At 72.1% G+C, this 56,747-nt stretch carries 49 protein-coding genes (1 of these 49 cut by a window edge); 27 read left to right on the top strand and 22 right to left on the bottom strand.

Annotated features, from left to right (window positions below):
- The 3 genes from ACIRQ7_RS03985 to ACIRQ7_RS03975 all read left to right on the top strand — a co-directional run.
- On the top strand, positions 1-1,636 hold the 3' portion of the coding sequence (locus tag ACIRQ7_RS03985) for a glycoside hydrolase family 20 protein (protein WP_404259623.1). It extends 41 nt beyond the left edge of the window; the window shows 1,636 of its 1,677 coding nt (coding positions 42-1,677); its start codon lies beyond the left edge, outside the window; the stop codon is at positions 1,634-1,636.
- Positions 1,637-2,178: 542 nt separating this feature from the next.
- Positions 2,179-3,015, top strand: a complete 837-nt coding sequence (locus tag ACIRQ7_RS03980) for an RNA polymerase sigma factor (RefSeq protein ID WP_401462147.1) — start codon at positions 2,179-2,181, stop codon at positions 3,013-3,015.
- Complete coding sequence (locus tag ACIRQ7_RS03975) at positions 3,015-4,073, top strand: hypothetical protein (protein WP_404259621.1); 1,059 nt, start codon at positions 3,015-3,017, stop codon at positions 4,071-4,073. Before ACIRQ7_RS03980 ends, ACIRQ7_RS03975 begins: the two co-directional genes overlap by 1 nt.
- A gap of 171 nt (positions 4,074-4,244) precedes the next feature.
- On the opposite strand, the gene ACIRQ7_RS03970 is transcribed toward ACIRQ7_RS03975, so the two are convergent.
- A complete protein-coding gene (locus ACIRQ7_RS03970; protein ID WP_404259619.1) occupies positions 4,245-5,108 on the bottom strand; it encodes a L,D-transpeptidase family protein in 864 nt (287 codons plus the stop codon).
- A 192-nt stretch (positions 5,109-5,300) separates the two neighbouring features.
- On the opposite strand from ACIRQ7_RS03970, the gene ACIRQ7_RS03965 reads away from it, so the two are divergent.
- Both ACIRQ7_RS03965 and ACIRQ7_RS03960 read left to right on the top strand, forming a co-directional pair.
- Positions 5,301-6,929, top strand: coding sequence for a methylmalonyl-CoA mutase (locus tag ACIRQ7_RS03965; protein ID WP_404259617.1), 1,629 nt, complete (start codon positions 5,301-5,303; stop codon positions 6,927-6,929).
- Positions 6,930-6,995: 66 nt separating this feature from the next.
- Complete coding sequence (locus ACIRQ7_RS03960; protein ID WP_159470832.1) at positions 6,996-7,208, top strand: hypothetical protein; 213 nt, start codon at positions 6,996-6,998, stop codon at positions 7,206-7,208.
- 33 nt (positions 7,209-7,241) lie between these two features.
- Here the strand turns inward: ACIRQ7_RS03960 and helR are convergent, their stop codons facing one another.
- Together helR and ACIRQ7_RS03950 are read right to left on the bottom strand one after the other, a co-directional pair.
- The gene (gene helR, locus ACIRQ7_RS03955) at positions 7,242-9,428 is read right to left on the bottom strand and encodes an RNA polymerase recycling motor ATPase HelR (RefSeq protein ID WP_404259615.1); all 2,187 of its coding nucleotides are present in this window, start codon (positions 9,426-9,428) and stop codon (positions 7,242-7,244) included.
- 548 nt (positions 9,429-9,976) lie between these two features.
- Entirely contained in the window at positions 9,977-10,678 is a 702-nt protein-coding gene (locus ACIRQ7_RS03950) for a FadR/GntR family transcriptional regulator (protein WP_401462162.1), read from the bottom strand.
- A 132-nt stretch (positions 10,679-10,810) separates the two neighbouring features.
- Between ACIRQ7_RS03950 and ACIRQ7_RS03945 the strand changes: the two genes are divergently transcribed.
- Both ACIRQ7_RS03945 and ACIRQ7_RS03940 read left to right on the top strand, forming a co-directional pair.
- On the top strand, positions 10,811-11,326 hold the full coding sequence (locus ACIRQ7_RS03945; RefSeq protein WP_404259613.1) for a gluconokinase: 516 nt from the start codon (positions 10,811-10,813) through the stop codon (positions 11,324-11,326).
- Positions 11,327-11,422: 96 nt separating this feature from the next.
- A complete protein-coding gene (locus ACIRQ7_RS03940; RefSeq protein WP_404259611.1) occupies positions 11,423-12,820 on the top strand; it encodes a gluconate:H+ symporter in 1,398 nt (465 codons plus the stop codon).
- A 153-nt stretch (positions 12,821-12,973) separates the two neighbouring features.
- Here ACIRQ7_RS03940 and ACIRQ7_RS03935 read toward each other — a convergent pair whose 3' ends face one another.
- Entirely contained in the window at positions 12,974-14,554 is a 1,581-nt protein-coding gene (locus ACIRQ7_RS03935; RefSeq protein ID WP_404259609.1) for an FAD-dependent monooxygenase, read from the bottom strand.
- A gap of 38 nt (positions 14,555-14,592) precedes the next feature.
- Here ACIRQ7_RS03935 and ACIRQ7_RS03930 point away from each other — a divergent pair, with 38 nt between their 5' ends.
- Positions 14,593-15,333, top strand: coding sequence for a TetR/AcrR family transcriptional regulator C-terminal domain-containing protein (locus ACIRQ7_RS03930; RefSeq protein ID WP_404259607.1), 741 nt, complete (start codon positions 14,593-14,595; stop codon positions 15,331-15,333).
- Between the two features lie 52 nt (positions 15,334-15,385).
- Here ACIRQ7_RS03930 and ACIRQ7_RS03925 read toward each other — a convergent pair whose 3' ends face one another.
- Genes ACIRQ7_RS03925 through ACIRQ7_RS03915 form a run of 3 tightly spaced genes read right to left on the bottom strand, consistent with a single transcriptional unit; the run spans position 15,386 to position 18,932 of the window.
- On the bottom strand, positions 15,386-16,564 hold the full coding sequence (locus ACIRQ7_RS03925; RefSeq protein WP_404259605.1) for an acyltransferase family protein: 1,179 nt from the start codon (positions 16,562-16,564) through the stop codon (positions 15,386-15,388).
- Positions 16,561-17,916, bottom strand: a complete 1,356-nt coding sequence (locus ACIRQ7_RS03920) for a polysialyltransferase family glycosyltransferase (protein WP_404259604.1) — start codon at positions 17,914-17,916, stop codon at positions 16,561-16,563. The genes ACIRQ7_RS03925 and ACIRQ7_RS03920 overlap by 4 nt, the downstream gene beginning before the upstream one ends.
- Positions 17,916-18,932: a glycosyltransferase family 2 protein gene (locus tag ACIRQ7_RS03915; protein ID WP_404259602.1), complete on the bottom strand. Its 1,017-nt coding sequence runs from the start codon at positions 18,930-18,932 to the stop codon at positions 17,916-17,918. The genes ACIRQ7_RS03920 and ACIRQ7_RS03915 overlap by 1 nt, the downstream gene beginning before the upstream one ends.
- Positions 18,933-19,119: 187 nt before the next feature.
- Here ACIRQ7_RS03915 and ACIRQ7_RS03910 point away from each other — a divergent pair, with 187 nt between their 5' ends.
- The 11 genes from ACIRQ7_RS03910 to ACIRQ7_RS03860 all read left to right on the top strand — a co-directional run bounded on the left by ACIRQ7_RS03910 (position 19,120) and on the right by ACIRQ7_RS03860 (position 32,868).
- Positions 19,120-20,457, top strand: coding sequence for a DUF6716 putative glycosyltransferase (locus ACIRQ7_RS03910; RefSeq protein ID WP_404259601.1), 1,338 nt, complete (start codon positions 19,120-19,122; stop codon positions 20,455-20,457).
- 50 nt (positions 20,458-20,507) lie between these two features.
- Positions 20,508-21,806, top strand: a complete 1,299-nt coding sequence (locus ACIRQ7_RS03905; protein ID WP_403667332.1) for a cytidylyltransferase domain-containing protein — start codon at positions 20,508-20,510, stop codon at positions 21,804-21,806.
- A 79-nt stretch (positions 21,807-21,885) separates the two neighbouring features.
- Entirely contained in the window at positions 21,886-22,830 is a 945-nt protein-coding gene (locus ACIRQ7_RS03900) for an N-acetylneuraminate synthase family protein (RefSeq protein ID WP_404259599.1), read from the top strand.
- 119 nt (positions 22,831-22,949) lie between these two features.
- A complete protein-coding gene (locus ACIRQ7_RS03895) occupies positions 22,950-24,062 on the top strand; it encodes a hypothetical protein (protein WP_404260103.1) in 1,113 nt (370 codons plus the stop codon).
- A gap of 139 nt (positions 24,063-24,201) precedes the next feature.
- Positions 24,202-25,503: an amidohydrolase gene (locus tag ACIRQ7_RS03890; RefSeq protein ID WP_401462194.1), complete on the top strand. Its 1,302-nt coding sequence runs from the start codon at positions 24,202-24,204 to the stop codon at positions 25,501-25,503.
- Between the two features lie 398 nt (positions 25,504-25,901).
- Entirely contained in the window at positions 25,902-26,933 is a 1,032-nt protein-coding gene (locus ACIRQ7_RS03885; RefSeq protein ID WP_401462197.1) for a BMP family protein, read from the top strand.
- A gap of 65 nt (positions 26,934-26,998) precedes the next feature.
- Positions 26,999-28,633 (top strand): ABC transporter ATP-binding protein, encoded by a 1,635-nt coding sequence (locus ACIRQ7_RS03880; RefSeq protein ID WP_404260101.1) that lies wholly within the window; start codon positions 26,999-27,001, stop codon positions 28,631-28,633.
- On the top strand, positions 28,630-29,802 hold the full coding sequence (locus ACIRQ7_RS03875) for an ABC transporter permease (RefSeq protein WP_401462200.1): 1,173 nt from the start codon (positions 28,630-28,632) through the stop codon (positions 29,800-29,802). The genes ACIRQ7_RS03880 and ACIRQ7_RS03875 overlap by 4 nt, the downstream gene beginning before the upstream one ends.
- Positions 29,799-31,079, top strand: a complete 1,281-nt coding sequence (locus ACIRQ7_RS03870) for an ABC transporter permease (RefSeq protein WP_404259597.1) — start codon at positions 29,799-29,801, stop codon at positions 31,077-31,079. Before ACIRQ7_RS03875 ends, ACIRQ7_RS03870 begins: the two co-directional genes overlap by 4 nt.
- Positions 31,076-31,501, top strand: a complete 426-nt coding sequence (locus tag ACIRQ7_RS03865; RefSeq protein ID WP_401462206.1) for a cytidine deaminase — start codon at positions 31,076-31,078, stop codon at positions 31,499-31,501. The genes ACIRQ7_RS03870 and ACIRQ7_RS03865 overlap by 4 nt, the downstream gene beginning before the upstream one ends.
- Positions 31,502-31,590: 89 nt before the next feature.
- Positions 31,591-32,868 carry a thymidine phosphorylase gene (locus ACIRQ7_RS03860; RefSeq protein WP_404259595.1) on the top strand — a complete coding sequence of 426 codons (1,278 nt, stop codon included), beginning with the start codon at positions 31,591-31,593 and terminating at the stop codon, positions 32,866-32,868.
- 164 nt (positions 32,869-33,032) lie between these two features.
- Here ACIRQ7_RS03860 and ACIRQ7_RS03855 read toward each other — a convergent pair whose 3' ends face one another.
- Positions 33,033-34,349, bottom strand: coding sequence for an MFS transporter (locus tag ACIRQ7_RS03855; RefSeq protein ID WP_404259593.1), 1,317 nt, complete (start codon positions 34,347-34,349; stop codon positions 33,033-33,035).
- Between the two features lie 236 nt (positions 34,350-34,585).
- Here ACIRQ7_RS03855 and ACIRQ7_RS03850 point away from each other — a divergent pair, with 236 nt between their 5' ends.
- Positions 34,586-35,473 (top strand): LysR substrate-binding domain-containing protein, encoded by an 888-nt coding sequence (locus ACIRQ7_RS03850; RefSeq protein ID WP_404260100.1) that lies wholly within the window; start codon positions 34,586-34,588, stop codon positions 35,471-35,473.
- Positions 35,474-35,513: 40 nt separating this feature from the next.
- Here ACIRQ7_RS03850 and ACIRQ7_RS03845 read toward each other — a convergent pair whose 3' ends face one another.
- Positions 35,514-36,290 carry an alpha/beta hydrolase gene (locus ACIRQ7_RS03845; protein ID WP_404259591.1) on the bottom strand — a complete coding sequence of 259 codons (777 nt, stop codon included), beginning with the start codon at positions 36,288-36,290 and terminating at the stop codon, positions 35,514-35,516.
- A 103-nt stretch (positions 36,291-36,393) separates the two neighbouring features.
- Between ACIRQ7_RS03845 and ACIRQ7_RS03840 the strand changes: the two genes are divergently transcribed.
- The gene (locus tag ACIRQ7_RS03840) at positions 36,394-37,554 is read left to right on the top strand and encodes an adenosine deaminase (protein ID WP_404259589.1); all 1,161 of its coding nucleotides are present in this window, start codon (positions 36,394-36,396) and stop codon (positions 37,552-37,554) included.
- A 139-nt stretch (positions 37,555-37,693) separates the two neighbouring features.
- Positions 37,694-37,972: a hypothetical protein gene (locus tag ACIRQ7_RS03835; RefSeq protein WP_404259587.1), complete on the top strand. Its 279-nt coding sequence runs from the start codon at positions 37,694-37,696 to the stop codon at positions 37,970-37,972.
- A 177-nt stretch (positions 37,973-38,149) separates the two neighbouring features.
- Here ACIRQ7_RS03835 and ACIRQ7_RS03830 read toward each other — a convergent pair whose 3' ends face one another.
- The 5 genes from ACIRQ7_RS03830 to afsQ1 form a co-directional block, all read right to left on the bottom strand.
- Complete coding sequence (locus ACIRQ7_RS03830; RefSeq protein WP_401462227.1) at positions 38,150-38,362, bottom strand: PspC domain-containing protein; 213 nt, start codon at positions 38,360-38,362, stop codon at positions 38,150-38,152.
- A 45-nt stretch (positions 38,363-38,407) separates the two neighbouring features.
- On the bottom strand, positions 38,408-38,959 hold the full coding sequence (locus ACIRQ7_RS03825) for a VanZ family protein (RefSeq protein ID WP_403667310.1): 552 nt from the start codon (positions 38,957-38,959) through the stop codon (positions 38,408-38,410).
- 128 nt (positions 38,960-39,087) lie between these two features.
- Positions 39,088-39,726, bottom strand: a complete 639-nt coding sequence (locus ACIRQ7_RS03820; RefSeq protein WP_401462232.1) for a hypothetical protein — start codon at positions 39,724-39,726, stop codon at positions 39,088-39,090.
- Entirely contained in the window at positions 39,723-41,585 is a 1,863-nt protein-coding gene (locus ACIRQ7_RS03815) for an ATP-binding protein (protein ID WP_404259585.1), read from the bottom strand. The genes ACIRQ7_RS03820 and ACIRQ7_RS03815 overlap by 4 nt, the downstream gene beginning before the upstream one ends.
- Entirely contained in the window at positions 41,582-42,259 is a 678-nt protein-coding gene (gene afsQ1 / locus ACIRQ7_RS03810) for a two-component system response regulator AfsQ1 (RefSeq protein WP_181924064.1), read from the bottom strand. Before afsQ1 ends, ACIRQ7_RS03815 begins: the two co-directional genes overlap by 4 nt.
- Positions 42,260-42,486: 227 nt before the next feature.
- Between afsQ1 and ACIRQ7_RS03805 the strand changes: the two genes are divergently transcribed.
- Positions 42,487-43,284 carry a SigE family RNA polymerase sigma factor gene (locus tag ACIRQ7_RS03805; protein WP_404259583.1) on the top strand — a complete coding sequence of 266 codons (798 nt, stop codon included), beginning with the start codon at positions 42,487-42,489 and terminating at the stop codon, positions 43,282-43,284.
- Between the two features lie 159 nt (positions 43,285-43,443).
- Here the strand turns inward: ACIRQ7_RS03805 and ACIRQ7_RS03800 are convergent, their stop codons facing one another.
- Positions 43,444-44,097, bottom strand: coding sequence for a uridine kinase (locus tag ACIRQ7_RS03800; protein ID WP_404259581.1), 654 nt, complete (start codon positions 44,095-44,097; stop codon positions 43,444-43,446).
- A 118-nt stretch (positions 44,098-44,215) separates the two neighbouring features.
- Here ACIRQ7_RS03800 and ACIRQ7_RS03795 point away from each other — a divergent pair, with 118 nt between their 5' ends.
- Positions 44,216-44,611, top strand: coding sequence for a hypothetical protein (locus ACIRQ7_RS03795; protein ID WP_404259579.1), 396 nt, complete (start codon positions 44,216-44,218; stop codon positions 44,609-44,611).
- A gap of 181 nt (positions 44,612-44,792) precedes the next feature.
- Here ACIRQ7_RS03795 and ACIRQ7_RS03790 read toward each other — a convergent pair whose 3' ends face one another.
- From ACIRQ7_RS03790 to deoC, 3 genes are read right to left on the bottom strand one after another with little or no spacing between them, the layout of a single operon-like run.
- Positions 44,793-45,653, bottom strand: coding sequence for an aldehyde dehydrogenase family protein (locus tag ACIRQ7_RS03790; protein WP_404259577.1), 861 nt, complete (start codon positions 45,651-45,653; stop codon positions 44,793-44,795).
- Complete coding sequence (locus tag ACIRQ7_RS03785) at positions 45,646-47,076, bottom strand: aldehyde dehydrogenase family protein (RefSeq protein ID WP_404259575.1); 1,431 nt, start codon at positions 47,074-47,076, stop codon at positions 45,646-45,648. Before ACIRQ7_RS03785 ends, ACIRQ7_RS03790 begins: the two co-directional genes overlap by 8 nt.
- Positions 47,077-47,083: 7 nt before the next feature.
- Complete coding sequence (deoC, locus tag ACIRQ7_RS03780; protein WP_401463713.1) at positions 47,084-48,079, bottom strand: deoxyribose-phosphate aldolase; 996 nt, start codon at positions 48,077-48,079, stop codon at positions 47,084-47,086.
- A gap of 235 nt (positions 48,080-48,314) precedes the next feature.
- On the opposite strand from deoC, the gene ACIRQ7_RS03775 reads away from it, so the two are divergent.
- Positions 48,315-48,944 carry a PH domain-containing protein gene (locus ACIRQ7_RS03775; RefSeq protein WP_404259574.1) on the top strand — a complete coding sequence of 210 codons (630 nt, stop codon included), beginning with the start codon at positions 48,315-48,317 and terminating at the stop codon, positions 48,942-48,944.
- 212 nt (positions 48,945-49,156) lie between these two features.
- Here ACIRQ7_RS03775 and ACIRQ7_RS03770 read toward each other — a convergent pair whose 3' ends face one another.
- The 3 genes from ACIRQ7_RS03770 to ACIRQ7_RS03760 all read right to left on the bottom strand — a co-directional run bounded on the left by ACIRQ7_RS03770 (position 49,157) and on the right by ACIRQ7_RS03760 (position 52,603).
- Positions 49,157-50,869 (bottom strand): phospho-sugar mutase, encoded by a 1,713-nt coding sequence (locus tag ACIRQ7_RS03770; RefSeq protein ID WP_404259572.1) that lies wholly within the window; start codon positions 50,867-50,869, stop codon positions 49,157-49,159.
- A 347-nt stretch (positions 50,870-51,216) separates the two neighbouring features.
- Positions 51,217-52,038 carry a purine-nucleoside phosphorylase gene (locus tag ACIRQ7_RS03765; RefSeq protein WP_401462259.1) on the bottom strand — a complete coding sequence of 274 codons (822 nt, stop codon included), beginning with the start codon at positions 52,036-52,038 and terminating at the stop codon, positions 51,217-51,219.
- Positions 52,039-52,165: 127 nt separating this feature from the next.
- Positions 52,166-52,603 (bottom strand): gamma-glutamylcyclotransferase, encoded by a 438-nt coding sequence (locus ACIRQ7_RS03760; RefSeq protein WP_227048110.1) that lies wholly within the window; start codon positions 52,601-52,603, stop codon positions 52,166-52,168.
- A gap of 245 nt (positions 52,604-52,848) precedes the next feature.
- Between ACIRQ7_RS03760 and ACIRQ7_RS03755 the strand changes: the two genes are divergently transcribed.
- Complete coding sequence (locus ACIRQ7_RS03755; RefSeq protein WP_404259570.1) at positions 52,849-54,294, top strand: NAD(P)H-quinone dehydrogenase; 1,446 nt, start codon at positions 52,849-52,851, stop codon at positions 54,292-54,294.
- A gap of 312 nt (positions 54,295-54,606) precedes the next feature.
- Positions 54,607-55,593: a DeoR/GlpR family DNA-binding transcription regulator gene (locus tag ACIRQ7_RS03750; protein WP_404259568.1), complete on the top strand. Its 987-nt coding sequence runs from the start codon at positions 54,607-54,609 to the stop codon at positions 55,591-55,593.
- Positions 55,594-55,879: 286 nt separating this feature from the next.
- Here ACIRQ7_RS03750 and ACIRQ7_RS03745 read toward each other — a convergent pair whose 3' ends face one another.
- Complete coding sequence (locus ACIRQ7_RS03745) at positions 55,880-56,431, bottom strand: TetR/AcrR family transcriptional regulator (protein WP_404260099.1); 552 nt, start codon at positions 56,429-56,431, stop codon at positions 55,880-55,882.
- Positions 56,432-56,747 lie beyond the last annotated feature (316 nt).

Below are 56,747 nucleotides of genomic sequence, written 5' to 3'. Positions count from 1 at the left end.
GACCCGAGCCGCCCTCGCGGTTCCCGCGCTCGCCGCCGCGCTGGCACTCAGCGGCTGCTCGGGCGCCGCGGACTCCATGCCGCCCGGGGACACCTCCTCGGCCGGGTCCTCGTCCGCCGCACCCACCCCCACCTGGGCCGCCGTGAAGGGGCCGCCGCGCACCATCCCCGCCGTCAGCACGTTCCAGGCGGCCGATGGACGCGGCTGGCGCCCGTCCAAGGGCGCCCGGGTGGTGGTCCCGGCCGGCGAGAAGAGCAATGTCGCCGACGAGGCCCGGCGGCTGGCCAAGGACCTGGGCGGCCTGCCGGTGGTCTGGGGCGACCAGGACGTACGCCCGGGGGACGTCGAGGTGAAGCTCACCGGGAAGAGCGGCGCCGACCGGCCGGACAACGCGGCGGTCAGCAACACGGCCGACGAGGCGTACACGCTGACCGCCGACGACACCCGGCTCACTCTCACGGCCCCCACCGACGCCGGCATCTTCAACGGCACCCGCACTGTGAAACAGGCACTGAGCACCGGCGGCGGACTGCCCGAGGGCACCATCAAGGACCGGCCGGACCGGCCGCAGCGCGGAATGAGCCTGGACAACGCCCGCAAGCCGTTCAGCGCCGACTGGATCGAGAGCCGGATCCGGGAGATCGCCGACCTCAAGCTCAATCAGTTCCAGCTGCACTTCACCGACGACCAGGGCTGGCGCATCGAGAGCGACACACACCCCGAGATCGTGTCCAAGGACCACCTCACCAAGGCCCAGGTCCGCAGCATCGTGCAGCTCGCGCGGAGCCTGCACATCAGCGTCGTTCCGGAGATCGACTCGCCCGGCCACCTGGGCGCCGTGCTCGACCACTATCCCGGCCTGGAGCTGCGCAATGCCCAGGGCGAGACCGTCAATGGCGCGATCGACATCTCCAAGCCGCAGGCCGGCAAGCTCGTCGACGAGCTGCTGCGCGAATACGCCGGGCTGTTCACCAATCCCAAGGGCAGCGACGCCTACTGGCACCTGGGCGGTGACGAATACCAGGCGCTGATGTCCCGTTCCCCCGAGACGTCCTATCCGCAGCTCGCGCAGGCCGCGCGGGAGAAGTACGGATCGGGCGGCACCATCGAGGACCTGGCCACCGGCTGGCTCAACGACCGGCAGAAGGTCGTCCGGAAAGCGGGCAAGAACAAGATCGAGGCCTGGAACGACGGGTTCTTCTTCGACGGCGCCGTCCAGCCCGACAAGGACCGGACCGTCGACTACTGGACCGGCAAGGAGATGGGCAAGCGCGACCCGGCGGAATTCCTCCGCAAGGGCCGCACCGTCATGAACTTCAACGACGAGTACCTCTACTACGTGCTCGGCGAGCCGAACGACTTCACCTATCCGACCGGGGAGCGGATCTACCGCAGCTGGACCCCGGCCGTGATCCGCGGGACCTCGCCGGTGTCGGTGCCCGCGTCGCAGACCGGGCCCGACCGGGTGCCCGGGGCGCGGTTCGCGATCTGGTGCGACCTGGCGAATGCGCAGACGCAGGAGCAGGTGGCGCAGGGGATCCGGATGCCGCTGCGGGCCTTGGCCGAGAAGACCTGGAATCCGGGGAAGCCGGCGATGTCCTGGCCGGACTTCAAGGCGCTGGGCGCGAAGGTGTGAGCGTCACGGCGTGAGTGCCGGCGGAAGGACGCGGAAGGACAAGGACGGCCGGGGCCGCCACCCCCCACAGGAGAGGCCCCGGCCGTCGCTCATGAAGGGCCTGTTACAGCCCCCTATCCGATACAGCGCCGGACGGCCCGAAAGCGTCACACGGGGTGCGGGGCGGGGTACCGCCGGTTGCTCTGGACGCGGGCCGGGCGGGGCCCGTAACGTGCCCATCCGCGCCGGTTGGCGCATCGTTCGCCTGTTTCCCGCGGCTTGAAGCAGCCGTGATCCCCGGGAGTTCCAGATGGATCCGTGCGGCCCGTCCGTCGCTGTGTGCGGTGGCCCGGATTCGGGGCGTGCGACCTCACGCGTTACGGTCTGCAGGAACAGCCCGGTTACCGGGGGTTCCCGGCGTGCCGTGATCCACGGCGGCGGGCGGTAACCGGCAGACATCCGGCGCCGTGCGGCGCGTACGCGATCAGCGGTCAGCGGACCGGATCGGCAGCAAAGCAGCAAGGACCGGGCGGCGGACTTTCCGCGTGCGACAGGATGGACCCGTGCGAGGGGACGACATTCAGCCGGACGACAGTCGGCTGACGGTTGCCGTACAAGCGGCACAGGACGGCGACGAAGCGGCGTTCCGTACGGTCTACCGGGCGGTGCACCCCCGACTTCTCGGGTATGTGCGGACCTTGGTGGGCGACGCGGACGCCGAAGATGTCGCGTCCGAAGCCTGGCTGCAGATCACCCGCGACCTCGCCCGCTTCAGCGGCGACGCGGACCGTTTCCGCGGCTGGGCCGCCCGCATCGCCCGCAACCGCGCCCTGGACCACATACGGATGCGCGGACGGCGCCCCGCGATCGGCGGCGACGAGAGCGAACTGGCCGACACCCCGGGCGCCTCCGACACCGCGGGCGAGGCACTGGAGGCGCTGGGCACCGGCAGCACCCTCCGGCTGATATCCAGGCTGCCGCAGGACCAGGCGGAGGCCGTGGTGCTGCGGGTGGTCGTCGGACTCGACGCCAAGAGCACCGCACAGGTCCTGGGCAAGCGGCCGGGGGCGGTGCGGACCGCCGCCCACCGGGGCCTGCGGCGGCTCGCCGAGCTGATCGCCGAGGAGCCCGCCGGCGGAATCGGGCACGACCCGGACGCCACCGGGGACGAGGGCGACGGCGGTATCGGCTGCTGCACACCGGGCCCCGAGGACGACGGCAGGGGCGGCGCGGGCCACACCGCCGACCCCCCTCCTGACCGGCCCGCGCCGGGGCCGCGCAAGGGTGGTGGAACCGTGGGCGGCGTGCCGGCACAGGGCCGAAGACGCCGCGACGGCGTGGCGGAATCGTACGTACCGGGTGTGACGGAAACGGCCGCGCGAACGCAGAAGGACATGTGATGGCCGACGACCGGTACGACTGGCTCGACAAGGACGCCGCGGAGCGATTGCTGCGTGGCGACCCGGTCAGTGCCAGGGACGGCGACGGCGCACACGAGCTCCGCCAGCTGCTGGACGCCGCCGCGGCGGTCGGCGCTGCGGGCCGTCCCGCACCCACCGAACTCCCCGGAGAGGGGGCCGCGCTCGCCGCGTTCCGGAAGGCCGGGCCGGGCGCCGGTGACGGGGCGCGGACCCGTACGTCCGGGGCCGTGGTCCCGACGGTGCACACCACCCGCCCCGGCGGCATCGCCGAACGCACCCGTCTCGGGCGCCCCTTCCGGCACGGCTTCGCCGTCGCCCTCGCGGTCTGCGCGATCGGCGGTGTCGCCGTCGCGGCGGGCACCGGCGTGCTGCCGACCCCGTTCCAGGGCGTCGGGGCGGACCCCGAACCGGCCGCCACGATCTCCGCCGCCGAGACCCCGGGCACCCTCCAAACCCAGGAGCCGGACACCCAGACCGGGACCGAGAGCGGCATCCCCAGCTCCCCGGGCGCCACCCCGGGCCAGGACCCGACGGGCCGGCACGGCACCCCGGCACCGGGCGGCCACGGCACGCCCGGTCATGACGGCGCCCCCGGCGCCCCGAGCGGCGCCCCCGGCCATGAGGGCACCCCCGGCGGCGCGGGCGACCCGGACTCCGGAAGGAACCACGGCGACCGCAAGAAGTTCGTGCTGGCGCTGTGCCGCGACTACGAGTCCGGCAAGCGGGGCGAGATGGACCGCACGACCCGCCGACGGCTGGAGCGCGCGGCCGGCGGCCCGGCCAAGGTGCACGCCTTCTGCCGCAAGTTCCTGGCGGGTCAGCAGAACGGCGGCGACTCGGGAGGCACCGGCGGGAGCGGCGGCAGCGGCGGCGGCACCCGGCCCGGCGACGGCCAGGGCAGCAGCGCCCCGGGCGGCGACGAGGACGACGACTCCCACCCCTCCGCCACACCGAGCCCGTCCCCCGACCCCGGCGCGTCCACCCCGGCACCCACGCCCACCGGCACGCCCTCCACGGCCCCTTCCGGCCCGGTGTGACGTTTTCCGACCCGGTGGCGCAGTAGAAAGTGAAGCCGACTGGTCATCGGCTGCGCAGAAGCCGGGGTTCCCCCCGTATCCACGGCTTCGCGCACTCGGCGCGGGCGGGGCACGTTCCCCCGGCCCTGCCCGCGCCCTTCTCTTCCGCCGGCGGCGTTCCGCCCGCCCGCATCAGTGGTGCACCACCACCTTCGTCCCCTTCTGCACCGCGGCGAAGAGGGCGGCGATCTTCTTCTCGTCCCGGACGTTCACACAGCCGTGTGAGGCGCCGGAGTAGCCGCGGGCCGCGAAGTCCGACGAATAGTGCACCGCCTGGCCGCCGCTGAAGAACATCGCGTACGGCATCGGTGAGTGGTAGAGCGTCGAGACGTGGTGCCGGCTCTTGAAGGTGATGGCGAAGGTGCCCTCGCGGGTGGGGGTGTACTGCGAGCCGAAACGCACGTCCATCGCCGAGACGACCCTGCCGTTGACCATCCAGGCGAGGGTGTCGCTCTTCTTGCTGATGCAGATCACCCGGCCCGTCATGCAGCGCGGATCGGGTGTGCCGATCGGCTTGGTGGTCGGCGGGAAGAGCTGGTCGTGGGACGGCTGGCGGGTGCGGGCGCGCAGGGCGCTCCACGCCGCGGGCTGCACCGCGCCGGTGCGCGGCAGCCCCTGCCGCTTCTGGAAGGCGCGGACCGCGGCGGCGGTCACGGAGGCGTAGTAGCCCGTGGGGGAGCGGCCGAAGAGGCCGAGCTGGGCGAGGCGGGCCTGGAGTTCGCGGACCTGCGGGCCGCGCGCGCCGGTGGCCATGACCGGACGTGGGGCGGGCCGGGGGGCGGGCCGCTGGGTGACCCGGTGCCGGGCCGGGGCCGGCGGTGCGGCGGACGGCGGGCGGGCGTGGGACGGCGCGGTGGCGGCATGCCGGCCGGACTTCCCGTCGGCCGTGCCGGCCGATCCGGACACCGTCACCGGACGGCAGCCCGCAGCTGCGGCGATCACCACCGCCACCAGCAGTGCCGTACCCGCCGCAGGTCTTCTGCCGCTCCGCCGCATGCTCCACCCCCGGTTGCCGCCGGTGCCACCTCGACCGGCCACCGTTGATGCTTCCCAGCGCTGCGGGACGGCGAACCTGCGGGCATGCTGTGAGCCGGGGCGTGTCGCGTGCCGCGCGCCCCCCGGCGAAGCGACCGGCAGGGGCACCTGCCGGTTCGGGCATCGGCACGGTCGACCGGGAGGCGTACACCCATGACGGGCGAGGCGGACGGGCGAGACGGGACGGCTGAGCCGCACGACACGGTGCGGCGGAACGAGAGCGGGCTGCCCGTCGCGCCGGTGTACGGGCCGGCGGCGCTCGCCGGCTGGGACGCCGACGGCAAGCTCGGCGCGCCGGGCAGCTACCCCTTCACGCGCGGCGTGTACCCGTCGATGTACACCACGCGCCCGTGGACGATGCGGCAGTACGCGGGCTTCGGTACGGCAGCGGAGTCCAATGCCCGCTACCGGCAGCTGATCGAGCACGGCACGACCGGGCTGTCCGTCGCCTTCGACCTGCCGACGCAGATGGGCCACGACTCGGACACCCCGATCGCGGCCGGTGAGGTCGGCAAGGTCGGGGTGGCCATCGACTCCGTCGACGACATGCGGGTGCTGTTCGACGGGATCGAGCTGGACCGGGTCTCGACGTCCATGACCATCAACGCTCCGGCCGCGCTGCTGCTGCTCCTCTACCAACTGGTGGGCGAGGAAGCGGGGGTGCCGGCGGACCGGCTGACCGGGACCGTACAGAACGACGTGCTCAAGGAGTACATCGCCCGCGGCACCTACATCTTCCCGCCGAAGCCGTCGCTGCGGCTGGCCGCGGACACCTTCCGCTACTGCCGGGCCGAGATCCCCCGGTGGAACACCATCTCGATCTCCGGCTACCACATGGCCGAGGCCGGTGCCTCGCCCGTGCAGGAGATCGCCTTCACGCTCGCCAACGGCATCGCATACGTCCGTGCCGCCGTCGCCGCCGGGATGGACGTCGACGACTTCGCGCCACGGCTGTCCTTCTTTTTCGTCTCCCGTACGACGCTCCTCGAAGAGGTGGCCAAGTTCCGCGCGGCGCGCAGGATGTGGGCCCGGGTGATGCGCGAGGAGTTCGGCGCGCGAGACCCCAAGTCGCTGATGCTGCGCTTCCATACGCAGACCGCGGGCGTCCAGCTCACCGCCCAGCAGCCGGAGGTGAATCTGGTGCGGGTCGCCGTGCAGGGCCTGGCCGCCGTCCTGGGCGGCACCCAGTCGCTGCACACCAACTCCTTCGACGAGGCCCTCGCGCTCCCGACGGACAAGTCGGCCCGGCTGGCGCTGCGGACGCAGCAGGTACTCGCGTACGAGAGCGATGTGACCGCCACCGTCGACCCGTTCGCCGGGTCCTATGCCGTCGAGTCGATGACCGACGAGACGGAGGCGGCGGCCCGCGAACTGATGGGCCGGGTGGCGGACTTGGGCGGGGCGGTGGCCGCGATCGAGCAGGGCTTCCAGAAGGCCGAGATCGAGCGCAACGCCTACCGCATCGCCCGGGAGACGGACGCCGGCGAACGCGTCGTGGTCGGCGTCAACCGCTTCCGGCTGGACGAGGAGGAGCCCTACGAAACGCTCCGCGTCGACCCGGCCCTGGAGGCCCAGCAGAGCGCCCGCCTGGCGGCCCTGCGGGCCGGACGCGACCGGCCCGCCGTCGAGAGGGCCCTGACCGGATTGCGGCGCGCGGCCCAGGGAACCGACAACGTCCTGTACCCGATGCGCGAGGCGCTGCGGGCGAAGGCGACGGTGGGCGAGGTGTGCGACGCGCTGCGCGAGGTGTGGGGGACGTACGTCCCGACGGACGCTTTCTGAGGGGGCGGCGGGTGGGTGCGGCGGGCGCCGGTGCGTGCCGGTCGCGGCCTGGGTCAGACTGGTCCCATGTCGTCACCCCGCCGCGCCTGCCCCATCTGCACCCGAGAGATCGCCGTTGTCGGCGGTCGTTTCGCCCGCCATGACCCGCCGGGGCGGCGGACGGTGCTGGAGTTGATCTCCTGTCCGGGGTCGCGTCGGATCGCGCCGATGATGGCGCCGGCCGAGAAGCTCTTCGACCCGGAGGAGCCGCCGATCCCGGGACAGCAGCCGCTGTTCTGAGGTGGGGCCCGCCCGGACGACGGGCCCCGGCGGTCAGGGCTGCCGCTGCCGCGGTGCCGCAGCGGACGCGGAGCTCGTGAGGATGACGAGCTGCTGGGTCGCACGGGTCATCGCGACATAGCGGTCGACGGCTCCTTCGATGCCGGTGCCGAATGCCTCCGGGTCGATGAGGACGACCAGGTCGAACTCCAGGCCCTTGGCCAGCTCCGGGGTCAGCGACCGGACGCGGGAGGTCGAACGGAACGCGGGATCGCCGATGACGCAGGCGATGCCGTCGGGATGGGCGGCGCGCCAGGTGTCGAGGACCGGGTCCAGCTCCGCGACGGATCCGTGGACGACGGGGATGCCGCTGCTGCGGATGGAGGTCGGCACATTGGCGTCCGGGAGCGCGGCGCCGATGACCAGCTCCGCCTCCGCCATGACCTCTTCCGGCGTGCGGTAGTTGATGCTCAGGGAGGCCACGGTGACCCGGTCGAGCCCGACCCGCTCCAGCCGCTCCTGCCACGACTCGGTGAACCCGTGCCTGGCCTGCGCACGGTCCCCGACGATGCTGAAGCTCCGGGACGGGCAGCGGAGCAGCAGCATCTGCCACTCGGCGTCGGTCAGTTCCTGGGCCTCGTCCACGACGATGTGCGCGAACGGGCCGGCGAGCAGGTCCGGTTCGGCGCCGGGCAGCGCGCTCTCGTCGATCAGGGTGTCCTGCAGGTCCTGCCCGTGCAGCATCCCCATCGCGCCTTCGCTCTCGTCGATCTCGACGTTCTGCAGCAGGCTGTCGATGGAGTCGGCCCTGCGCGCACGTTCCGCGGCGACGGACGCCTCGTGCCGGCGCCCCCGCGCGGACGCCTCCGGGTCGCCGAGCCGCTGCCGCGCCGCGTCCAGGAGCGGCAGATCGGACACCGTCCAGGCCTGGGCGTCCGCCCGCTGGAGCTTGCGCACGTCGTCGGGGCCGAGCTGCGGGGCGCACTTGCGCAGGTAGGCCGGTACCGACCACAGATCTCCGACGAGGTCGGTCGCTTCGAGCATCGGCCACGCGCGGTGGAGGGTGCTGATCAGCTCCCTGTTCTGCAGCAGCGACCGCCGGAGCAGCTCGGGGGAGGCGTCGCTGTCGTCCTTGTCCATCAGGAGGGTGACCAGCTCCTCCTGGATCTGGTCGCGCGCCTCGTTGTGCGGAGTGCCTGGTTCGACCGCTTCGAACGCCGCGGCCCAGTCGTCGGCGCTCAGCCAGATGTCGGACCAGTGGGTCTCGACCGTCATTCCCTTGGCGGGCGGCTCCTCGTAGATGCCGACGGCCGGTTCGATCGCCTTCACCAGGTCCGCTGACGACTTCAGGAGCGCCACCTCCGGGTCGGCCTCGACCGCTGCTCCGGCTCCCTCGGCCACCAGGTCGCGCAGGGTGCAGGTCTGCACGCCCTCCTCGCCGAGGCTGGGCAGGACATCGGCGACGTAGTTCAGGTAGGGCCGGCTCGGGCCGATGAACAGCACCCCTCCCCGGCGGTGGCCGAGGCGCGGGTCGGAGTAGAGGAGGTGGGCGGCGCGGTGCAGGGCGACGACGGTCTTGCCGGTGCCCGGACCGCCGTCGACGACGAGAGCGCCGCGGGACCCCGCGCGGATGATGGCGTCCTGGTCGGACTGGATGGTGGAGAGCACGTCCCGCATGCGGCTCGATCGGTTGCTGCCCAGGCTCGCGATGAAGGCGGACTGGTCGTCGAGGGCGGCGTGCCCGTCGAGCCCGTCGGCGGTGAACACCTCGTCCCAGTAGTCGCTGATCCGGCCGCGGGTCCAGCGGTACCTGCGGCGGCTCGCCAGACCCATCGGGTGGGCGTGGGTCGCCGCGAAGAACGGCTCGGCCGCGGGGGAGCGCCAGTCGAGCAGCAGCCGGCGCCCGGTGGTGTCGGTGAGGCCGAGCCGTCCGATGTACACGGGCTCGGGGTGGTCCGCAGGGACGATGTGGCCGAGGCAGAGGTCCAGGCCGAAGCGGCGCAGGGCGCGCAGGCGCCCGGTCAGCCGGTGGACCTCCGTGTCCCGGTCCATCGCCTCCCGGCCGATGCCGCCGGGCGCCCTGCGCGTGGCATCGAGGCGGTCGGACAGTTCGGCGATGGTCTGCGCGAGGCTCTCCGCGAGGGCCGCGAAATGCCCCTCGTCGCCGTCGATCAGGGCCGGGTCGGCCTTGGGGGCGAGGCGGTCGGGAAGGTCGAACGCGCTGGTGGTCAGGGGGTTCATATGCCTCAGCTCCGGTTCTGAATCGCCGCCGCGGCGGTCGGCGCGCACAGCCGCGTCCCGGTGCCGGTCGCCCGCACCCGCGGTGCGCGTCCCCTCGTCGGCTCGACGCCACCGCACCACCTGGGAACCGACAAAAACGAACGCACTTCGCGAATCTCCCATTTCTGCAGGTTCTGGCTTCGAGCCGCGATTCTGCACCAGGGCGGGGGCCTTGCCGCAAGCCCCCCAGTGCGCTATAAGTTGAAAGTGGCAAGGAGCGGTGATCGCTCTTTGCCTTTCTCTTTTTCTCCCTCGTCCGCTCCGGACGGACCGGTTCTCCGCGCATCGGCGGCACCCCGTGTACGGCGGCCGTCGGGCCAGGCCGGCCGAGGAGGGTCTCCCGGGCGGCGTAAATTTCCCGAACGGCGCGGCCCCCGGGGGCCGTTGACGAAACGCCCCGACGAAACGCCCCGACGAAAACGCCCCGACGAAAACGTCCCGCCGGAGGCGCCCGACGGAAGCGGTACCGGGCCGTGTGTGGCGGGCGAATGTGCTGCCGGGATCCCCGACTACGGTGCGAGGACGTCGAGTTCGGCCATGGCGCCGATGGTGATCTCGCGGGTCAGGGCCTCGGCGCGGGCCGCGTCGCCGGTGCGTACCGCCTCGGCCACCTGGACGTGCAGGGTGACGGCCGCCGGGTCGGGGTCGGTGAACATCACATGGTGCTGGGTGCGGCCGGTCAGGACGGCGGCGACGACGTCGCCGAGCCGGGCGAACATCTCGTTGCCGGAGGCGCGCAGCACCACCCGGTGGAAGGCCGTGTCGTGCACGAGGTAGGCGTCGAGCTGCTGGCCGCGTGAGGTGGACACCATGCCCATGGCGTGTTCGGTGAGTTCGGCGCACTGCTCGGGGGTGGCGTGCGTGGCGGCGAGTCCGGCGGCGACCGGTTCGACGGCGGAGCGCAGCACGGTCAGGGAGCGCAGCTGCCGGGGGCGGTCCCGGCCGGCCAGCCGCCAGCTGATGACCCGCGGGTCGTAGACGTTCCACTCCTCGGTGGGGCGGACCGTCACCCCGACCCGGCGTCGTGAGGCGACCAGTCGCATCGACTCCAGTACCCGGATCGCCTCGCGGATGACCGTGCGGGAGACGTCGAAGCGCTGCTCCAGTTCGTCGGTGCGCAGGATCGTGCCCGGAGGGTAGTCGCCCGCGGTGATCGCCGGCCCCAGGGACTCCAGCACGCGTGCGTGCAGTCCCTTCCCCTCGTTCTCCATGGTGCCCAGCCTACGTTCCCGACCCGTGACGCAATAAGTATGACGTTTGCATCACAGACTCTTGAATACGTCGTACCTAATAGGTTTCAGTGGGGGGCGCAGCAGGTCAATGAAGACAGCGAGGTAATCGGGATGAGCACCCCCCACGTCATCGTCGTCATGGGTGTGGCAGGCACCGGCAAGACGACGATCGGCCCGCTCGTGGCCGCCGAACTGGGCGTCCCGTACGCCGAGGGCGACGACTTCCACCCGCCGGCCAACATCGACAAGATGTCGGCGGGCACCCCGCTGGACGACAGCGACCGCGGACCGTGGCTGGATGCCATCGGCGCCTGGGCCCACGACCGGGCCGGACACGGCGGCGTCGTCAGCAGCTCCGCGCTCAAGCGTGCCTACCGCGACCGGCTGCGCGCCGCCGCCCCCGGTGTGGTCTTTCTGCACCTCACGGGCGACCGCGCGCTGATCGAGGAGCGGATGGCCGAGCGCAAGGGCCACTTCATGCCGACCGCACTCCTGGACTCCCAGTTCGCCACCCTCGAACCGCTCGGTGCGGACGAGGCGGGCGTGGGCGTCGACGTGTCCGGCACCCCGCAGGAGATCGCGCTCCGGGCCGTCGCCGCGCTGCGCGAGCTCGCGCCGGTCGGCTAGCCGCCGCACCACCGCACCACCGCGCCCGGGTTCCGCGGGCGCCGCAGTACCCCCGCCGTCCCCTCTCCCCTCCCTCCGTCAAGCAAGGGAATCGCCGTGACTCATCTCAGCGTCGAGATGCTCGCAGCGGATGCGACCGCGCCGATCACCTCGGCCGGACATGCGCAGTTGGGCATCGCCGTCGTGGCCGGCATAGCCGCCATCGTCCTGCTCATCACCAAGTTCAAGGTGCACGCCTTCCTGTCGCTGATCATCGGTTCGCTGGTGCTCGGCGCGGTCGCGGGAGCGCCGCTCGACAAGGCCATCGCGAGCTTCTCCACCGGGCTCGGTGAGACCGTCGCCGGCACCGGCGTACTGATCGCGCTGGGCGCCATCCTCGGCAGGCTGCTCGCCGACTCCGGCGGCGCCGACGAGATCGTCGACACGATCCTGGCCAAGGCGAGCAAGCGGTCGATGCCGTGGGCGATGGTGCTGATCGCCGGGGTCGTCGGGCTGCCGATCTTCTTCGAGGTCGGCATCGTGCTGCTGATCCCGGTCGTGCTGCTGGTCGCCAAGCGCGGCAACTTCTCGCTGATGCGGATCGGCATCCCGGCGCTGGCCGGCCTGTCCGTCATGCACGGGCTGATCCCGCCGCACCCCGGCCCGCTCGTCGCCATCGACGCGGTCGGCGCGAACCTGGGCATCACCCTCGCCCTCGGTGTGGTCGTGGCGATCCCGACGGCGATCATCGCCGGCCCCGTCTTCTCCCGCTACGCGGCCCGTTGGGTGGACATCCGCCCGCCGGAGAACATGGTGCCCGAGCGCGCTTCCGACGATCTCGAAAAGCGCCCCGGCTTCGGCATCACCGTCGCCACCGTGCTGCTGCCGGTCGTGATGATGCTGGCCAAGGCCCTGGTCGATGTGGTCGTCGACGATCCGAAGGACACCGTCCAGCGGGTCTTCGACGTGGTCGGCTCGCCGCTGATCGCGCTGCTGACCGCCGTCATCGTCGCGATGTTCACCCTGGGCCGGGCGGCCGGCTTCAGCAAGGGCAGGATCGCCACCACCGTCGAGAAGTCGTTCGGTCCGATCGCCGGGGTCCTGCTGATCGTCGGCGCCGGCGGCGGCTTCAAGCAGACGTTGGTGGACGCGGGCGTCGGCCAGATGATCCTGGAGATCTCCAAGGACTGGAACATTTCCACCCTGCTGCTGGCCTGGCTGATCGCGGTCGTCATCCGGCTCGCGACCGGCTCCGCGACGGTGGCCACCATCTCCGCCGCCGGTCTGGTCGCCCCACTCGCCGCGGACATGAGCACCACGCATGTGGCGCTGCTGGTCCTGGCCATCGGCTGCGGCTCGCTGTTCTTCAGCCATGTCAACGACGCGGGCTTCTGGCTGGTGAAGGAGTACTTCGGGATGAGCGTCGGCCAGACCTTCAAGACCTGGTCGATCATGGAGACGCTGATCTCGGTCGTCGGCATCATCTGCGTGCTGCTGCTGTCGCTGGTCCTGTAGGCCCCCACCAGGGACCGGAACTCCCGGACCCGAGAACCCCTGGGCGGATCACCGCCCCGGGCGCCCACCCCCCTCCGGCGCCCGTTCCCGCACGAGGCCGTACCGGCGACATCCGCCGGTACGGCCTCGTGGCTCATGGGGGTGTCCGGCCGCTCACCGGCCCGCCGGCTGCGGGGCGCCCGCGCCGACGTACGGGGCGAGCGCGGCCGCCGCGTGCGCGGTGGCGTCCTCGGCGGGCGCCGCCAGCGCGATATAGCCGTCGGGACGGACGAGGAACAGGCCGGGGCCGTTGCCGTACGCGTCGCGGAGGTGGCCGTCGGGGTCGAGGAGGTCGGGGGCGGGGCCGCCCGCGTGGACGATGCGCAGCAGCGCCGGGCCGGCCGGCAGCGCTGCCGGGTCGAGGGTGACCTCGCCGAGGGCGAGCAGGGTGAAGTGCGGGCCCTGGAAGACGTCGAAGAGGCGGGTGGCGGTCCCGTCGGCGGTGGTGCAGGGCGCGTCGGGGGCGCGGTCGCCGGCCCGCAGGGCGCCCTCGGGGATGTCCGTGCGCAGCTCGTGGGTGAGGGGGCTGTCCCGGTAGCCGATGTCGAGCTGGTGCAGGTCCCTGCCGCGGCGCATCGAGCGGGTGACGTGCAGCCGGGTGCTGGTCTCCAGGATGCCGGCGGCGATCGGGCGGCGTTCGGTTTCGTAGCTGTCGAGGAGGGTGTCGGGTGCGTCGTGCCGCAGCACCTGGCCGAGCTTCCAGCCGAGGTTGTAGGCGTCCTGCACGCTGGTGTTGAGGCCCTGGCCGCCGGCCGGGGAGTGGATGTGGGCCGCGTCGCCGGCCAGGAAGATCCGGCCGAAGCGGAAGCGGTCCGCCATTCCGGCCTTCGGGCGGAAGAGGGAGGTCCAGTGGACCTCGCCGACCTGGTCCCGGCCGAGGTGGGTACGGGCCGCGATCCGGTCCCGCACGGCGTCGGCGGAGGCCTCCGGCTGGTCGTCGGCGGCCATGGTCATCAGTTGGAAGTGGTCGGTGCCGGCGAGCGGGAGGAGGGCGGTGAAGGCGCCGGACGGCTGCGTCCAGCGGTGCCAGTGGTCCCGGTCGAGGCCGTCGACGGACACATCGGCGAGCAGGGCGAGGCCGGTGGGCAGGGACGGGCCGCTCATGCCGACGCCCAGGGCCCGGCGGACGGTGCTGCGGCCGCCGTCGGAGGCGACGAGATAGCCGGCGCGGACGGTCCTGACGCTGCCGTCGGCGAGCGTGAGGCGGGCGGTCACCTCGTCCGCGTCCTGCTCGAACGAGGTGAGTTCGGTGCCCAGCAGTACGCCGCCGCCGAGTTCCTCCAGCCGCGCGCGGAGCAGTTCCTGGTTGCGCCACTGCGGGATCATCAGGCCGTTGGAGTAAGGGACGGCGGGCGTCGGGTCGACGTGTTCGAGCATCGCGAACACCGAAGTGATCCGGCCGTCTTCCCACAGGGCCGTGTCCGGGTAGCGGCCGCCGGACGCGAAGACGGCGTCGAGCACCCCGAGGTCGTGGAAGACCTCCTGGGTGCGCGGCTGCAGGCCGGTGCCGCGGGCGCCGGGGGAGAGGCGGTCCTGCCGCTCGATGACCAGGGCGCGGATGCCGCGCCGGGCGAGGTCGATGCCGAGGGCGAGGCCGGTCGGGCCGGCGCCGACGATCAGCACCTCAAGGGGAGCGCCGTCCAGGGCATCAGGGATGGCTGCGCCGAGGACGTCCTTAACGTTGTTAAGTTCCATGTTCAGGAGGATGGCCTTAACGGTGTTAAATTGTCAACATGGCATCGCGACTCGACCGGAACCTGGTGGTGGAAACCGCCCTGCGGCTGCTGAACGAGGTGGGCCTCGACGGGCTCACCCTGCGCCGCATCGCCAAGGAGCTGAACGTCCAGGCACCCGCCCTGTACTGGCACTTCAAGAACAAGCAGGCGCTGCTCGACGAGATGGCGACCGAGATGTTCCGGCGGATGACCGACCCGCTGACGGGGCCGCGCACGGTTCCGAGCGACCTCGGCGACACCTGGCAGGAAATGCTGGGCCTCACCTGCTCGGCGCTGCGCCGCGGACTGCTCGGCTACCGCGACGGCGGCAAGGTCTTCAGCGGTACGCGGATGACCGACGAAAGCTACGCCGGGCCGCTCGACCTCATGATGCGCCGGCTCACCACATCGGGCTTCGGCGTCGGCGAGGCGGCACACGCCTGGTGGACCGCGTACAACTTCACCATCGGGCTGGTCATCGAGGAGCAGTCGATCTACCCGGAGCCGGGGAAGCCGGAGACCCGCGATCCGGCCTACGACGTCGAGGACCGCGAGCAGCGGCTGGGCGTGAGCTATCCGCTGGCCGCCCTGGCGGGCCGGGAGATGTTCGGCGACCTCGACCGCAGCTTCGAGGCCGGAATGCGGATCGTCATCGCGGGGATCGAGGCCACCAAGGGCCGGGAGGAGGCCACCATGGGCCGGGAGGGGGCCGCCATGGGCCGGGAGGAGGCCATCAAGGGCCGGGCGGAGGGCAGTTGAGGGCCGGTGGTTGACGGGGCAGGGGTGGCGGGCCGGGACCGCCACCCCGCCGTCAGAGGGCGGTCCGCTGCTTGGGCACGACCGGCCGCTTCGGGTCGATCGACCGTTTCAGGACGGGGGTGAGCGGGCGCTCCACCCAGCGGTGCATCACCCACGCGAGCAGCAGCATCAGCCCCACGGTCAGTGGCAGCGTCGCGTACGACGGCAGGCCGGCGCCCTGGTGCAGGGCCCGGACGACGACCCAGCCCAGATGCTCGTGCACCAGATAGAACGGATAGGTCAGCGCCCCGGCGACGGTCAGCCAGCGCCAGTTCGCCCGGCGCAGCTTGCCCAGGGCGACCGCCGCGACCAGCCCGAAGCCGATCGTGACGACGGCGATGATGCCCGCCGCCGAACGGTAGGAGAAGGCCGTGGCCGACGGTGCGTGCCAGAGCCCGCGGACCGCGTAATGCTGCCCGATCAGCCAGCTGACCAGCACTATCGCCCAGGCGATCGGGTCCCGGGCGCCATAGCGGTGCAGCAGGTACAGCCCGACGCCGCCGATGAAGAACGGCGCGTACTCCGGCATCAGGACCACGTCGAGGAACGGCTGGTGGGCGGCCTGCGCCAGCGCGGCCGCCAGCGTCCAGCCGGCGCAGAAGAGCACGACCCGGCCGCGGGTGGCGCCCGGCAGGACGACGCAGAGCGCGAAGAGCGCGTAGAACCGCATCTCGGCCCAGAGCGTCCAGCACACGCCCAGCACCCGGTCCACGCCCAGCGGCTGCTGCAGCATGGTCAGGTTGGTCAGCACATCGCTGGGTGCGAGCGCCTCGTAGGCGACCCATGGCAGTGCGAAGACGGCGGTGACCAGGAGGACCGCTACCCAGTAGGCCGGGTAGAGGCGGGAGATGCGGGAGGCGAGGAAGGCGCGCAGGGTGCGCCCCCAGCCGCTGAGGCAGATCACGAAGCCGCTGATCACGAAGAAGATCTGCACACCGAGGCAGCCGTAAGCGAACAGGCCCGAGGCGGTCGGGAATTGCTGAGCCGGTGAGCCGCCCCAGGCCTGCGATATCTCGCCGCTGCGTCCCCCGTAGTGGTACGCGGCGACCATCAGGGCGGCCAGCAGCCGCAGCCCGTCGAGGGCGCGCAGCCGCGAGGGGCCGCGCGCCCGGCCCGCCGTGCCGGCGGCCGCCGCGGCGCCGGGAGCCGGATCGGGGACGGCGGGCGCGGGGGCCGTCAGCTGGGCACTCATCCGAACGCGGCCCGCTTCCTCAGACGCCGCTGGACGGCCCGCGCACGGCGCGCGACCCTGCGGACGGTGGCATTGCGCGGAAGGAACGAGAGCTGGGCCGGGACCGCGCCCGGCAGCGCCAGCGACGTGAGCCGGCGCCGCTTGAAGTAGCGCCAGGTCCGCTGGTCGAGGTGGGCGGACAGATAGCGCTCGGCCTCCGGCCGCAGCTGCGGGTAGATCTGGTGCTGCATCGCATAGCCGACGGTGGCGACCAGACCGGCGATGGCTGCGGGGGCGGCCGCGGTCCGCGGGCGCTCGCCGCGGTCCGCGAGGTCCGGCACCAGCGCGTCGACGAGGGTGACCGGTACCCGGTTGCTGTTCTGGTACGGGGTGAGCCGCTCCAGCAGGAGCCCGGTGCCGGTGCGCGCGGTCGGCAGGTCGTAGAAGGTGGCCGCGGTGAGCAGCGCGGTGGAGAAGCAGCCCACGACCAGCGCGGGCCGCATCCGCTGGTAGAGGACCTCGGCCAGCACCGGGCTGTCGAGCACCAGCAGCTCGACGTCCAGCTTCTCGGCCTCCCGCTCCAGCATCCGGGACCAGCGGGAGGGCGCGGACGGATGCGGTTTGAAGACGACCTGGCGGTGGCCGCGCTCGGCGGCGCCGCGCACCATCCGTACGTGCAGCTGCTCCTCCTCTTGCGCGGTGAGGATGTCCAGCGCGGAGAGGTACTGGCCGAGCAGCAGCGCGCCGCCTTCCGGGAGGTCCAACTCGCCGCCCGCATCGGAGAGTTCGGCAAGCACCTTGGTGAAGGCGTCGGTCGGTACGGTCTGCGGGGTGACGTCGAATTCGGTCAGCAGCAGGGGCGTCAGGCCCGGCACCAGGTCCAGGTGCAGCAGGCGGCCGATGCGGGTGCCGACCAGCGGGTCGAGCTTGTTGCGGGTGGGGCCGTAGCTCATCAGGCCGTCGGCGTAGACGTCGATGGGCGCGTCGGGGAACAGCTGGGCCAGCGCGAGCGCCGGGTTGACCTGGATGGACTCCACGATCAGCTCGACATGGTCGTCGCCGAGACCCCACAGGAGCCGCAGGTAGCGCTCCCACAGGGGGACGTCGTTGGCCCGGGGGGACCAGCCGCCGGGGTGGAAGGGGCTGATCGTGTCGTTCCACGACAGGACCCGGGTGAAGCGGCCGCGCAGCCGCTCGAAGCCGGGCATCGAATCCAGCGTCGCGCCGGTCTCCGGGATCGCGGTGTTGTTGCTGATCAGCAGCATGCGGCGGTCGGCCGGCGCGAAGCAGTCGGCGTCCAGTGCGGCGGCTAGGGTCGCCGCGCCGTAGGGCGTGGACGCCATGAAGATCTGGGTGCGGGGTCGGTCGGTCATCAGGCCGCGGCCTCCGTCGTGGGGGTGCCGCCCTGGCCGAGCGGCGTCGAGGCCTTGGGGGAGGGGCGGCGGCGCAGTCGCCGCAGCCGGGACGCGCGCTGCGCATCCATCGAATCCAGGGCTTCTTTCAGTGCGTTCTGCGGCATGCGTTTCATGGCCGCGGCGCTCATCGAACGCAGGGTGCGGGCGACCTGCGGTTCGAACCGCTCGATCGATCCGAGGTGGTGGGAAATGATCGCGCAATAGGTGCGCACGGCTTTCGGCAGCAGCAGGTCCGCGTCGCGGTCCCGCGCCGTCTCCTCGATCACCTGGTCGAAGGCGCGAATGAAGTCCAATTGCCGCACGTCCCCGATCTGGGTCAGGGACGACGCCACTCCGCGCCGGTAGAAAACGCCGAGCAGGCCGACCACCGCCATGGACTCCGCCTCGCGGTGCAGCCGCCAGATCCACGGCCGGTCCTCCGCGGTCCGCAGGCCGTGCGTGAAGTGCAGCAGCCCGTTGTCCAGCAGCCGGCGGTGGTAGATGCCGGCCCAGGCGTAGGCGTAGTCGACGGAGGTGGAGCGGTCGGCGGGCAGGATCAGCGCGCGCGGGTCCAGCACGACACCGCGGCGGCCGTGCGGGACACGGTGCACGGTGCGGTTGCGGGCGGTGCACTGCACATGATCGGTGCGGACGAAGTCACATCCCAACCCCTCGATGGCACCGAGGAGTTCGGTGAAGTAGCCGGGCGCGAGCCAGTCGTCGCCGTCGAGGAAGGTGACGTATTCGCCGCGGGCCTCGTCCAGGCCCGTGTTCCGGGCGGTGGCGAGGCCGCCGTTCTGTTCGTGGTGCAGCAGTCTGGCGCCCGGCAGCTCGCGTTCGGCGCGCTCGAGGATCTGCGGCGTTTCGTCACGCGAACAGTCGTTGACGAGGAGGAATTCAAAGTCCTCGCGGGCATTTGCCGCCAGGCTCTTGAGGGTGTCGGGCGCGTATGTCTGCACGTTGTAGAACGGCACGATGACGGAGAGCTTAACCACCCGAGTGACATTAGGTGCGGCGCCGGCATTCGTCTTTACCGGGCGAGGGCTTCCGGGTGAACGAAGAATGTCGGGATGGTTAACCAGGCCGTTCCACGGGCCGGTTCGCCATTCGTCGACCCGCTGTTAACCCTTTGTTGCGACCCAGTTGGCCCGCGAAACGGAATGCCTTCCTAGCGTCATCGTCGTGCCATCACGTACCTCTTCAACGCCGCGAGTTGCCGTACTCGCCGACTCGGACACCCGTTGGAAATGGGGCGCTTTGACAGCGTACCGAATTCAACCGGGCGCCCGGCTCGACGGGTTCCTGCTGCGTGGCCGCGCCACTCCCACCGTCCGCCAGCTCGAAGAGGTCGGCGCCCGTGCGGCGACGCTGCGCGAAATCAGGGGCGTGGACTTCGTCCGGACCATCGACCGCACGCAGTACGACATCGTCGTGCTGTCCTGCGTCGGCGGCGCGGTGCAGGCCATGCTGCACGGCCTCGCCCGCTCCTGGGCCGGAGCGGGCAGCCGCCCCGTCGTCGTCACCGGCTACGTGGGCGTGGTCTACGAGAAGCTCGCGGACGGGCTGCTGCTGCGGCACGGCGCGGACGTCGTCCTCGCCAACTCCCGGCACGACGCGGACCGTTTCCGCGACGTCTACCGCGGGGTCGGCGCCGATGGCGCCGCCGTCGTCGAATGCGCCCTGCCCTTCCTCGGGGGCGCGCCGCACGCCGGCGAAGGCACGGTCGGCACCGTGGTGTTCGCCGCCCAGCCGTCCGTACCGGAGAGCCGCGCCGACCGGACGTACCTGCTGCGCAGGGCCGCGGAACACGCCCGCAAGCACCCCGACCGCGAGGTGCTGATCAAACTCCGCAGCAAACCCGGTGAGCACACCACGCACATCGAGGAACTGCCCTACCAGAAGCTCGGCACCAAGCTGCCGGGCGGACTGCCCGCCAACTGCCGCCTGGTGTACGGGAACATGGGCGAGGTCCTGGACCGCACCGACCTCATGGTGACGGTCAGCTCGACCGCCGCCCTGGAGTCCCTGCACCGCGGCATCCCCACCGCCGTCCTCACCGACCTCGGCATCCGTGAGGCCCTCGGCAACCACCACTTCCTCGGCTCCGGCTGCCTGGCCTCCTGGGACGAACTCGACGCCGGACACCGGCCGGCGCCGGACCCCGACTGGCTCGCCCGCCAGGGAGTCGCCGCTGGGGGTCCCCCCTCTGGGGGAGGTTCGTACGAGAGCGCCTTCGACGCCGCCCGCGCCAAGGTCACCGCCCTGCGCACCGCCGACCGGCTGCCGCCCCTCGCCCCCTACTACACCCCGCGCACCGCCCCCGGCTACCTCCCCCAGATCCTCGCCCGGCACGGCCTCGACCCGCACGGCGAACCCCTCGCCGGCCACACCGAGCCCGACGCGCGGACCGGCGGACTGCGCCAGGTCGCCCGCGACACCGTCCGCGAGGCCGCCCGGGGCGCCTACCGCCACGGCGTCCAGCGTGTCGCCCCCGCCATCCGCCGCTGGGGGCAGCTGTGAGCACCCCGACCAGCCCCCGGAGCCCGTACGGCCCCCGGAAGGAGCCCGCAATGCCGCACAGCCCACAGGACCGGCAGCGTCCGCAGAACCGGCCGACCGTCGTGGCCGTCATCCCCGCCCGCGGCGGATCCAAGGGGGTGCCCGCGAAGAACCTCGCCGCCGTCGGGGGAGTGCCCCTGGTCGCCCGCGCGGTCCGTGAATGCCGCGCGTCCCGCCTGGTCACCGACGTGATCGTGTCCACCGACGACGCCGGGATCGCGGCCGCGGCGCGCGGCGCCGGAGCCCTCGTCGTACGCCGCCCCGGTGACATCGCGGGCGACACCGCCACCAGCGAGGCCGCCGTCCTGCACGCCATGGACACCTACGAGGCCGAGCAGGGCAACCCCGTCGACGCGGTGCTCCTCGTCCAGTGCACCAGCCCCTTCCTGGTCCGCGAGGACATCGACGGCGTGGCCGCCGCGGTCGTCGAGGACGGCGCGGACAGCGCGCTGACCGTCGCGCCGTTCCACGGCTTCGTCTGGCGGGCCGACGAATACACCGCGGACGACGCGGGCGCGCCCCTCGCGCGGGGCGCGGCCGGCGCGGCGATCCCCGCGCAGACCACCGCCACCGTCACCACCGCAGGCGGCTACGGCGTCAACCACGACAAGTCCTTCCGCCCGCGCCGCCAGGACCGCCCGCAGGACCTGCTGGAGACCGGCGCCGCCTACGCCATGGACGCGGCCGGCTTCCGCAGCAGCGGCCACCGCTTCTTCGGCCGCACCGAACTCGTCCGCACGGACGCCGCCCGGGTGCTGGAGGTCGACGATCCGCACGACCTCGCCCGCGCCCGCGCGCTCGCGCCGCTGCTGGACGCTCCCCGCCCCGGCGCCCTCCCCACCAGCGAGGACGTCGACGCGGTGGTACTCGACTTCGACGGCACCCAGACCGATGACCGGGTGCTGATCGACGCCGACGGACGGGAGATCGTCGCCGTGCACCGCGGCGACGGCCTCGGCATCGCCGCGCTGCGCACGGCGCGGCTCGAACTGCTGATCCTGTCCTCGGAGAAGAACCCGGTCGTCGCCGCACGGGCCCGCAAGCTGCAGGTTCCCGTACTGCACGGCATCGACCGCAAGGACCTCGCACTCAAGCAGTGGTGCGAGGAGACGGGCATCGCGCCGGAGCGCGTGCTCTACGTCGGCAACGACGTCAACGACCTGCCGTGCTTCGACCTCGTCGGCTGGCCGGTGGCCGTCGCCGGGGCGCACGACGTCGTGCGCGGCGCCGCCCGCGCGGTCACCGCGACGCCGGGCGGCAGCGGAGCGATCCGCGAGATCGCCTCCTGGCTCCTGGGCCCGTCCCTCTGACCGGCAGGCCCCCTTACCCCTGCACCCCCTCACCCCGATTCCCCTTCACACCCCTTACCCACACAGAAGGAACCTCCCCATGAGCAACACCTCCCGCCTCCGCACCCTCGGCGACCGCGAGGCCGGCCCCGGCCGCCCCGTTTACGTCACCGGCGAGATCGGCATCAACCACAACGGCGACCTGGAGAACGCGTTCGCCCTGATCGACGCCGCCGCCGACGCCGGCTGCGACGCCGTGAAGTTCCAGAAGCGGACCCCGGAGATCTGCACCCCGCGCGACCAGTGGGACATCGAGCGCGACACCCCGTGGGGCCGGATGACCTACATCGACTACCGCCACCGCGTGGAGTTCGACGAGGACGGCTACCGCGCCATCGACGAGTACTGCAAGAAGCGCGGCATCGCGTGGTTCGCCTCCCCGTGGGACGTCGAGTCCGTCGACTTCCTGGAGAAGTTCGACGTGCCCTGCTACAAGGTCGCCTCCGCCTCGCTGACCGACGACGACCTGCTGCGCGCCATGCGCGCCACCGGCCGCACCGTCATCCTCTCGACGGGCATGTCCACCCCCAAGCAGATCCGGCACGCCGTCGAGGTCCTGGGCAGCGACAACATCCTTCTCTGCCACGCCACGTCGACGTACCCGGCCAAGGCCGAAGAGCTCAACCTCCGCATGATCAACACCCTGCAGGACGAGTACCCGAACGTCCCGATCGGCTACAGCGGCCACGAGACCGGCCTGCAGACCACCCTCGCCGCGGTCGCCCTCGGCGCCGCCTTCGTCGAGCGGCACATCACCCTCGACCGCGCCATGTGGGGCTCCGACCAGGCCGCCTCCGTCGAGCCGCAGGGCCTGACCCGCCTGGTCCGCGACATCCGCACCATCGAGGAGTCCCTCGGCGACGGCGTCAAGAAGGTCTACGAGAGCGAGCTCGGCCCGATGAAGAAGCTGCGCCGCGTCTTGGGCGTCGTCGCCGACAACGAGTCCCGTGAGACCGCCGCCGACCGCGAGCCGGCGGCAGTCTGACGGACCACGGGAGGACCGTCGTGAGCTCACGCGAAGGGACCCGTGCCGAGCCGTCCGCGCCCGGCACGCAGGTTCCGCCCCAGGAGGCGGCGGGTACTCCCGCCCGCCGTCTCCTGGGGGTGCCCCGGCAGCGCAACCGGCCCGCACCCTCCGACGGGCGGGCGGGCACCGCGGGGCCGGACACCGCCACCCTTGCCTTCGTCGAGAGCCCGGTGCAGCTGCTGAACGTCCTGGAATGGGCGCACACCGCACAGGCCGGCGCACTCACCGTCGTCGTGCTCTCGCCGCACGACCCGATGACCCGCGGCCAGCTGCGCCGGATGGCGGAACTCGCCCGCGACGAGGGCCACGCCGTGCGCTGGGAAGAGGCCCGCGGCGGTCCGACGGCCCCCCTGCGCACCGTCGGAGGGCTCACCCCGCTGCTCCGCAAGGCGGGCCGGATCGTCATCGGCGACCCGTTCTCCCGCTACGTCCAGCTGCTGCTCACCCTCACCCGGGCCCGCGACCTGGTCGTGGTCGACGACGGCACCGCCACCATGGAGTTCATCTCCCAACTGGCGCGCGGTGAACGGCTGGTGCGCTGGCACCGGCACGGCAGCGGGCGCGGCCCCCGCGACCTGGTCTTCGCGCCCTTCTCGGCCGTCGCGCGCCGCCGGCTCACCCCGGTCGCCGAGGGCGGCGCCCGCACCGTCGGCCTCTTCAGCTCGATGCCCGTCGAACCGCCGCCCGGCGTGCGCGTCACCGCCAACGAGTTCGCCTGGACCCGCGCACGCTTCGGGCCGCCCCGGCTGACCCGCGCCGCCGACATCGTCGGCACCTCGCTCGTCGAGACCGGCGTCGTGGACACCGAGCGCTATCTGGAGGCGGTCCGCGCCCTGGCCCGTACGCACGGCGCCACCCGCTACTTCGCGCACCGCCGGGAGAGCACCGACAAGCTGCACCGGCTGCACAACGAAACCGGGCTGGAGGTCGTCCGCCCCGACCTGCCGCTCGAACTGATCGCCCGGCGCGGCCCCATCGGACGGCTGATCCTCAGCTTCCCCTCGACCGTCGTGCACACCCTGCCGCTCGCGCTGCTCGGCACCGAGGTCAAGGTCGCGGTCTGTGACATAGACCCGGCGTGGCTGACCGATCATGCCTCGCCGCGTGCCCAGGGGTTCCTGGACGGTGTCACCGGCACCGCCCGCGACGTGCAGCGACTCCCCTCCACCTCCCGTATGGCCACCGGATGAAGCCAGAGGTCATACCCTCCCCTTCATCCATCCATGCGCCACCCAGTCGAGATTTTCTTCCCCTAACGGGCTGAACTTTTGTTGATCGAAGGACAGTTGCCCGGCGGAGGCCCGTAACCTCCGATAGGTGAACCACTTGATGTCCCCCGAAGCAGACGGCGCCGAGATCCCCGCTCCCACCCCCGCCGGGGTCCCCCTCCCCGGCGTGCTCTCCGAGGCACTACGCAGTGAACTCAGCGCCTTCCGCCGCGACTTGCACATGCACCCCGAGCTCGGCAACCAGGAGTTCCGGACCACCGCCGCGCTGAAGGACCGGCTGGAGCGGGCCGGCCTGCGGCCGCGCGTCCTGGCCGTCGGCACCGGCCTGGTGTGCGACATCGGCACGGAACCCGGCGCGTGCATCGCTACGCCACCCGCCGCGGACATCGGCACGGAACCCGGCGAGGACAGAGCCGCCGCCCCCGCCCGCCCCCTGCTGGCGCTGCGCGCGGACATCGACGCCCTGCCCATCCCCGACACCAAGACCGTCGCCTACCGCTCCACGGTCCCCGACCGCGCGCACGCCTGCGGCCACGACGTGCACACCACCGTCGTCCTCGGCGCCGGCCTGGTGCTCGCCGAGCTGGCCCGCGCCGGCCGGCTGCCGCGCCCGGTGCGGCTGATCTTCCAGCCCGCCGAGGAGGTGCTGCCCGGCGGCGCACCCGATGCGATCGAGTCCGGCGTGCTGGAAGGCGTCGGCCGGATCCTGGCCGTGCACTGCGACCCGCACGTGGACGCGGGCCGGATCGGGCTGCGTACCGGCGCGATCACCTCGGCCTGCGACCGGCTGGAGGTCGAGCTGGACGGGCCCGGCGGCCACACCGCCCGCCCGCACCTGAGCACCGACATGGTCACCGCCGCCGCCCGCGTCGCCCTGGACGTCCCGGCGCTGCTGGCCCGCCGGGTCGACGCGCGGGCCGGCTTCGCCGTCACCTGGGGCCGGCTGCAGTCCGGGCACGCCTGCAACGTCATCCCGCAGCACGCCGAGCTCTCCGGCACCGTCCGCTGCCTGGATCTGCAGGCCTGGCGCCGGGCCCCCGACCTGGTGCACGCGGCGATCGACGAGGTCGCCACCCTGCACGGCGCCAAGTCCCAGATCACCTACGTCCGCGGTGTCCCCCCGGTCGTCAACGACGCCGGCGCCGTCCAGCTCCTGCACGACGCGATGGCCGCCCGCCGCGGCGCCCACGCCATCGAGGGCACCGAACAGTCCCTCGGCGGCGAGGACTTCTCCTGGTACCTGGAACACGTCCCGGGCGCCCTGGCCCGCCTGGGCGTCGGCCGGCCCGGCGCCGCCGGCCGCCATGACCTCCACCGCGGCGACTTCGACGTGGACGAGCACGCCATCCAGGTCGGCGTCGAACTCTTCACGGCCGCGGCGCTGCTGGACGCGGCTCACTGACGACCGGCGCGCTCGGCGCCGTCCGCACGACCGCAGCCCTCCACGGGCAGGCCCGCGCCCCGGGCCTGCCCGGCGACGCCCGCGCGCGCTGCCGGCTTCCCCCAGCCGCCCGCCCGGAGCCGCCCGCCATGACCTGCCCGGGACGTCCCCGGCGACGCCCCCGCGCGGGCCGTGTCCGTTTCCTCCCGCGCCGCCGGGGGCGTCGGCCGGCTCCTCTTGCCATGGGCCTTCGCGCAGGGGACCGGCCGCCCCCGGCCCCGCCCCGGCCATGTTTCGTCCGGTCCCTACGCCTCGAATCGATAACGTCCACGCCGTGGAGGGTTTTGCGCCAGGTCTACGCGCGTTAATCTCCCGTGAAGCCAGCGCCCCTGGGGCGCTTCGAGCGAAGGGAAGGCCCCGTGCGTCGGGTCATCAGGATTGCCGCCGCGGCCACCGCCACCGCGGTCCTCGCGCTCACCGCGACCGCCTGCGGGCAGAGTTTCGCCGAGGCCAACCGTGCCAAGCACGCCGGCGTCGGGCTCGCCTTCGACATCGGCGGGCGCGACGACCACTCCTTCAATGAGGCGGCCGCCCGCGGGACGGAGAAGGCCGAGAAGAAGCTGGGCGTCAACGTCAAGATGCTCACCGCCAAGAACGGCGAGACCGAGGCGGACCGCGAGCAGCGGCTGACCTCCTTCGCCGAGGCCGGTTACAACCCGGTCATCGGCGTCGGCTTCGCCTACAGCCAGTCCGTGCAGAACGTCGCGAAGGACTTCCCCGACACGACGTTCGGGGTCGTCGACGCGGTGCCGGAGGGCAAGAACGTCGATGCGATGGTCTTCGCCGAACACGAGGGCTCGTATCTGGCGGGCGTCGCCGCGGCGCTGAAGAGCAAGAGCCACAAGGTGGGCTTCATCGGTGGCGTGAACAACGCGCTCATCCAGAAGTTCCAGGCCGGATTCGAGCAGGGCGTACGCGACACCGACCCGCAGGCCAAGGTCACCTCGCAGTACCTCTACCCGAACAACGACAAGGGGTTCAACGACCCGGGCGCCGCCAAGGCCAAGGCCGCGGGCATGCTCGACAGCGGTATCGACGTGATCTACACGGCCGCCGGGCAGTCGGGTGCCGGATCCATCGAGGAGATCAGCAAGCACAAGGGTGCCTGGGCGATCGGCGTGGACTCCGACCAGTACCGCCAGGCAGGCCTTTCGCAGTACAAGAACTCCATCCTCACCTCCGTGGTGAAGAACGTCGATGTGGCGGTCTACGACCTGATCAAGAGCGTCGAGGACGGCAAGCCACTGACGGGCGTCCACAGCTACGACGTGAAGATGAACGGCGTCACCCTCGCCACGTCGGGCGGCTTCATCAAGGACATCCAGCCGCAGATCGACGCGGCCCGGACGAAGATCGTCGAGGGCAAGGTGAAGGTCAAGGAGACGCCGTAGCTGGGGGCAAGAGCCGCCGACCTTCTCGTTTTCTTCCGCTCCTTCACCCCTGAGGGGAGTGCGCCATCAACGCAGCACCCACGAGCGGCGGCCCGGCCGAACCGGCCGCCCCCGCCGTAGAACTCCGCGGAATCACCAAACGGTTCCCCGGCGTCGTGGCCAACCACGACATCCACCTCACCGTGCGCCGCGGCACCGTCCACGCCCTGTGCGGCGAGAACGGGGCCGGCAAGTCCACCCTGATGAAGATCCTCTACGGCATGCAGAAGCCGGACGAGGGCACCATCACGCTGGACGGCGAGCAGGTCCCGCTGGCCACCCCGGCCGACGCGATCGCCCGCGGCATCGGCATGGTGCACCAGCACTTCATGCTGGCCGACAACCTCACCGTCCTGGAGAACACCGTGCTCGGCGCGGAGAAGCTGCACGGCATCTCCGGCGGCGCGCGCGCCAAGATAAAAGAGATCTCGGACGCCTACGGGCTCAACGTCCGGCCCGATGTCCTGGTCGAGGACCTCGGCGTCGCCGACCGGCAGCGCGTGGAGATCCTCAAGGTCCTCTACCGCGGTGCCCGCACCCTGATCCTCGACGAGCCGACGGCCGTCCTCGTCCCGCAGGAGGTCGACGCGCTCTTCGACAACCTGCGTGAGCTGAAGTCCGAGGGCCTGACGGTCATCTTTATCTCCCACAAGCTGGGCGAGGTGCTCTCGGTCGCCGATGACATCACCGTCATCCGGCGCGGCACGACCGTGGCCTCCGTCAAACCGGCCGACACCACCTCGAAGCAGCTGGCCGAGCTGATGGTCGGCAGCGAACTGCCGTCCCCCGAGACCCGCGAGTCGACCGTCACGGACGTGCCGATGCTGGAGGTCGGTGAGCTGCACCTGTCGGCCACCGACTCCGACGGCGTGGTCCGCACCGTCCTCGACGGCATCTCGCTGACCATCCACAAGGGCGAGGTGCTGGGCGTCGCCGGCGTCGAGGGCAACGGCCAGGCCGAGCTCGTCGAGGCCGTCATGGGCATCCGCGAGCCGGACCGCGGCACCGTCACCCTGGACGGCGCGGATCTGACGCGCGCCACGACCCGCAAGCGCCGCGAGGGCGGCATCGGCTACATCCCCGAGGACCGGCACCGGCACGGCCTGCTGCTGGAGGCGCCGCTGTGGGAGAACCGCATCCTGGGGCACGTCACCGAACGCCCCAACAGCAAGGGCAAACTGCTGGACCTGGCCGGGGCGCGTAAGGACACCCGCCGGATCGTCGACGAGTACGACGTCCGCACCCCCGGCGTCGAGGTCACCGCGGCCTCGCTCTCCGGCGGCAACCAGCAGAAGCTGATCGTCGGCCGCGAGATGAGCCACCAGCCCAAGCTGCTGATCGCCGCGCATCCCACCCGCGGCGTCGATGTCGGCGCGCAGGCGCAGATCTGGGAACAGATCCGCGAAGCGCGCCGCGAGGGCCTGGCGGTGCTGCTGATCTCCGCCGACCTGGACGAGCTGATCGGCCTGTCCGACACCCTGCGGGTGATGTACCGCGGCCGGCTGGTCGCCGACGCGGACCCCGCCGTGATCACCCCGGAGGAGTTGGGCTCCGCCATGACCGGTGCCGCAAGCGGCCACCTCACCGCGGAAGAGACCGGTGCGGACGAGAACCGTGCGGACGAGAACCGTGCGGACGGGGACGGAGGTGAGACGGCATGAGCACCGCCACCACGCCGCGCCCCGACGCGGAAGCGATCGCCCGGAGCGCCACCCGGGACAAGGTGATCCTCGCGATCGCCGCGCCCGTCCTGGCCATCGTCGCCGCGATAGTGATCAGCTCGCTGGTGTTCCTCGCCTCGGGCGAGAACCCGTTCCGGGCCTACGGGATCATGGCCGATTACGGTCACTACAGCGACAGCCAGGTCTGGATCATCAACAAGGCGGTGCCGTACTACCTTTCGGCACTGGCGGTCGCCATCGGCTTCCGGATGAACCTCTTCAACATCGGTGTCGACGGCCAGTACCGCCTCGCGGCCTTCGCCGCGGCCGCGGTCGGCGGCGCCATCGCCCTGCCCGGCGCGCTCCAGATCATCCTGCTCATCGTCATCGCGATGCTGGTGGGCGCCATCTGGTCAGGTATCGCGGGCCTGTTGAAGACCACCCGCGGCGTCAGCGAAGTGATCACCACGATCATGCTGAACTCCATCGCCGCCTCGATCATCGGCTACTTCCTGCAGGACGGCCGCCTCGCCATCAAGGACGGCAACCTCCTGCACACCAAGTTCCTCCCGGAATCCAGCCACTTCTTCTCCTTCCCGACCCACCCCAAGCCGGTCTACGGCTTCGTGGTGATCGCGATCGTGGCGGGCGCGCTGTACTGGTTCCTGCTCAGCCGCACCCGCTTCGGCTTCGACCTGCGCGCCGTCGGCGCCTCCGAGTCGGCGGCCGAGGCCAGCGGTGTCAGCGTCAAGCGCATGATCGTCATCAGCATGCTGCTGTCCGGGGCGGCGGCCGGCCTGGTCGGTATGCCGACCCTGCTCGGCGAATCGTTCCAGTACGGCACGGACTTCCCGGCGGGCATCGGCTTCACGGGTATCGCCATCGCGCTGCTCGGCCGCAACCACCCGGTCGGCATGGCGTTCGGCGCCCTGCTGTGGGCGTTCCTCGACCGCACCGGCTCCCGGCTGGAGTTCGAGGGCTACGCACAGGAGATCGTCGGCGTCATCCAGGGCGTCATCGTGCTGTGCGTGGTCATCGCCTACGAGGTCGTGCGCCGCTACGGACTGAGTCTCCAGCAGCGCAAGGTCGGCGAGGAACTGGCCGCACTGTCCCGCGGGTCCGGCAACAGCGGCACCGACAACAACGACAAGCCGGAGGTGTCGGCGTGAGTGTGGACCTCAAGCCCGCGGCGAAGCCCGCGGTCCCCGGGAAGGGCGGCCGTCGCAAGCTGACCTACCCCTGGGTCCTGCTGATCATCGCCGTCGGACTGGTCGCGGTCTCCGCACTGCGGGCCCTCACCGGCACCGGCGACCTCACCTCCACCGGCCAGTTCGGCGCCGCGCTCAGCGCCGCCGTGCCGATCGGCCTGGCCGGTCTGGGCGGTCTGTGGTCGGAGCGGGCCGGCGTGGTCAACATCGGCCTCGAAGGCATGATGATGCTCGGCTCGTTCGCGGCCGGCTGGATCGGCTGGCAGCACGGGCCGTGGGCCGCCGCGCTGGCCGGCGTCATCGGTGGTGCCCTCGGCGGTCTGATCCACGCCGTCGCCACCGTCACCTTCGGCGTCGACCACATCGTCTCCGGTGTGGCGATCAACATCCTGGCGCTCGGCGCGACCCAGTATCTGGCCACGCTGTGGTTCGGTGCCGAGGGCAGCGCCGCGGCGGCCGCCGGCGGTAACGACAAGCAGTCCCCGCCGATGCCCGACATGCCGACGTTCACCATCCCCGGGCTGTCGGACTGGCTGAACTCGATCGAGGGCCATCACTGGTTTCTGGTCTCCGACACCGCCGGCATTCTCGGCGCGGTGGTCACCGGTGTCTCCTGGCTCACCGTCCTGACCGTCGTGCTGTTCATCGGCAGCTTCTACCTGCTGTGGCGCTCGCCCTTCGGTCTGCGGCTGCGCTCCTGCGGCGAGGCCCCGGTCTCCGCCGAGACCCTGGGCGTCAACGTCTACCGCTACAAGTACGCGGCGGTGCTGGTCTCGGGAGCGCTCGCCGGACTCGGCGGTGCCTTCCTCTCCATCGGCGTGCACTTCTACCAGGACGGGCAGACCGGTGGCCGCGGCTATATCGGCCTGGCCACGATGATCTTCGGCAACTGGCGGCCGGGCGGCGTCGCGATGGGCGCCGGACTGTTCGGCTTCATGGACGCCATGCAGCTGCGCAGCGGCGGCCCGACCGTGCACGCCCTGCTGCTGGGCCTCGCGGCGCTGCTCGCGGTGCTGGCCCTGCTGCGGCTGCGCTCCGCCAAGCGCACCCAGGCCGTCGTCGCGGCGACCGTCGCGGCGCTGCTGGTGATCTGGTACTTCCTGGTCGACACCGTGCCGCTGGAGCTCGTCGAGGCCAGCCCGTACATCGCCACCCTGCTCGTGCTGGCGCTGTTCTCCCAGCGGCTGCGGCCGCCCAAGGCGAACGGCAAGCCCTACCGGCGAGGACAGGGCGCATGACAGAACCGGTGCCGGTCGACTGGACCGCACTGCGCGCGCAGGCCCGGGACGCGATGTCCCGGGCCTACGCCCCGTATTCCGGTTATCCGGTGGGCGCCGCCGCCCTCGTCGACGACGGCCGCACTGTCACCGGATGCAATGTCGAGAACGCTTCGTACGGTCTCGGGCTGTGCGCCGAATGCGGCCTGATCTCCGCCCTGTTCGCGGGCGGTGGCGGCCGGCTGACGGCATTCACCTGCGTCGACGGGGAGGGGCAGCTGCTGGTCCCGTGCGGACGGTGCCGGCAGCTGCTGTGGGAGCACGGCGGCCCGCAACTCCAGGTGGACACGGCGGCCGGTATCCGCCCGTTGACGGAGCTGCTGCCGGACGCCTTCGGGCCCGGACATCTCTCCGGCCGCCCCTCCGGCCCGCTCCCCGGATAACGCGGGCCGTGGTTCCCGGCCGCCTTCCCTCGCCTCTCTCCTGTCTATGCGTGTAGAACGGTGGCAACCGTTCGAAAGGAAGAAGCTCCATGGACGTCATCTCCGTCATTCGCACCAAGCGCGACCGCGGCGAGCTGAGCGCCGCGCAGATCGACTGGGTGATCGACGCGTACACCCGCGGCGAGGTCGCCCACGAGCAGATGTCGTCGCTGGCGATGGCCATCTTCCTCAACGGCATGAACCGTACGGAGATCGCCCGCTGGACCGCCGCGATGATCAACTCGGGGGAGCGGATGGACTTCTCCTCGCTGCCCCGCCCCACCGCGGACAAGCACTCCACCGGCGGCGTCGGCGACAAGATCACCCTGCCGCTCGCCCCGCTGGTCGCCGCCTGCGGCGCGGCCGTCCCGCAGCTCTCCGGCCGCGGCCTCGGCCACACCGGCGGCACCCTGGACAAGCTCGAAGCGATCCCCGGCTGGCGCGCCCACCTCTCCAACGCCGAGATGCTCGACGTCCTGCGCGAGGCCGGCTCCGTCATCTGCGCCGCCGGCGACGGTCTGGCCCCCGCGGACAAGAAGCTCTACGCACTCCGCGACGTCACCGGAACCGTCGAGTCGATCCCGCTGATCGCCTCCTCGATCATGTCCAAGAAGATCGCCGAGGGCACCGGCTCCCTCGTCCTCGACGTCAAGGTCGGCTCCGGCGCGTTCATGAAGAACATCGACGACGCCCGTGAACTCGCCTCCACCATGGTCGAGTTGGGCGCCGACCACGGAGTGCGCACCGCCGCCCTGCTCACCGACATGGCCACCCCGCTCGGCCTGACCGCAGGCAACGCCCTCGAAGTCCGCGAATCCGTCGAGGTGCTGGCGGGCGGCGGCCCGCAGGACGTCGTCGAGCTGACCCTGGCGCTCGCCCGCGAGATGCTGGACGCGGCAGGCCTCGCCGACGCCGACCCCGCCAAGGCGCTTGCCGACGGATCCGCCATGGACCACTGGCGCCGCATGATCACGGCCCAGGGCGGCGACCCCGACGCGAAGCTCCCGGTCGCCCGCGAACAGCACGTCGTCAACGCCTCCTCCTCGGGCATCCTCACCACCCTCGACGCGTACGCCGTCGGCCTCGCCGCCTGGCGCCTGGGCGCCGGCCGCGCCCGCAAGGAGGACCCGGTCCAGGCCGGCGCCGGTGTGGAGATCCATGCCCGGCCCGGCGACCTCGTCACGGCCGGCCAGCCGCTGCTGACCCTGCACACCGACACCCCCGAGAAGTTCGGCTACGCCTTGGAGGCCCTGGACGGCGGCGTCCTCATCGGCCCTGACGACGCCGCCTTCTCGACCACGCCGGTGGTGCTGGAGCGCATCGGCTGACCTGGGGTTTCCGATCCATCTTCCCGCGCCCTTCGGCCTCGCCATCGCCACCGGCATGTTCCCCTCCGGCGGCTGACGGCCCGCCCACGACGTGACGAAGGGCCCGCCCCACCAGGACAGGTGGTGAGGCGGGCCCTTCGCGTTCGGGGGGCCGTACCGCGGTGTTACGCGGCCTTCTCCAGGTGGAGCAGGCGGCGTTCGACCACGGCCTTGCGGGTGGCGTACAGGGTGATCGCGGCGGCGCCGACCATGGCGACCAGGCCGAGGAGGACGGTGCCCTCCCAGCCGCCGGCGTGGAAGGCGAGGGCGCCGAGGGCACCGCCCAGGCTGCTGCCGACGTAGTACGCGCACTGGTAGAGGGCCGACGCCTGGGCGCGGGCCGTCTTGGCGGTGCGGCTGACCGAGGACGAGGCGACCGCGTGGCCGGCGAAGAAGCCTGCCGTGATCAGGACCAGGCCGGCCAGCACCGCGGCGACCGAGTCGGAGAGGGACAGCAGCAGACCCGCGGAGGTCGCCCCGACGGCGAGGTAGAGCGCGCCGCGGCGGCCCATCCGGGCGACCAGCTTGCCCGCGGCGGCCGAGGAGACCGTGCCGACCAGGTAGACGATGAAGATCGAACCGACGATGCCCTGCGGGAGGTTGAACGGTGCGGAGACCAGGCGGTAGCCGATGACGGTGTAGACCGCGCCGAAGACCGTCATGAACAGCGCGCCGATCGCGTACAGCCGGCGCAGCAGCGGATCGGCGAGGTGGCCGCCCAGGGTGCGGGCCAGTGCCCGCGGTCCGACCGAACGGGCCACGAAATGGCGGGCCTTGGGGACCAGCAGCCGGAAGGCCACCGCGCACACCACGGCCAGCACGCCGACCGCGCCGAGCGCCGCGCGCCAGCCCCAGGCCTGGGCGACCCAGCCGGTCACGATCCGCCCCGACATGCCGCCGATACTGTTGCCCGCCACGAACAGACCGATGGCCCCCACCAGCGCCTTGGCGCGCACCTCTTCGGCCAGGAAGGCCATCGCCGAGGCCGGCAGCCCGGCCAGCGCCACGCCCTGGACGGCGCGCAGCGCGATCAGCCAGCCGAGGGTCGGGGCGAACGGCACCAGCATCGCGAGGAGCGCCGCCACGGACAGCGAGGCGGTCATCATCGTGCGCCGGCCGAACCGCTCGGACACCGCGCTGAGCGGGATCACACCGGCCGCCAGGCCGAGGGTGGCCGCCGAGACGGTCCAACTGGCCTGGTCCGCGCGCACCCCGAGGTCGGCGGAGATCGCGGGCAGCAGCGCCTGCGTCGAATAGAGGAGCGCGAAGGTGGCGACTCCGGCGGCGAAGAGGGCGAAGCTCGTCCGGCGGTAGCCGGGGCCGCCCGGGTGCAGCTTGCCGGACTCGGGGTCGACGGCAGCGGCGGTGGAGGTGTCTGTGGACGACGAGGGAGAGGCGGCCGCACGGGTGGTGACGGACGCCCCGGTATCAGCGGAGGGCATGGTTCGAACATAGAGGGGGAACTTTCATGCGTCCAATGCATGGAAACGCCATAATCGATGCTGTGGCACATGATCCCAGTTCACGAGCGGCTCTGTCGCAGAGTCGCAACAGAAATGACACCTCGAAGCCGTCGAACACGTCGAGCACGCCGACGGCGCCGAGTACGCCGCCCCGTGGTGCGGCAGCGGCGGATGCGGGGGAGCCGGCGGAGCTCGGCGCCGACTCCTGGGCCGGCATCCTCGCGCCGCGCCTCGCCCAGTTCGCCGCCGTCGCCCGGCACGAACACGTCACCCGCGCCGCCCACGAACTCGGCATGCCGCAGCCGACGCTCAGCCGCGCCATCGTCCGCCTGGAGGACGACCTCGGCATCGCCCTCTTCGCCCGGCACGGCCGCACCCTCTCCCTCACCCCGGCAGGACGCGCCTTCCTCGCCTCGACGGAGCGGGCGCTGACCGACATGGAACGCGCCACCGAATCCGTACGGGCCGACGCCGACCCCACCGCCGGCAAGGTCGCCTTCGGCTTTCTGCACACCCTCGGTCCGGAGACCGTCCCCGGCCTGATCCGCACCTTCCGCGCCGACCACCCCCGCATCCGCTTCCAACTCGTGCAGAACTACGGCGAGGCGATGATCGAACGGCTGCGCGTCGGCGACCTCGACCTCTGCCTGACCTCACCGGTCCCGGACTACCCCGATCTGGTCGCCCGCCGGCTCGACGAGCAGAAGCTCCGCCTCGTCGTCCCGGACGACCACCCGCTGGCCCGCCGCAAACGGGTACGCCTCGCGGAGGCGGCCACCGAGCTGTTCGTCACCCTCGAACCGGGCTACGGGCTGCGCCGGATCACCGACGCGCTGTGCGCCGAGGCCGGGTTCACCCCGCGGATCGCGTTCGAGGGCGAGGAGGCGGAGACGCTGCGCGGGCTGGTGGCCGCGGGCCTGGGCGTGGCCCTGCTGCCGCCGCCGGCCGTACCGCGGCCCGGGGTCGCCGAACTGACCGTGACGGCGCCGCGCGCGGTCCGCGAGATCGGCGTGGCCTGGCTGGACGGCCATCCCGACACACCCCCGGTGACCGCGTTCAAGAAGTTCCTGCTGAGCCGGCGGGGGCTGCTGCTGCCGAGGTGACGGGCCGGGAGCCGGCGCCCCGGGGCCGGCCGTACGGCGGTCAGCGCCGCAGCGACGCACCGAAGCCCGACGCCAGCGGCATCCGCAGGCCCAGCGGCGGCGGCGCGGCCAGGGCGTCCTTCACCGGTCGGGAGTAGTCGCGGGCGAAGAGCGAGCCGAGCATGAAGTCGGCGGCCAGCGCCAGGACTTCGGACCGGTGCTGGTGCAGCGCATGACCGTCGGAGTGCACCTCGAAGCGGCAGGTGTCGCGGTTGACCTTCTTGGCGCGCTGGGCGAAGCGGTAGGAGAGATCGGGGTCGGTGCGCTCGTCGTTCGTGCCGTGGACGAGCAGCACCTGCCGCCCGATGAGCTGCTTCACCGGATCGGGATCCCCGGCGGCGTCCGGGAGGGCCGAGGACTCGGGGAACCAAGGGGCGATCGCCAGCACGGAGTTGACGGCGGGATGCCCGGCCGCATGCAGGGCGGCCCGTGCGCCCATGCCCGTACCGACGAGGCAGACCGGCACATCGCCGTAGCGCCGCACCACTTCCTCCAGCGCCCAGTCCGCGTCCCGTGCCGGATGCGCGGCGGCGCCGTTCCAGCCACGGCAGCGGTAGTGCAGGACATGGGCGGTCAGCCCCTCGGACCGCCCCGCCTTGGCCAGCCGGGCCGCGAGCGGGCGGACCGCCAGCGCCGGCAGCGGCGACGGGCGTCGTACGCCGACCGGCTCGCCCTCCGGCAATAAGAGGGCGACACCGCTCACCGCGCTCTCCGCCCCGGCCGATCCCAGCGGTTTTCCCAGCCGGGCCTCGCGCACCGGCAACGCTTGCTGAGCCATGACGAGAACGATGGCAGAAATCGGGGTGCGGGCCACCCCGTGAACGGGTCACTGTTACGTATCGGTCGGTGAGATCTACGCGCGTAGGGGCTAGAGTGCCGAGATGACGAGCGAGACCACCAACCTCCCGACCAGTGAACAGATCCGCCGAGCCCCCAAGGTGCTGCTCCACGACCATCTGGACGGCGGCCTGCGCCCCGCCACGGTCGTCGACCTGGCCCGCGAGACCGGCTACGACGGACTCCCCGAAACCGACCCGGAAAAGCTCGGGATCTGGTTCCGTGAAGCCGCCGACTCCGGCTCACTGGAACGCTATCTGGAGACCTTCGCGCACACCTGTGCCGTCATGCAGACCCGCGACGCGCTGGCCCGGGTCGCCGCCGAATGCGCCGAGGATCTGGCGGCGGACGGCGTGGTCTACGCCGAGGTGCGGTACGCGCCCGAGCAGCACCTGGAGAAGGGCCTGACCCTCGAAGAGGTCGTCGAGGCCGTCAACGAGGGCTTCCGGGAGGGCGAGCGGCGCGCCCGCGCCAACGGCCACCGCATCCGGGTGGGCGCCCTGCTGACCGCCATGCGGCACGCGGCCCGCGCCCTGGAGATCGCCGAACTCGCCAACCGCTACCGCGACTTCGGCGTCGTCGGCTTCGACATCGCGGGCGCCGAGGCCGGCTACCCGCCCACCCGCCACCTCGACGCCTTCGAGTACCTCAAGCGGGAGAACAACCACTTCACCATCCACGCCGGCGAGGCCTTCGGGCTGCCGTCCATCTGGCAGGCGCTCCAGTGGTGCGGCGCCGACCGCCTCGGCCACGGCGTACGGATCATCGACGACATCGAGGTCGCCGACGACGGCTCGGTCACGCTGGGCCGGCTCGCCTCCTACGTGCGCGACAAGCGCATCCCGCTGGAGATGTGCCCGACCTCCAACCTCCAGACCGGCGCCGCCTCCTCCTACGCCGAGCACCCCATCGGGCTGCTGCGCCGCCTGCAGTTCCGCCTCACGGTCAACACCGACAACCGGCTGATGAGCGGCACCGATATGTCCCGCGAATTCGAGCACCTGGTCAAGACATTCCGATACACGCTCGATGACATGCAGTGGTTTACAGTCAATGCGATGAAATCAGCGTTCATTCCTTTCGATGAACGTCTGGCCATGATCAATGACGTGATCAAGCCCGGATATGCGGAGCTGCGCGCCGAATGGCTCTTCCGTCACGCGGGCACCACACCCGCCTCCAGCAGGCCTTCTGACTCTGTGTAAGCGGATTCTGGGGAGCTAGCGGAACGGCCGGTGGATTGTCCACCGGCCGTTTTTCTTCGGTTCTGGCTGTTTGCGGTGGCGGTGGCCGCATCACTACGTTGCTGAGTCGGTCAAGCCCCCATCACGAGGACGTATTGCGATGAAGCAGGGAACCATCAAGACTCTCGGTGCCGCCGCGCTCGGCGCCGCCTTCGCCGTCTCCGCCGCGGGCGTCGCCTCGGCGGCCCCGTCGATCAACGCCGGCGACGCGCTGCACAACCTGCCGGTCAAGGACGTCACCAAGACCGTCTCCGGGGCCGCCAACTCCGCCAAGCCGGCCACCGGCCCGGTGAAGACCAAGAACAACACCAAGGGCAACAGCCTGCTGGGCGGCCTGCCCACCAGCGCCGTCACCACGGGCCTCCCGCTCGCGAAGTGAGCCCCCGGGGCCGCCCGTCTCCCTCAGGGGACGGGCACCCCGTCGGCCGCGCCCCGGCCCGTACGCCGCATCGCGTACGGGCCGGGGCGCAGCTGTGTCCGCGGCCTGTCCGCGGCCCGTGGCCCGGTCACGTGCGGTCAGGTCTGCTGCCGTTCGGTGACCCGCGTCGGCAGGGGGCTACCAGGCGGCGGCGCCGGTCGTGGTGGTCTTCTCCGAGGGGAGGATTATCCACAGCGCGAGATAGACGAGGAATTGCGGGCCGGGAAGCAGGCACGAGAGCACGAAGATCACGCGCATCGTCGTCGGGGTCGTGCCGAAGCGAGCGGCCAGACCCGCGCACACTCCGGCGATCATTCGGTTGTTGCGGGGGCGGACCAGTGCGGCGGCCATGATGGCGACTCCTTTGCGACTCCGTGGGGCTATTGCCCCGATGTCTCAAAGGTAGGTCCGCGAGCCGGAGAGAGCATCGGCCTGAGGGGCCATACCGACCCTGGGGATCCTCGGGGTTGCCTCCCTGAGATCCCCGTACCTGCGGCGTAGCCGGCACCGGGCCCCGGGGACGACGGCGAGGTGGGCCAGGGCCACCCCCACCGTGTTGAGCAGCACCGTGTCGACGTCCGGGACCTGACCGGGCACCCCGGTCTGCAGGAGTTCGATGGCCAGCGCGATCATCGCGCCGGCGAAGACGGTGCGGGTCAGTGACACCAGGTTCGAGCCGTCCAGCCGCCCGGCCGACATCGGGAGCAGCACCCCCAGCGGAGCCAGCAGCAGCACCCCGCCGCCCAGATGCAGCACCGCCTCCCACGTCCCGCCCGCCAGCTCGGCGCTGATCGACGCCAGCGGTTCGAGATTCGGGGCGGGGACCCATGGCACCGTACGGGGGCGCAGCATCAGCCAGCCGACGATCAGCAAATGCGCCACGAGGAGAAGAAGCCCGGTGGCGCGCACACGGAGGACGGCGGTGCCGCCGAGGCCAGGACGCTGCACACAGGCCAGGACGCGCGGAACGGCGGCTGCGGTTCCGCCCTGTTGCGCCCGTCTTGGCCCTGTCCCGTCGGGGCTGCCGCCCGGGGATCTCCGCGGGGTTGCCTCCCGGGGCTCCCCGCGGTCGGGCCTCAGCCCTTCTGTGCCATCGGGTCGCCCCAGCCCGCGTTCTGCGCGATGTCCGGGTTGGTCAGCACATCGCTTGAGCAGTCGTAGCGCTGCGGCACGTCATCGCCCGGACCGCCCAGCACCGCCGCGTGGGTACGCCCCAGCGCCGTGCTCGTGCCGTACGTGCACACCAGCTGCGCCAGGGCGAAGGACGGCAGATCGTCCGGCCGCATGCTCAGCCGCAACGCGTCCGCGGGGTCGCCCGCACGCGGCCCGTCGAGCGTCAGGTCCTCGGGCACCGCGCTGCTGAACCCGGCCCGGTCCTCGCCGCCCGAACGCGGCTTCTGCAGCTCGGCCAGGAGGGCGCGGGCGACCCGCAGCCGGGTGGCGGCGGCCGTCGAGCCCTTGGGTGCGGACACGGTCCGCTCCACCTGCGCGAGCGTCGAGCCGCACACCAGGTAGACGGCGACCCGGATCCGGCCGGCGGCGTCCGGCGCGGCGCCGTCCGCGGGGACCCGGCAGCTCACCCGCGCGGGCGCGCTGCCGGCGTCCACCGGGACCGTCGTGCCCTGGATGCCGCAGCCGGCGGCGGCGAGCGCGAGGGCCGCCACGGCTGCCGTGCGCCGCCACCCCCGGGCGGGCCTGTGCGTCGGCCGCGTCATCGGTCGCCCTCCGTGCCGTCATCGGCCGCGCGGGAGGCACGGCCGCGCCCCTGGGTGACGCCCCCGCCGTCCCGCCGGCCACCGTTGTCGTTCTCGTCCTCGTGCGCGTCGGCCAGCCGCGAGGCGTCCATCGGCAGCCGCAGGGTGAAGACCGCGCCGCCCTCGGGGTGGTTGTCCGCGGTGATCTCGCCGCCGTGAATGTGCGCGTTCTCCAGCGCGATGGACAGACCGAGGCCGCTGCCCTGGGACTGCGGCCGGGACTGGCTCGCCTTGTAGAAACGGTCGAAGACATGCGGCAGCACCTTCTCCGGGATGCCGGGACCGTGGTCCCGTACCCGGATCAGCAGCTCGCCGTCCCCGGCCCGGCTCATGCCGTCCGCCTCCTCCGCCGCGTCCGGCCGTACCGGACCGCCGTCGTCGACGGACACGCCACGGCCGGCGCGCGGCGCCTGCGCGCCCCCGGCAGCGGTCTGCCCGCCGCCGGCCGGGACGACCGAACTGCCCGTCCGGTGGCCCTCGTCGGCGCCCGGCGGCCGGGTGCGTACGGACACCCGTACCGGCGACCCGCCGTGTTTGAGGGCGTTGCCGATCAGGTTCGCCAGGATGACGTCGAGCCGCCGCGGGTCCAGACGGGCCACGATGCCGCGGTCCGCGTCCAGCTCGACCGCGTCCAGCCAGGCCCGCGCGTCGATACAGGCGGTCACCTGGTCGGCGACATCGACGTCGTCGAGCACCAGCCGGGCCGTGCCCGCGTCGAAGCGGGTGACCTCCATCAGGTTCTCGACGAGTTCGTTGAGCCGCCGCGTCGAGCTGACCACCAGCTGGACCGCCGGCGCGATCATCGGGTCGAAGGAATCGGCCTCGTCCTCCAGGACCTCCGAGACCGTGGTGATCGTGGTCAGCGGCGTCCGCAGCTCGTGCGACATGTCCGCGACGAACCGCCGCGAGGACAGTTCGCGCTCGCTCAGTTCGTTGACGCGCACTTCCAGCAGCTCAGCGGTGCGGTTGAACGTGCGCGAGAGGTCGGCGAGTTCATCCGTACCGGTGACCCGCAGCCGGGTTTCGAACCGGCCGTCGCCGAGCTGCCGCGCCGCGTGGCCCAGCCGCTGCACGGGCCGCAGCACGGTCGTCGCCGCGGCCTGCGCCAGCAGCGCCGAGCCGACCAGCGCGAGCGCCGTCGCGATGCCCAGCGACCAGGCCAGCGAATTGAGGTCCTGCCGCTCCGTGGCCAGCGACTTCATCATGTACCCGGTCGGGCCGCCGCCGATCACCTTCGCCCCGGCGACGAGGTAGGGGATGTCCCCGACTTCCTGGCGCTGCCAGTACAGGTGGTACGGAGAGTGGTTCGAATCGTCGATCTGACGCACTTCGTTGACGGCGTCGCGCAGCGACTTCGGCACGGTCTTGAGGGTGAGCAGGTCCTTTTCCGTGGTGGCCGCGCAGTCCTTGCCCTCGCGGTCCACCCCGATCAGCAGCACCGCGTAATTCTGCGGCCCGCCCGCCATCTGCCGTGCGGCGTCCTGGAGTTCCGCGCACCGCGGTCGCAGCGGCAGCGAGCGCGTACTGTCCTCCAGCGACTTGCGGAAGTCCTTGAGCACCGAATTCTGGGTGCGGTCCAGGACGGTGTTGCGGTTGAGCCAGTACGCGATGCCGGAGGCGGAGACCGCCGCGGTCAGCGCGACCAGCGCGAAGACGACGACCAGCCGCAGCCGCAGGCTGGTCCAGCGCAGCAGCCCGGAGGCGCGGCGCAGCAGCCTTATCAGGCGTCTGGACCGGGCGCCGGCGGAGCCGCTCGTGTCCTTGGCGTCGGGGTCACCCTTCGCACCGCCCTTCGGGCTGTCCGTGGAGGGTTTCGTCACTGCGGGGAGTCCAGCCGGTAGCCGACACCACGGACCGTACGGATCAGGGTCGGCGAGGAGGGCACGTCCTCCACCTTCGCCCGCAGCCGCTGCACACAGGCGTCCACCAGGCGCGAGTCGCCGAGGTAGTCGTGCTCCCACACCAGCCGCAGCAACTGCTGCCGGGACAGTGCCTGTCCGGGCCTACGGCTCAGCTCCAGCAGCAACCGCAACTCGGTGGGTGTGAGTTGGAGGTCCTCGCCGTTCTTGGTGACGGTCATCGCCGACCGGTCGATCACCAGCGAGCCGAAGGTCGCCGAGTCGTTGGATTCGCGCTCCCCACGGCGCAGCACGGCCCGGATACGGGCATCCAGCACCCGCCCCTGGACCGGTTTGACGACATAGTCGTCGGCGCCGGACTCCAGGCCCACCACGACGTCGATGTCGTCGTTGCGCGCGGTCAGCAGAATGATGGGCAGTTGGTCCGTACGCCTGATCCGCCGGCACACCTCGAAACCGTCGATGCCCGGCAGCATCACATCCAGCACGATCAGGTCCGGGCGCTGCTCGCGCAGCAGCTTCAGGCCGTCCTCGCCCGTCGCCGCGGTCACCACACGGTGACCTTGGCGCGACAGCGAGAGTTCGAGGGCCGTGCGGATGGCGTCGTCGTCCTCGATCAGCAACAGGAAAGGCACGTCGGCCATTCTGGCCCATGGGACGCCGGGAGATCGACCGGAGGCGCGCTTGCACACAAGGCCCGCACGCGTCGCGGCCCCGCGCCGTACCCTGTCCGGCCCTGTGACACGGCTGTGACAGTCGGCGGACAACGCGATGAAACTGGGTTGGCAGAGTCTTGGTCACCGGGAGAGATCAACAACCGGGACACACCGAACGAGCTGGCTCTACCGACGGGGGGCGCGAGATGAACACACTGCACGGATCCACCACGAGCGCAGTAATCACGCGGCTTCATGACGTCCGGGCCGGCGAGAAGTCCGGCGTGAGCGGACGGGGGTGCGCTCGCAGTGCCGGGCGTCAGCGTCCGCCGTACATGGTGGCTGTTGACGCGACCATGGGGGGGAACAGCGCGGCCCACGGGGGAAACACGGGTCACGTTGGCGTCAACGGGGGGAACCACGGGGGAAAGCAGTACGGGGAGGAGACGGGGGAACGGCGCTCCGCGTCGGAGACGGCGGAGGCCGAAGCGGCCTTCACCGCCTACGTCCAAGAGCGCCGCGCCTCCCTGTACGCGACCGCCTACCACCTGACCGGTGACCGCTACGAGGCCGAGGACCTGCTGCAGAGCGCGCTGTTCTCGACCTACCGGGCCTGGAACCGGATCAGCGACAAGGCGGCGCTCGGCGGCTATCTGCGCCGCACCATGACCAACCTGCACATCAGCGCCTGGCGCCGGCGCAAGCTCAACGAATACCCGACCGAGGAACTGCCCGAGACCGCCGGCGACGTCGACGCGATGCGCGGCACCGAGCTGCGCGCCGTCCTGTGGCAGGCACTGGCCCGGCTGCCCGAAACGCAGCGCACGATGCTGGTGCTGCGCTACTACGAGGGCCGCACCGACCCGGAGATCGCGGACATCCTCAACATCAGTGTCGGCACGGTGAAGTCGAGCATCTGGCGCTCCCTGCGCCGGCTGCGCGAGGACGAGGTCCTCAGCTTCGGACGTGACGAGGAAGAGTCCTTCGGCGAGCTGGTGGCCTGAAGGCAGGGGGAAAGCCCGAGGGGACGGGATACGGGGGACGCGGCGCAACGGAGCGATCCGGAAAGGCCGTGCGTATCGGGGGATACGGGGGAGCACGGGGGAACGCGAAGCGGGTTCGGACGGCCGGGGGGCCGCTCCGAACCCGCTTCTCCCTTTGGGTCAGGAGCGCGCGCGTACGGCGGCACCGGCCGCCGCGTCCGCCGCACGCACCGCCGCTATCCGCGCCAGCGCCTCCGGCTTCGCGCAGGCGTACGCGCCGAGGGCGGTGTGCCGGGCGACGGTCGTGCGCTCGTTGCGCAGCAGCCGCAGCCCGCGGCGCACCAGATACGGGGCCGACTTGCGGCCCTCGCGCAGATCCCGGGCCAGCCGCCGGCGGAACGTCGTGGTGGGACGGCCGCGCAGACACAGCGCGTCGGCCAGCAGCCCCGCCGCACGGCAGCCCGCTATGACATCGGCGGCGAAGATGCCCTCGGCGAGGAACAGCGGGGCGCCGCCGAGGTCGAGCCCGGCCTCGCCGACGCGGGCGCTCACGGAGAGGTCGTACACGGGGACCGTGGTACGCCCCGTACGGCACAGCGCCGCGATCGCCTCGACGGCGGCGTCGGCGTCCCAGGAGAGCGGGGAGTCCCAGTCGGCACCGCCCCCGTCGGGCAGCTGCGGCAACGTCGGGTCCGTGCCCTCCTTGTAGAAGTCGTCGAGGTTGAGCACGGGCAGGCCGGTCAGGGCGGCCAGGGACGTCTTGCCGGAGCCCGAGGGGCCGGTCAGCAGGACGACGCGGGCGGCGGGCGGCCGGGTGGGGGACTGGGAGCTCACGGGAACCCATTGTCGGGCATTGGGCCCTTGGGGTTACCCCTGGCGTGCGAACTGGATCGGGCGGGCGCCCCTCAACTACTCTGCGCAGTCAAACGATTACCGATCAGGCAGGTGGCACATGGCTTCACACGCACGTCCCAAGCCCAGCCGATTCCCGCGCAGCCTGCTGCGTGCCGGTTTGGCGGTGTCCGCTGCCGGTGCGGCGCTCGCGGCGGGCGGTACGGCGAGCGCGCATGCGGCCCCACCGGCGCCCGGCTCCGAGGCCGGTGCCCCGGCCTCGGCCCTGGCCGGCGCCCTGCTGGAGTCCGCGGGCGGCGGCGTCGCCCCGCTCAAGAACCTCCAGCTGGACCCCCTGGCCAACACCCCGGTCGACCCGCTGACCAACGCCGTCGGCACCCAGATCGCCGACTTCAAGCCCGTCAGCACCGCCGCGGCGACCGAGCCCCTGACGAGCGGCGGCGCGCTCAAGGACCTCCCCGTGGTGGGCCCGGCCACCGGAGTCCTGCCGGGCTGACGGCGGACTCCGACGTCGCGCCCGGCCTCCCCCGACGAGGCGGTCCCCGACGGCTGGTTCGCGGCAGCGGCCGCGACGCGGACATGAGTGCGGGGCCCCACCGGAGAAAGGTGGGGCCCCGCACTCATGCCGTTATGTCGTTTCACCGCCCGCGACCCGGCAGGGGCTCGGCGGACACGTCCTAGACGCCCATCGGGTGCCAGACCGTCTTCGTCTCCAGGAAGGCGAGGAGGCGGCCGGTGCCGGGGTCGGCCGTCCAGTCCGCAGGGGCGGGGCGCAGGACCCGCTTGAGGTTGTCGGCGGCGGCGGTCTCCAGGTCCTTCGCCAACTCGGCGTCCGCGCCCGCGAGGTCGATGGCGTTGACGTCCTGATGGGCCGCGAGCGGGGTCGCGATCTCCTGCGTACGGCCGGAGAGGACGTTCACGACGCCGCCGGGGAGGTCGGAGGTGGCGAGCACCTCGCCCAGCGAGAGCGCCGGGAGCGGGGAGTCCTCCGATGCCGTCACGACGACGGTGTTGCCCGTGACGATGGCGGGGGCGATGACCGAGACCAGACCGAGGAACGACGAGTCCTGGGGGGCCAAGACCGCGACCACGCCGGTCGGTTCGGGGGAGGAGAGGTTGAAGTACGGGCCGGCGACCGGGTTGGCGGAGCCGGCGATCTGGGCGACCTTGTCGGACCAGCCCGCGTACCAGACCCAGCGGTCGATCGCGGCGTCGACCTGGGCCGCGGCCTTGGACTTCGACAGCCCCTCGGCCTCGGCGACCTCCGCCGCGAACTGCTCGCGGCGGCCCTCCAGCATCTCGGCGACGCGGTAGAGGACCTGGCCGCGGTTGTACGCGGTGGCGCCCGACCAGCCGCCGAACGCCTTACGGGCGGCGACGACCGCGTCCCGGGCGTCCTTGCGGGAGGACAGGGGTGCGTTCGCCAGCCATGTGCCCTTGGAGTCGGTCACCTCGTACACCCGCCCGCTCTCGGACCGGGGGAACTTGCCCCCGACGTACAGCTTGTAGGTCTTGAAGACGGAGAGTCGGTCAGACATTGAGGTACGCCTCCAGACCGTGCCGGCCGCCCTCGCGGCCGTAGCCCGACTCCTTGTAGCCGCCGAACGGCGAGGCCGGGTCGAACTTGTTGAACGTGTTGGACCAGATGATCCCGGCGCGCAGCTTGCTCGCCATCCAGAGCATCCGGGAGCCCTTCTCCGTCCAGATGCCGGCGGAGAGGCCGTAGGGGGTGTTGTTGGCCTTGGCGACCGCCTCTTCCGGGGTGCGGAAGGTCAGCACGGACAGGACCGGGCCGAAGATCTCCTCGCGGGCGATGCGGTGCGCCTGGGTGACGCCGGTGAAGAGCGTCGGGGCGAACCAGTAGCCGGAGGCGGGGAGTTCGCAGGACGGAGCCCAGCGCTCGGCGCCCTCGGCCTCGCCGGCGTCGACGAGCGAGGTGATGCGGGCCAGCTGCTCGGCGGAGTTGATGGCGCCGATGTCGGTGTTCTTGTCGAGCGGGTCGCCGACGCGGAGGGTCTGCATACGCCGCTTGAGGGAGTCCAGCAGCTCGTCGGCGACCGACTCCTGGACCAGGAGGCGGGAGCCGGCGCAGCAGACGTGGCCCTGGTTGAAGAAGATGCCGTTGACGATGCCCTCGACGGCCTGGTCGATGGGGGCGTCGTCGAAGACGATGTTCGCCGCCTTGCCGCCCAGTTCGAGGGTGACCTTCTTGTCGGTCCCGGCGACCGTACGGGCGATGGCCTTGCCGACCTCGGTGGAGCCGGTGAAGGCGACCTTGTCGATGCCCGGGTGGGCGACCAGCCCGGCGCCCGTGGAGCCGTCTCCCGTAAGGATGTTGACGACGCCCTTGGGCAGGCCCGCCTGGCGGCAGATGTCCGCGAAGAAGAGGGCGGACAGCGGGGTCGTCTCGGCGGGCTTGAGGACGACGGTGTTGCCCGTGGCGAGCGCCGGGGCGATCTTCCACGCCAGCATGAGGAGCGGGAAGTTCCAGGGGATGACCTGGCCGGCGACGCCGAGCGGGCGCGGGTTCGCGCCGTATCCCGCGTGGTCGAGCTTGTCGGCCCAGCCCGCGTAGTAGAAGAAGTGCGCGGCGACCAGCGGCAGGTCCGCATCGCGCGACTCGCGGATCGGCTTGCCGTTGTCGAGCGACTCCAGGACGGCCAGCTCGCGCGAGCGCTCCTGGATGATGCGGGCGATCCGGAAGAGGTACTTGGCGCGCTCGGCGCCGGGCAGTGCGGACCACTTCTCGAAGGCCTTGCGGGCGGCCTTCACGGCGCGGTCGACGTCATCGGCGCTCGCCTGCGCGACCTCGGAGAGGACTTCCTCGGAGGACGGGGAGACGGTCTTGAAGACCTTGCCGTCGGAGCTGGGCGTGAACTCGCCGTCGATGAACAGGCCGTAGGACGGCGCGATGTCGACGACCGAGCGGGACTCGGGTGCGGGTGCGTAATCGAAGGTCATGGGTGCCTCAGTCCACCGTGACGTAGTCGGGGCCGGAGTAGCGGCCGGTGCTGAGCTTCTGGCGCTGCATCAGCAGATCGTTCAGGAGGCTGGAGGCGCCGAAGCGGAACCAGTCGGCGGTCAGCCAGCGCTCGCCCAGCGTTTCGTTGACCATGACCAGGTACTTGACCGCGTCCTTGGTCGTGCGGATGCCGCCGGCGGGCTTCACGCCGACCTGGACACCGGTCGCGGCGTGGAAGTCGCGGACCGCTTCGAGCATCAGGAGGGTGACGGGCGGGGTGGCGTTCACGGCGACCTTGCCGGTCGACGTCTTGATGAAGTCGGCACCGGCGAGCATCGCGAGCCAGGAGACCCGGCGGACGTTGTCGTACGTCTGGAGCTCGCCGGTCTCGAAGATCACCTTGAGGTGCGCGGCGGTGCCCTCGGGGCGGGCGCAGGCTTCCTTGACGGCCTTGATCTCGTCGAAGATCTCCAGGTAGCGGCCGGAGAGGAAGGCGCCCCGGTCGATCACCATGTCGATCTCGTCGGCGCCGGCCGCGACCGCGTCACGGACATCGGCGAGCTTGACGGGCAGCGCGGCGCGCCCCGCCGGGAAGGCGGTGGCGACGGACGCGACATGGATGCCGGAGTCGCCGAGCGCCTCCTTGGCCGTCGCGACCATGTCGGGGTAGACGCAGATCGCGGCCACCTGGGGAGTGCCGGGGTCGGTGGGGTCCGGGTGGATGCCCTTGGCGCACAGGGCCCGGACCTTGCCGTGGGTGTCCGCGCCTTCGAGGGTCGTCAGGTCGATCATCGAGATGGCGAGATCGATGGCATACGCCTTCGCCGTCGTCTTGATCGAGCGGGTGCCGAGGGTGGCGGCGCGGGCCTGCAGGCCGACCGCGTCGACGCCGGGCAGGCCGTGGAGGAAGCGGCGCAGCGCACCGTCGTTGGCGGTCACGTCCGCCATCGACGCCAGACGCCCCGCGGCTTCCTTGCCGTATGCGGGAACAGTGATGGGCATGGTCACGAGGGGAGCATATCTACGCGCGTAGCGCTCTGTCATCCCCCTCAGGCGTCCGAATTCGGTGCGCGAGCGGTGCGCGGGAAGGCGTCCGGCGGGGTCCGGTCCGGTCTCGCCCCGGGTACGGACGACCCTTGCCGCCGGGCGCTGACCGCCCCTCGCCCTCCGGTCCGGCCGCCCGAATGATGCCGTAACGCAATGTCCGGCATCCGGACGGTCAGGCAGAATCGGCAGCATGACGAGCCCGGAACGGTCCACCCCGCCGCAGCAGCAGTACGCCGAGCGCAGCTACCGCTCGCCCGCGGCCCTCGTCGGCGGTGCGCTGATGCTGCTGCTGACGCTCTGGCTCGGCGGCGACGCGGTGCTTCGGGGCGTCGCGCACACCAAGCTCATGGCGCTGTTCGCGCTGCTCGTCATCGTGCCGCTGGTCGTTGCCTACACCGTGCGCCCGCTGGTGCGGGCCGGTGCGGAGCGGCTGCTGGTACGCAATCCGTTCCGGACGATCACGCTGCCCTGGAGCGCCGTCGAGGACCTGCGGGCGGCGTTCTCCGCCGAGGTGTTCACCAGCGACGCCAAGTACCAGCTCTGGGCCGTGCCGGTCTCGCTGCGGCAGCGCAAGAAGGCCAACCGCAGGGCCGACCGCGGCGCTCGGGCCGCCGCCAGGACCGGCTACGACACCGCCCAGGACGCCGGAGCGCCGGAGCGTGCGGTGGCCGACCAGACCATCGAGGACCTGCGCGGCATCAAGGAGCGCGCCGCCGAGACGGGCGCCGGCAAGGGCGAGCCGGCGGTGCGCTGGGCGTACGAGATCATCGCTCCGGTCGTGGCGGGCGTGATCGGGCTGGCGGTGCTGTTCGCCCTCTAGGGGCCGTCGTGTGGACCCGCTCCCTGATCCGGCGTGATCCGAACGACGGACCCCAGGCGCGCCGACCGGAAGGTCGGTGACGACACCGGCCCGGTGGACGCGGTCTTCGGGCGCGGGCTCCGTGGCGCCCCGTACACGCCACGGATGACCTGTACGGGGCGGGGCGGCCCGGTGGCACCCGCCGCCCCGCCCCCGTCCCCGTCCGCCCGGCGTCAGATTCCGGCCGCCGCCGACAGGTCCTTCTTGATCGCGGCCAGTGCGGCCTCGGCCTTGGCGCGGGCCTCGGGCAGCGCCTGCGCCGACGCCACCGGGACGACGACCTCCAGGTAGCACTTGAGCTTGGGCTCGGTACCGCTGGGACGGACCACGACCCGGGCGGCCTCCACGCCCACCGCCGGCGAACCGGAGAGGTGGTAGCGCAGCCCGTCGGTCGGCGGCAGCTTCTCGCTGCCCAGGCCGAGGTCCTCGGCGCCGCTCACGTCGAGACCGGCGAGCGTCGTCGGCGGCTGCGCGCGCAGTGCGCGCATGGCGTCGGCGATCACGGACAGGTCCTCGACCCGGACCGAGAGCTGGTCGGTGGCGTGCAGCCCGTACTCCAGCGCGAGGTCGTCCAGCAGATCGGTCAGGGTACGGCCGGACTGCTTGAGTTCGGCGGCCAGTTCGGTGATCAGCAGGGCGGCGGTGATGCCGTCCTTGTCGCGGACGCCCTCCGGGTCGACGCAGTAGCCGAGCGCCTCCTCGAAGGCGTACCGGAGGCCGTCCACGCGGGCCAGCCACTTGAAGCCGGTCAGGGTCTCCTCGTAGGGGAGTGCGGCGGCCGCGGCGATCCGGGACATCAGGGAGGACGACACGATCGTGGTGGCGAAGGTGGCGGGGCCGCCCCGGGCGGGCCGGTGCTTGCTGACCAGGTGCGCGGCGAGCAGTGCGCCGACCTCGTCGCCGCGCAGCATCCGCCAGGCGTCCGGGGCGCCCGGGTCCGGGACGGCGACGGCGCAGCGGTCCGCGTCGGGGTCGTTCGCGATCACGATGTCGACGCTGCCGGGGCCCTGCGCGCGGGCGGTGGCGAACGCGAGGTCCATCGCGCCGGGCTCTTCCGGGTTGGGGAAGGCGACGGTCGGGAAGTCCGGGTCCGGCTCGGCCTGTTCGGCGACGACCACCGGGGCCGGGAAGCCGGCCCGCGCGAAGGCGGCGACGAGGGTGTCCCGGCCGACGCCGTGCAGGGGCGTGTAGACGACGCGGGTGTCCCGGGGGGAGCCGGGGGTCAGTACCGCGTCCGTACGCGCCAGGTAGGCCGTCAGGACGGCGTCGTCGAGGGTCTCCCAGCCGGCGTCGGGCCGCGGCACGTCGTCCAGGGAGCGGACCGCCGCGATCTCGGCGGCGATCTCGCCGTCCGCGGGCGGCACGATCTGCGAACCGTCGCCGAGGTAGACCTTGTAGCCGTTGTCGCGCGGCGGGTTGTGGCTGGCGGTGACCTCGACCCCGGCGACCGCGCCCAGGTGCCTTATGGCGAAGGCCAGTACGGGGGTGGGCAGCGGATGCGGGAGCACGGCGGCCCGCAGTCCGGCGCCGACCATGACGGCGGCGGTGTCCCGGGCGAAGTCGGCGCTCTTGTGCCGCGCGTCGTACCCGATGACGACCAGTCCCGCCCCGTCGCCCTTCGCCTTCAGATACGCGGCGAGACCGGCGGCCGCACGGATGACGACGGCGCGGTTCATCCGCATCGGGCCCGCGCCCAGCTCGCCGCGCAGTCCGGCGGTGCCGAACTGCAGGGTGCCGGCGAAGCGGGCGGCCAGCTCCGGGAGGTCGCCTGCGTCGATGAGCCCGGACAGCTCGTCCCGGGTCTCCGGGTCGGGGTCCTCGGCCAGCCATGCCTTGGCCCGGTTGGTCAGCTCCGGGTGGGTCAGCTCCGCGGGATCGGTAGCCACGTGATGCTCCTGAGTGTGGATGCGGGTGGGGGGCGCGCTGAGGGGTGCTGAACGGGCCGCACGGTAAGGCCCGCCCCGGCTCGTCACGCTTACCCGGTGCGCGCGCACTTCGAGCCGCAGAACCGGCCCATGCCACTCCATGGCCCGAGGGTGCGGGGCCCGATGGCTCGGCGGGGCGGGGCGTGCGGTGCGGTTTCGGCGGCCGGTTCGGTCCCGTCCGGTGCGGCGCTCGACGGGACGGCGGACGACGGGTACGGGCGGGGACGGAGGTGCGGGCGGCGGCGCGGCCGGCCCGGCGGGTGTCGCGCACCCACCCGCCGGCCGTGTCCGCCCCTTGGCCCATGGGCTCAGAGCTTGCCGAGCACCTGGGCGAGCAGGCTGCCCATCCGGGTCGCGGAGTCGCGGCCGGCCTGCAGCACCTCTTCGTGGTTGAGCGGCTCGCCCGTCATGCCGGCGGCGAGGTTCGTCACCAGCGACAGGCCCAGCACCTCGGCGCCGGCCTCGCGCGCGGCGATGGCCTCCAGGACCGTCGACATGCCGACGAGGTCGGCACCCAGCGTGCGGATCATCTTGATCTCGGCCGGGGTCTCGTAGTGCGGGCCGGGGAACTGGACGTAGACGCCCTCTTCCAGGCTCGCGTCCACCTCCTTGCACAGCGCGCGCAGCCGCGGCGAATACAGGTCCGTCAGGTCGACGAAGTTCGCGCCGACGATCGGGGAGGTGGCGGTGAGGTTGAGGTGGTCGCTGATCAGGACCGGCTGACCGGGGCGCATGCCCTCGCGCAGACCGCCGCACCCGTTGGTGAGGACGACGGTCTTGCAGCCGGCGGCGACGGCGGTACGGACGCCGTGCGCGACGGCGGCGACGCCGCGGCCCTCGTAGTAGTGCGTACGGCCCAGGAAGACCAGCGCCCGCTTCTCGCCGATCCGGTACGAGCGGACCTTGCCGCCGTGACCTTCGACGGCCGGCGGCGGGAAGCCGGGCAGTTCGGTGACCGGGAATTCGTGCTCGGGAGCGCCCAGGGCCTCGGCGGCCGGTGCCCAGCCGGAGCCCATGACCAGGGCTACGTCGTGGGTCTCGGCGCCGGTGAGGTCGCGCAGGCGGGCAGCGGCGGCGTCGGCGGCGCCCTGCGGGTCGCGCGCGATGTCCGAAGTAACAGATGCGTTCACGCGGACGAGGGTAGCGGCTAAAAGCCTACGCGCGTAGATGTCGCTGCCCACGGTGCTGAGATCGTTGTCTTGTGTCTTCCGACGAACGCAGGCGCGCGGTCCGCCGGCCGGCCGGGCCGGCGGCGCGTCAGCAGGGCCGCTTCCGCAGCTCCATCACATAGTCGTGCGGCGCACCCGCGGACTCCGCGGCGTCGGCGATCTCGCCCAGGTAGCGGGCCGAGGGCAGGCCGCCCTCGTAGCCGTTGAGGACGTAGATCCAGGCGGCCTCGTCGCCGTCCAGGGTGTGCACCCGCACCCGCATCCGGCGGTAGATGTCCAGGCCTACGCCCTCCCAGCGGTCCATGGAGTCCTCGTCCATGGGCGCGATGTCGTAGAGCGCGACGAAGAGCTGGGACCGGGGGGCCTCGACGATCGTCGCCAGCGCACCCTCCCAGCCCATCTGCTCACCGCCGAAGGTCAGCCGCCAGCCGTTGAGCCAGCCGGTGCCGCGCAGCGGCGAGTGCGGTGCGCGGCGGGACATCAGCCGCGCGTCGAGGTTGCCGGCGTACGCGGCGTAGAGCGACATGGTTCCGAGGGTACGGGAGGTTATCGGGTGGACTCCGGTACGGGAGATTCGCACACCGGCCCCGGGGGATTCCGGAACCGGCCCGGACGCCGGCCGGGCCGGACCGGGAGGACTCCGGAGCGGCCCGGGAGCGGCCCGGGAGCGGCCCCGAGGTGGCCCCTGACGGGTCCCCGGGCGACCCCCGTAGGGGTCCCTGGAGGGCTCTGCCGCCCCCCGGGGAGAACGGATCAACGGCGTGCGGGACAATGGAGTACGTGACTCGGATCGTGATCATCGGTGGCGGACCCGGCGGATACGAGGCGGCCCTGGTGGGCGCCTCTCTCGGCGCGGAGGTGACCGTCGTCGATTGCGACGGTCTGGGCGGGGCGTCGGTACTCACCGACTGCGTCCCGTCGAAGACTCTTATCGCGACGGCCGAGGTGATGACGACCTTCGACTCCTCGTACGAGGAGCTGGGCATCATCGTCGAGGACGACACGCCGCACATCGACCGCCCCGCGCGGGTCGTCGGCGTCGACCTCGGCAAGGTGAACCGACGCGTCAAACGCCTCGCGCTCGCCCAGTCCCACGACATCACCGCCTCCGTGACCCGGGCCGGCGCCCGGGTGCTGCGCGGCCGCGGCCGCCTGGAGCCGGGGCAGTCGCCGGACGGCTCGCGCCGGGTGACGGTGACGGCCGCCGACGGAACCGAGGAGACCCTGGTCGCGGACGCGGTGCTGGTCGCCACCGGCGCGCACCCCCGCGAGATCCCGGACGCGCTGCCGGACGGCGAGCGGATCCTGAACTGGACGCAGGTCTACGACCTCAACGAGCTCCCCGAGGAGCTCATCGTGGTCGGTTCCGGTGTCACCGGCGCGGAGTTCGCCGGCGCCTACCAGGCGCTCGGCTCGCGCGTCACCCTCGTCTCCTCCCGCGACCGGGTGCTGCCCGGCGAGGACCCGGACGCCGCCGCCGTCCTGGAGGACGTCTTCCGGCGCCGCGGGATGAACGTCATGGCCCGCTCGCGCGCCGCCGCCGTCAAGCGCGTCGGCGACCGCGTCGAGGTGACCCTGGCGGACGGCCGGGTGATCACCGGTTCGCACTGCCTGGTGGCCGTCGGCTCCATCCCGAACAGCGAGGGCATCGGCCTGGAAGAGGCCGGCGTCAAGCTCAAGGACTCCGGCCACATCTGGACCGACAAGGTCTCCCGCACCACCGCCCCCGGGGTGTACGCCGCGGGCGACTGCACCGGTGTCTTCGCGCTCGCGTCGGTGGCCGCGATGCAGGGCCGGATCGCGATGTACCACTTCCTGGGTGACGCGGTCGCGCCGCTGAACCTCAGGACCGTCTCCGCGAACGTCTTCACCGACCCGGAGATCGCCACCGTCGGCTATTCGCAGGCCGACGTCGACAGCGGCAAGATCGACGCCCGCGTCGTGAAGCTCCCGCTGCTGCGTAACCCGCGCGCGAAGATGCAGGGCATCCGGGACGGCTTCGTGAAGCTCTTCTGCCGCCCCGGCACCGGCATCGTCGTCGGTGGCGTCGTCGTCTCCCCGCGGGCCAGCGAGCTGATCCACCCCATCGCCCTCGCGGTCGACAACAACCTGACCGTCGAGCAGATCGCCAGCGCCTTCACGGTCTACCCCTCACTCTCCGGATCGATCGCCGAGGTCGCCCGCCAGCTGCACACCCGCAAGGCGGGCAACGAATAGGGCCTGTCCGGCGGGCGGGATGCCGGGGGTTGTGGCGAGAGGGAATGTTTGTGCCCCTGCTGAGCAATTGGGATGAAATGCGCACCCCGTCCCGGGGGCGCCTCCGGGGCGCGTCCGGGGCGTGACCGAGGCTTCGCCGGACGGCCGCGGACGTCTCGCCGACGCTGCTGACCAGGCGTCAAGCGTGCGGCGTCGGCCGCGAGTTCGACATATGCGCGGCGCATACCACGGCACGGTCCGCCGCGTGTACAACTTCCGTTAATTGGTGCAACCTGCTGAAAACAGACGGTCGTTGGCGTTACTGTCAGTTTCGTGTTCGCTGCAGAACGTCGCCAATTGATCCTCGAAATGGTGCGCGCGAACGGAGCGGTCTCGCTCCGGGAGCTCGCCCGTGTCGTCCAGACCTCAGAAGTAACCGTACGGCGGGATGTGCGGGCGCTGGAGGCGGAGGGACTGCTCGACCGCCGGCACGGCGGTGCGGTCTTGCCGGGTGGTTTCACCCGGGAGTCCGGTTTTCCACAGAAATCCCATCTAGCGACCGCGGAGAAGACGGCCATCGCCGATCTCGCCGCGGGCTTCGTCGAGGAGGGCGAGGCCATCGTCGTCGGAGCCGGGACCACCACCCAGGAGCTGGCCCGCCGGCTCGCCCGGGTGCCCGGCCTGACCGTTGTCACCAATTCCCTCCTTGTCGCCCAGGCGTTGGCCCATGCCAACCGCGTCGAGGTCGTGATGACCGGCGGCACCCTGCGCGGCTCCAATTACGCGCTGGTCGGCAGCGGTGCCGAGCAGTCCCTCCAGGGGCTGCGGGTCTCCCGTGCCTTCCTGTCGGGCAGTGGTCTGACCGCCGAGCGCGGTCTGTCCACCTCCAACATGCTCTCCGCCAGCGTCGACCGTGCGCTGGTGCAGGCGGCGGGGGAGGTGGTGGTGCTCGCCGACCACACCAAGCTCGGTTCCGACACGATGTTCCAGACCGTGCCGACGGACGTGATCACACGCCTGGTCACGGACGAGCCGCCGGGCCACGACGACCGGGCCGCAACGGAGTTGCAGGCGCTCGCCGACCAAGGGGTACAGATCGCCGTCGCCGGCCCGGCCGCCACCGGACACGGCCACGGCCAGCAGGGCGCGGAAGGCCCGGCGGGCGACCGCCGGGGCGCCCGGCGGGACGTCCCGCTGCCCGGCCAGCGGCGCAACCACCCGCCCGGCGGCGGAGGTCCGGCGCCACAGCTGCGCTCGGCCGCGTCGCTGTCGGACGCACCGGGCGGCCGGGTCGCCGACCTGGCGCCACGGCGCCGCTGAGCGGTCGGGCGGCGAGGGGCGGGGCGGCCGGGCGGGCCGGTGCCCCGCCCGCCCGGTCAGGGCGCCGGCGGGCCGGCCCCGATCCGGGGCTCCGGCGCCCCGGTGGCGCCTGAGGGCTGTCGTGTGGATCACGCCGGGCCCGCGGGGTCCGGCACGCGCATCTGCCGCGTTGTCGTCCCTCAGCAACGCTCCGCGTCGCCTCCATCCTCCGCCGTGCGGCTGCACGCACCGGACCCCGCTCCCTGATCCGGCGTGATCCGAACGGCAGACCGGCAGACCGGCAGCCCTAGTGCTCGGCCTTGAGGCCGCTCAGGGTGAGGGTCAGCAGCCGGTCGGCGAGCTGCGGGTCGTCCGGTGACTCCTCGGCGGCCAGCGCGATGCCGTTGGTCAGCTGCATCAGATCGCCGATGCTCACATCGGGGCGTACGGCGCCTGCCTTCTGGGCGCGGGACAGCAGCGCGGCGCCCGCCTCGTGCATCGGGACGCTGCACCGCGCCATCCCCGAGTTCTCGTCGGCCGACGCCGCCATCAGGGCGCGCGACAGGCCGCGGTAGGTGCTGGCGTGCCGGATGATCGCACGCAGCCAGTCGACCAGCGCGCTGCACGGCTGCGGCGCGTCCGCCAGTTCCAGGGCGTGTGCCAGCAGTGCGTCGACCTCGCCCTGGAAGACCGCGCCCATCAGGGCCGTGCGGTTGGGGAAGTGCCGGTAGAGAGTGCCGATGCCGACTCCGGCGCGGCGCGCGATGTCCTCCAGCGAGGTGTCCGTGCCGTGGTCCGTGAAGGCCGTACGGGCCTCGATGAGCAGCCGGTCGTAGTTGCGGCGCGCATCGGCCCGCATCGGGCGGACGGCGGGTGCGGATGTCTGCGCGGCCTGTGCGGGCGTGCGTGCGAGCGCCACGGAACTCCGTTCGGCGCGCTGCTGCCCTGCCGTCTCGGTCGCCATTGCCGTCCTCCCTCGACCGGGCCGGTCCCGGCCCGGTGCGTCCAGGATGCCATTGCCCAACCGGAGCTGTCCTCCGCGTAAGTCTCTGGTGCCCCGGCGCGGGCGGACCCGTCGCCGTCTGCCCGCCCGGTCCGGTGGACGGCGGGCGACGGGCGGATGACGGCCCGGCCTACTGCGGCGGGCGGGCGGCCGAACACCGCCGAGCGGCGCA

Origin of the sequence: Streptomyces sp. NPDC101393 (genome assembly GCF_044767385.1) — a bacterium.
Lineage (GTDB): Bacteria > Actinomycetota > Actinomycetes > Streptomycetales > Streptomycetaceae > Streptomyces.
This window is presented reverse-complemented; position numbering and strand designations above follow the sequence as displayed.

Bases quoted from the DNA above. Each gene is read 5' to 3' on its own strand.
- ACIRQ7_RS03785 (WP_404259575.1), bottom strand. From the start codon at position 47,076: ATGACCTTCGATTACGCACCCGCACCCGAGTCCCGCTCGGTCGTCGAC.
- deoC (WP_401463713.1), bottom strand. From the start codon at position 48,079: ATGCCCATCACTGTTCCCGCATACGGCAAGGAAGCCGCGGGGCGTCTG.
- ACIRQ7_RS03935 (WP_404259609.1), bottom strand. From the start codon at position 14,554: ATGGAACTTAACAACGTTAAGGACGTCCTCGGCGCAGCCATCCCTGAT.
- ACIRQ7_RS03970 (WP_404259619.1), bottom strand. From the start codon at position 5,108: ATGCGGCGGAGCGGCAGAAGACCTGCGGCGGGTACGGCACTGCTGGTG.
- ACIRQ7_RS03925 (WP_404259605.1), bottom strand. From the start codon at position 16,564: ATGAGTGCCCAGCTGACGGCCCCCGCGCCCGCCGTCCCCGATCCGGCT.
- ACIRQ7_RS03920 (WP_404259604.1), bottom strand. From the start codon at position 17,916: ATGACCGACCGACCCCGCACCCAGATCTTCATGGCGTCCACGCCCTAC.
- ACIRQ7_RS03845 (WP_404259591.1), bottom strand. From the start codon at position 36,290: ATGGCTCAGCAAGCGTTGCCGGTGCGCGAGGCCCGGCTGGGAAAACCG.
- ACIRQ7_RS03960 (WP_159470832.1), top strand. From the start codon at position 6,996: ATGTCGTCACCCCGCCGCGCCTGCCCCATCTGCACCCGAGAGATCGCC.
- ACIRQ7_RS03855 (WP_404259593.1), bottom strand. From the start codon at position 34,349: ATGCCCTCCGCTGATACCGGGGCGTCCGTCACCACCCGTGCGGCCGCC.
- ACIRQ7_RS03950 (WP_401462162.1), bottom strand. From the start codon at position 10,678: ATGGAGAACGAGGGGAAGGGACTGCACGCACGCGTGCTGGAGTCCCTG.
- ACIRQ7_RS03760 (WP_227048110.1), bottom strand. From the start codon at position 52,603: ATGTCGCTCTACGCCGCGTACGCCGGCAACCTCGACGCGCGGCTGATG.
- ACIRQ7_RS03840 (WP_404259589.1), top strand. From the start codon at position 36,394: ATGACGAGCGAGACCACCAACCTCCCGACCAGTGAACAGATCCGCCGA.
- ACIRQ7_RS03790 (WP_404259577.1), bottom strand. From the start codon at position 45,653: ATGTCTGACCGACTCTCCGTCTTCAAGACCTACAAGCTGTACGTCGGG.
- ACIRQ7_RS03775 (WP_404259574.1), top strand. From the start codon at position 48,315: ATGACGAGCCCGGAACGGTCCACCCCGCCGCAGCAGCAGTACGCCGAG.
- ACIRQ7_RS03975 (WP_404259621.1), top strand. From the start codon at position 3,015: ATGGCCGACGACCGGTACGACTGGCTCGACAAGGACGCCGCGGAGCGA.
- ACIRQ7_RS03820 (WP_401462232.1), bottom strand. From the start codon at position 39,726: ATGACGCGGCCGACGCACAGGCCCGCCCGGGGGTGGCGGCGCACGGCA.
- ACIRQ7_RS03965 (WP_404259617.1), top strand. From the start codon at position 5,301: ATGACGGGCGAGGCGGACGGGCGAGACGGGACGGCTGAGCCGCACGAC.
- ACIRQ7_RS03865 (WP_401462206.1), top strand. From the start codon at position 31,076: ATGACAGAACCGGTGCCGGTCGACTGGACCGCACTGCGCGCGCAGGCC.
- ACIRQ7_RS03890 (WP_401462194.1), top strand. From the start codon at position 24,202: ATGTCCCCCGAAGCAGACGGCGCCGAGATCCCCGCTCCCACCCCCGCC.
- ACIRQ7_RS03945 (WP_404259613.1), top strand. From the start codon at position 10,811: ATGAGCACCCCCCACGTCATCGTCGTCATGGGTGTGGCAGGCACCGGC.
- ACIRQ7_RS03860 (WP_404259595.1), top strand. From the start codon at position 31,591: ATGGACGTCATCTCCGTCATTCGCACCAAGCGCGACCGCGGCGAGCTG.
- ACIRQ7_RS03905 (WP_403667332.1), top strand. From the start codon at position 20,508: ATGCCGCACAGCCCACAGGACCGGCAGCGTCCGCAGAACCGGCCGACC.
- ACIRQ7_RS03805 (WP_404259583.1), top strand. From the start codon at position 42,487: ATGAACACACTGCACGGATCCACCACGAGCGCAGTAATCACGCGGCTT.
- ACIRQ7_RS03900 (WP_404259599.1), top strand. From the start codon at position 21,886: ATGAGCAACACCTCCCGCCTCCGCACCCTCGGCGACCGCGAGGCCGGC.
- helR (WP_404259615.1), bottom strand. From the start codon at position 9,428: ATGAACCCCCTGACCACCAGCGCGTTCGACCTTCCCGACCGCCTCGCC.
- ACIRQ7_RS03795 (WP_404259579.1), top strand. From the start codon at position 44,216: ATGGCTTCACACGCACGTCCCAAGCCCAGCCGATTCCCGCGCAGCCTG.
- ACIRQ7_RS03745 (WP_404260099.1), bottom strand. From the start codon at position 56,431: ATGCGGGCCGATGCGCGCCGCAACTACGACCGGCTGCTCATCGAGGCC.
- ACIRQ7_RS03755 (WP_404259570.1), top strand. From the start codon at position 52,849: ATGGAGTACGTGACTCGGATCGTGATCATCGGTGGCGGACCCGGCGGA.
- ACIRQ7_RS03830 (WP_401462227.1), bottom strand. From the start codon at position 38,362: ATGGCCGCCGCACTGGTCCGCCCCCGCAACAACCGAATGATCGCCGGA.
- ACIRQ7_RS03835 (WP_404259587.1), top strand. From the start codon at position 37,694: ATGAAGCAGGGAACCATCAAGACTCTCGGTGCCGCCGCGCTCGGCGCC.
- ACIRQ7_RS03875 (WP_401462200.1), top strand. From the start codon at position 28,630: ATGAGCACCGCCACCACGCCGCGCCCCGACGCGGAAGCGATCGCCCGG.
- ACIRQ7_RS03930 (WP_404259607.1), top strand. From the start codon at position 14,593: ATGGCATCGCGACTCGACCGGAACCTGGTGGTGGAAACCGCCCTGCGG.